52 protein-coding genes (2 of these 52 cut by a window edge) are annotated in these 57,478 nt (G+C 70.5%); 13 read left to right on the top strand and 39 right to left on the bottom strand.

Annotation, left to right across the window (positions count from 1 at the left end; all coding sequences use genetic code 11):
* From QSK34_RS29940 to QSK34_RS30015, 16 genes are all read right to left on the bottom strand, one after another.
* Nucleotides 1-1,507: the 5' portion of a YifB family Mg chelatase-like AAA ATPase gene (locus QSK34_RS29940; protein WP_285588950.1), read on the bottom strand. It extends 29 nt beyond the left edge of the window; 1,507 of the gene's 1,536 nt are visible here — the first part of the coding sequence; its start codon is at nt 1,505-1,507; the stop codon falls past the left edge of the window.
* Between the two features lie 762 nt (nt 1,508-2,269).
* Nucleotides 2,270-2,626, bottom strand: a complete 357-nt coding sequence (locus QSK34_RS29945) for a YraN family protein (protein WP_285588952.1) — start codon at nt 2,624-2,626, stop codon at nt 2,270-2,272.
* A 131-nt stretch (nt 2,627-2,757) separates the two neighbouring features.
* On the bottom strand, nt 2,758-3,081 hold the full coding sequence (locus QSK34_RS29950) for a DUF2469 domain-containing protein (RefSeq protein WP_030455669.1): 324 nt from the start codon (nt 3,079-3,081) through the stop codon (nt 2,758-2,760).
* Complete coding sequence (locus QSK34_RS29955; protein ID WP_161481267.1) at nt 3,078-3,785, bottom strand: ribonuclease HII; 708 nt, start codon at nt 3,783-3,785, stop codon at nt 3,078-3,080. Before QSK34_RS29955 ends, QSK34_RS29950 begins: the two co-directional genes overlap by 4 nt.
* Nucleotides 3,786-3,807: 22 nt before the next feature.
* Nucleotides 3,808-4,425 (bottom strand): signal peptidase I, encoded by a 618-nt coding sequence (lepB, locus tag QSK34_RS29960; RefSeq protein ID WP_161481268.1) that lies wholly within the window; start codon nt 4,423-4,425, stop codon nt 3,808-3,810.
* Between the two features lie 11 nt (nt 4,426-4,436).
* Complete coding sequence (gene lepB, locus QSK34_RS29965) at nt 4,437-5,240, bottom strand: signal peptidase I (RefSeq protein ID WP_285588959.1); 804 nt, start codon at nt 5,238-5,240, stop codon at nt 4,437-4,439.
* A gap of 165 nt (nt 5,241-5,405) precedes the next feature.
* On the bottom strand, nt 5,406-5,768 hold the full coding sequence (gene rplS, locus QSK34_RS29970; RefSeq protein ID WP_030455665.1) for a 50S ribosomal protein L19: 363 nt from the start codon (nt 5,766-5,768) through the stop codon (nt 5,406-5,408).
* A gap of 116 nt (nt 5,769-5,884) precedes the next feature.
* On the bottom strand, nt 5,885-6,655 hold the full coding sequence (gene trmD / locus QSK34_RS29975) for a tRNA (guanosine(37)-N1)-methyltransferase TrmD (protein ID WP_285588961.1): 771 nt from the start codon (nt 6,653-6,655) through the stop codon (nt 5,885-5,887).
* 1 nt (nt 6,656) lies between these two features.
* Nucleotides 6,657-7,169, bottom strand: a complete 513-nt coding sequence (gene rimM, locus QSK34_RS29980) for a ribosome maturation factor RimM (RefSeq protein ID WP_285588963.1) — start codon at nt 7,167-7,169, stop codon at nt 6,657-6,659.
* Nucleotides 7,170-7,249: 80 nt separating this feature from the next.
* Nucleotides 7,250-7,492 (bottom strand): RNA-binding protein, encoded by a 243-nt coding sequence (locus QSK34_RS29985; RefSeq protein WP_030455662.1) that lies wholly within the window; start codon nt 7,490-7,492, stop codon nt 7,250-7,252.
* 1 nt (nt 7,493) lies between these two features.
* Complete coding sequence (gene rpsP, locus QSK34_RS29990) at nt 7,494-7,943, bottom strand: 30S ribosomal protein S16 (RefSeq protein WP_161481272.1); 450 nt, start codon at nt 7,941-7,943, stop codon at nt 7,494-7,496.
* Between the two features lie 156 nt (nt 7,944-8,099).
* Nucleotides 8,100-9,641 (bottom strand): signal recognition particle protein, encoded by a 1,542-nt coding sequence (gene ffh / locus QSK34_RS29995; RefSeq protein WP_285588968.1) that lies wholly within the window; start codon nt 9,639-9,641, stop codon nt 8,100-8,102.
* Between the two features lie 70 nt (nt 9,642-9,711).
* The gene (locus QSK34_RS30000) at nt 9,712-10,266 is read right to left on the bottom strand and encodes a GTP-binding protein (RefSeq protein ID WP_030455659.1); all 555 of its coding nucleotides are present in this window, start codon (nt 10,264-10,266) and stop codon (nt 9,712-9,714) included.
* A 25-nt stretch (nt 10,267-10,291) separates the two neighbouring features.
* The gene (locus QSK34_RS30005) at nt 10,292-10,684 is read right to left on the bottom strand and encodes a DUF742 domain-containing protein (RefSeq protein ID WP_030455658.1); all 393 of its coding nucleotides are present in this window, start codon (nt 10,682-10,684) and stop codon (nt 10,292-10,294) included.
* 2 nt (nt 10,685-10,686) lie between these two features.
* Nucleotides 10,687-11,121 (bottom strand): roadblock/LC7 domain-containing protein, encoded by a 435-nt coding sequence (locus QSK34_RS30010; RefSeq protein WP_030455657.1) that lies wholly within the window; start codon nt 11,119-11,121, stop codon nt 10,687-10,689.
* Nucleotides 11,118-13,928 carry a nitrate- and nitrite sensing domain-containing protein gene (locus QSK34_RS30015; RefSeq protein ID WP_285588971.1) on the bottom strand — a complete coding sequence of 937 codons (2,811 nt, stop codon included), beginning with the start codon at nt 13,926-13,928 and terminating at the stop codon, nt 11,118-11,120. The genes QSK34_RS30010 and QSK34_RS30015 overlap by 4 nt, the downstream gene beginning before the upstream one ends.
* Nucleotides 13,929-14,480: 552 nt before the next feature.
* Here QSK34_RS30015 and QSK34_RS30020 point away from each other — a divergent pair.
* The 5 genes from QSK34_RS30020 to QSK34_RS30040 are packed head-to-tail and all read left to right on the top strand — an operon-like array spanning nt 14,481 to nt 18,841.
* On the top strand, nt 14,481-15,476 hold the full coding sequence (locus QSK34_RS30020; protein WP_285588973.1) for an ABC transporter substrate-binding protein: 996 nt from the start codon (nt 14,481-14,483) through the stop codon (nt 15,474-15,476).
* Between the two features lie 4 nt (nt 15,477-15,480).
* Nucleotides 15,481-16,263, top strand: coding sequence for an ABC transporter permease (locus QSK34_RS30025; protein ID WP_285588976.1), 783 nt, complete (start codon nt 15,481-15,483; stop codon nt 16,261-16,263).
* Nucleotides 16,260-17,051 (top strand): ABC transporter permease, encoded by a 792-nt coding sequence (locus tag QSK34_RS30030; protein ID WP_285588978.1) that lies wholly within the window; start codon nt 16,260-16,262, stop codon nt 17,049-17,051. The genes QSK34_RS30025 and QSK34_RS30030 overlap by 4 nt, the downstream gene beginning before the upstream one ends.
* 9 nt (nt 17,052-17,060) lie before the next feature.
* Nucleotides 17,061-17,837 (top strand): ABC transporter ATP-binding protein, encoded by a 777-nt coding sequence (locus QSK34_RS30035; RefSeq protein WP_285588980.1) that lies wholly within the window; start codon nt 17,061-17,063, stop codon nt 17,835-17,837.
* Nucleotides 17,834-18,841, top strand: coding sequence for a methyltransferase (locus tag QSK34_RS30040; protein WP_285588982.1), 1,008 nt, complete (start codon nt 17,834-17,836; stop codon nt 18,839-18,841). Before QSK34_RS30035 ends, QSK34_RS30040 begins: the two co-directional genes overlap by 4 nt.
* Nucleotides 18,842-18,862: 21 nt before the next feature.
* On the opposite strand, the gene QSK34_RS30045 is transcribed toward QSK34_RS30040, so the two are convergent.
* The 17 genes from QSK34_RS30045 to QSK34_RS30125 form a co-directional block, all read right to left on the bottom strand.
* Nucleotides 18,863-19,423: a GTP-binding protein gene (locus QSK34_RS30045; protein ID WP_034385786.1), complete on the bottom strand. Its 561-nt coding sequence runs from the start codon at nt 19,421-19,423 to the stop codon at nt 18,863-18,865.
* Between the two features lie 7 nt (nt 19,424-19,430).
* Entirely contained in the window at nt 19,431-19,802 is a 372-nt protein-coding gene (locus QSK34_RS30050; protein WP_030455649.1) for a DUF742 domain-containing protein, read from the bottom strand.
* 19 nt (nt 19,803-19,821) lie between these two features.
* Nucleotides 19,822-20,244, bottom strand: coding sequence for a roadblock/LC7 domain-containing protein (locus QSK34_RS30055; protein ID WP_030455648.1), 423 nt, complete (start codon nt 20,242-20,244; stop codon nt 19,822-19,824).
* A complete protein-coding gene (locus QSK34_RS30060) occupies nt 20,241-23,477 on the bottom strand; it encodes a sensor histidine kinase (protein WP_285588986.1) in 3,237 nt (1,078 codons plus the stop codon). The genes QSK34_RS30055 and QSK34_RS30060 overlap by 4 nt, the downstream gene beginning before the upstream one ends.
* A gap of 129 nt (nt 23,478-23,606) precedes the next feature.
* Complete coding sequence (locus QSK34_RS30065; protein WP_161481279.1) at nt 23,607-24,890, bottom strand: glycosyltransferase; 1,284 nt, start codon at nt 24,888-24,890, stop codon at nt 23,607-23,609.
* 94 nt (nt 24,891-24,984) lie between these two features.
* The gene (locus QSK34_RS30070; RefSeq protein WP_285588989.1) at nt 24,985-26,115 is read right to left on the bottom strand and encodes a polyamine ABC transporter substrate-binding protein; all 1,131 of its coding nucleotides are present in this window, start codon (nt 26,113-26,115) and stop codon (nt 24,985-24,987) included.
* A gap of 275 nt (nt 26,116-26,390) precedes the next feature.
* A complete protein-coding gene (locus QSK34_RS30075; protein ID WP_034385780.1) occupies nt 26,391-26,948 on the bottom strand; it encodes a GTP-binding protein in 558 nt (185 codons plus the stop codon).
* A 7-nt stretch (nt 26,949-26,955) separates the two neighbouring features.
* On the bottom strand, nt 26,956-27,318 hold the full coding sequence (locus tag QSK34_RS30080) for a DUF742 domain-containing protein (protein WP_030455643.1): 363 nt from the start codon (nt 27,316-27,318) through the stop codon (nt 26,956-26,958).
* A gap of 6 nt (nt 27,319-27,324) precedes the next feature.
* The gene (locus QSK34_RS30085; RefSeq protein ID WP_030455642.1) at nt 27,325-27,744 is read right to left on the bottom strand and encodes a roadblock/LC7 domain-containing protein; all 420 of its coding nucleotides are present in this window, start codon (nt 27,742-27,744) and stop codon (nt 27,325-27,327) included.
* Nucleotides 27,741-30,950, bottom strand: coding sequence for a sensor histidine kinase (locus QSK34_RS30090; RefSeq protein ID WP_285588992.1), 3,210 nt, complete (start codon nt 30,948-30,950; stop codon nt 27,741-27,743). The genes QSK34_RS30085 and QSK34_RS30090 overlap by 4 nt, the downstream gene beginning before the upstream one ends.
* A gap of 176 nt (nt 30,951-31,126) precedes the next feature.
* Nucleotides 31,127-33,427: a [protein-PII] uridylyltransferase gene (locus QSK34_RS30095; RefSeq protein ID WP_285588995.1), complete on the bottom strand. Its 2,301-nt coding sequence runs from the start codon at nt 33,425-33,427 to the stop codon at nt 31,127-31,129.
* Nucleotides 33,428-33,434: 7 nt separating this feature from the next.
* On the bottom strand, nt 33,435-33,773 hold the full coding sequence (locus QSK34_RS30100) for a P-II family nitrogen regulator (RefSeq protein ID WP_030455639.1): 339 nt from the start codon (nt 33,771-33,773) through the stop codon (nt 33,435-33,437).
* Entirely contained in the window at nt 33,770-35,080 is a 1,311-nt protein-coding gene (locus QSK34_RS30105; protein ID WP_285588997.1) for an ammonium transporter, read from the bottom strand. The genes QSK34_RS30100 and QSK34_RS30105 overlap by 4 nt, the downstream gene beginning before the upstream one ends.
* Before the next feature lie 288 nt (nt 35,081-35,368).
* Nucleotides 35,369-36,298, bottom strand: a complete 930-nt coding sequence (locus tag QSK34_RS30110) for a sigma-70 family RNA polymerase sigma factor (RefSeq protein ID WP_161481284.1) — start codon at nt 36,296-36,298, stop codon at nt 35,369-35,371.
* A 147-nt stretch (nt 36,299-36,445) separates the two neighbouring features.
* Complete coding sequence (gene hutI, locus QSK34_RS30115) at nt 36,446-37,594, bottom strand: imidazolonepropionase (protein ID WP_285589000.1); 1,149 nt, start codon at nt 37,592-37,594, stop codon at nt 36,446-36,448.
* An 18-nt stretch (nt 37,595-37,612) separates the two neighbouring features.
* Nucleotides 37,613-38,944: a formimidoylglutamate deiminase gene (locus tag QSK34_RS30120; protein WP_161481286.1), complete on the bottom strand. Its 1,332-nt coding sequence runs from the start codon at nt 38,942-38,944 to the stop codon at nt 37,613-37,615.
* Nucleotides 38,944-40,113: an allantoate amidohydrolase gene (locus QSK34_RS30125; RefSeq protein WP_285589002.1), complete on the bottom strand. Its 1,170-nt coding sequence runs from the start codon at nt 40,111-40,113 to the stop codon at nt 38,944-38,946. Before QSK34_RS30125 ends, QSK34_RS30120 begins: the two co-directional genes overlap by 1 nt.
* Nucleotides 40,114-40,167: 54 nt before the next feature.
* On the opposite strand from QSK34_RS30125, the gene QSK34_RS30130 reads away from it, so the two are divergent.
* Entirely contained in the window at nt 40,168-41,445 is a 1,278-nt protein-coding gene (locus QSK34_RS30130) for a TIGR04013 family B12-binding domain/radical SAM domain-containing protein (RefSeq protein WP_285589004.1), read from the top strand.
* Between the two features lie 8 nt (nt 41,446-41,453).
* On the opposite strand, the gene QSK34_RS30135 is transcribed toward QSK34_RS30130, so the two are convergent.
* The gene (locus QSK34_RS30135; RefSeq protein ID WP_285589005.1) at nt 41,454-42,122 is read right to left on the bottom strand and encodes an SDR family oxidoreductase; all 669 of its coding nucleotides are present in this window, start codon (nt 42,120-42,122) and stop codon (nt 41,454-41,456) included.
* A gap of 160 nt (nt 42,123-42,282) precedes the next feature.
* On the opposite strand from QSK34_RS30135, the gene QSK34_RS30140 reads away from it, so the two are divergent.
* From QSK34_RS30140 to QSK34_RS30150, 3 genes are all read left to right on the top strand, one after another.
* Entirely contained in the window at nt 42,283-42,813 is a 531-nt protein-coding gene (locus QSK34_RS30140; RefSeq protein ID WP_051760734.1) for a PadR family transcriptional regulator, read from the top strand.
* A 69-nt stretch (nt 42,814-42,882) separates the two neighbouring features.
* Nucleotides 42,883-43,842: an ATP-binding cassette domain-containing protein gene (locus QSK34_RS30145; protein WP_285589011.1), complete on the top strand. Its 960-nt coding sequence runs from the start codon at nt 42,883-42,885 to the stop codon at nt 43,840-43,842.
* Complete coding sequence (locus tag QSK34_RS30150; RefSeq protein ID WP_285589013.1) at nt 43,839-44,588, top strand: ABC transporter permease; 750 nt, start codon at nt 43,839-43,841, stop codon at nt 44,586-44,588. Before QSK34_RS30145 ends, QSK34_RS30150 begins: the two co-directional genes overlap by 4 nt.
* Before the next feature lie 5 nt (nt 44,589-44,593).
* Here QSK34_RS30150 and QSK34_RS30155 read toward each other — a convergent pair whose 3' ends face one another.
* From QSK34_RS30155 to QSK34_RS30165, 3 genes are all read right to left on the bottom strand, one after another.
* Nucleotides 44,594-45,406 carry a MurR/RpiR family transcriptional regulator gene (locus QSK34_RS30155; RefSeq protein ID WP_285589014.1) on the bottom strand — a complete coding sequence of 271 codons (813 nt, stop codon included), beginning with the start codon at nt 45,404-45,406 and terminating at the stop codon, nt 44,594-44,596.
* A 3-nt stretch (nt 45,407-45,409) separates the two neighbouring features.
* Complete coding sequence (gene hutU / locus QSK34_RS30160; RefSeq protein ID WP_285589016.1) at nt 45,410-47,056, bottom strand: urocanate hydratase; 1,647 nt, start codon at nt 47,054-47,056, stop codon at nt 45,410-45,412.
* 216 nt (nt 47,057-47,272) lie between these two features.
* A complete protein-coding gene (locus QSK34_RS30165; RefSeq protein ID WP_285589018.1) occupies nt 47,273-48,991 on the bottom strand; it encodes an ABC transporter ATP-binding protein in 1,719 nt (572 codons plus the stop codon).
* Nucleotides 48,992-49,211: 220 nt separating this feature from the next.
* Here QSK34_RS30165 and QSK34_RS30170 point away from each other — a divergent pair, with 220 nt between their 5' ends.
* The 4 genes from QSK34_RS30170 (at nt 49,212) to QSK34_RS30185 (ending at nt 55,441) form a co-directional block, all read left to right on the top strand.
* Entirely contained in the window at nt 49,212-51,098 is a 1,887-nt protein-coding gene (locus QSK34_RS30170; protein ID WP_285589021.1) for a cellulase family glycosylhydrolase, read from the top strand.
* A 111-nt stretch (nt 51,099-51,209) separates the two neighbouring features.
* Complete coding sequence (locus QSK34_RS30175; protein WP_285589023.1) at nt 51,210-52,601, top strand: DUF4331 domain-containing protein; 1,392 nt, start codon at nt 51,210-51,212, stop codon at nt 52,599-52,601.
* A 69-nt stretch (nt 52,602-52,670) separates the two neighbouring features.
* Nucleotides 52,671-53,885: a tetratricopeptide repeat protein gene (locus tag QSK34_RS30180; RefSeq protein WP_285589025.1), complete on the top strand. Its 1,215-nt coding sequence runs from the start codon at nt 52,671-52,673 to the stop codon at nt 53,883-53,885.
* Nucleotides 53,882-55,441, top strand: coding sequence for a nickel/cobalt transporter (locus QSK34_RS30185; RefSeq protein ID WP_285589026.1), 1,560 nt, complete (start codon nt 53,882-53,884; stop codon nt 55,439-55,441). The genes QSK34_RS30180 and QSK34_RS30185 overlap by 4 nt, the downstream gene beginning before the upstream one ends.
* On the opposite strand, the gene QSK34_RS30190 is transcribed toward QSK34_RS30185, so the two are convergent.
* Together QSK34_RS30190 and QSK34_RS30195 are read right to left on the bottom strand one after the other, a co-directional pair.
* Nucleotides 55,430-56,776 (bottom strand): FAD-binding oxidoreductase, encoded by a 1,347-nt coding sequence (locus QSK34_RS30190; protein WP_285589028.1) that lies wholly within the window; start codon nt 56,774-56,776, stop codon nt 55,430-55,432. The two genes, QSK34_RS30185 and QSK34_RS30190, sit on opposite strands and share 12 nt — an antisense overlap.
* Before the next feature lie 95 nt (nt 56,777-56,871).
* Nucleotides 56,872-57,478, bottom strand: the 3' portion of a protein-coding gene (locus QSK34_RS30195; RefSeq protein ID WP_285589030.1) for a hypothetical protein. It continues 26 nt past the right edge of the window; 607 of the gene's 633 nt are visible here — the last part of the coding sequence; its start codon lies beyond the right edge, outside the window; its stop codon occupies nt 56,872-56,874.

Consider the following 57,478-nt stretch of genomic DNA (forward strand, 5'->3'; position numbering starts at 1 on the left):
GTGCCAGTGAGATCTCGTCGGCCGCCGGCCGGGGACGCCGGCTGATGTCGGCGATCGTCCAGGCCACCCGGAGCACGCGGTCGACCCCGCGGGCGCTGAGGGTGCCCAGGTCGACGGCCCGGTGCAGCGGGGCCAGGACGTTGTGGTCGAGGCGCCAGCCGCCGTGCAGCAGCGACGAGGGGACCTCGGCGTTCAGCCGCCACGGGGTGCCGGACAGGCGCCGGGCCGCCCGTTCCCGGGCCTCCACGACCCGCTCGGCGACGGTGGCGCTGGATTCGGTGAGCGCGCGGTCGGCGAGGAGTTCGGCCCGGGTGGGCGGCGAGAGCCGTACCTTCACGTCGACCCGGTCGAGCAGCGGCCCCGACAGTCGGGACAGATAGCGCCGCCGGACGGCCGGGGTGCAGGTGCAGAACCGCCCGGCTTCGCCGCTGAGCCCGCACGGGCAGGGGTTGGCGGCCAGCACCAGCGTGAAGCGGGCCGGGAACGTCACCGAGCCGCTCGCCCGCGAGACCGTGACCTGGCCCGACTCGACCGGCTGGCGCAGCGAGTCGAGCACCCTGGCCGGGAACTCCGGCGCCTCGTCGAGGAACAGGATGCCGCGATGCGCCAGCGACACCGCTCCGGGCCGGATCTGGCCGGTCCCGCCGCCGATCACCGCCGCCGCCGAGGCGGTGTGGTGGGGCGCGACGAACGGCGGCCGGGCCAGCAGGGGACGGCCGGTGGGGAGGGCGCCGGCGATGGAGTGGATCGCGGTGACCTCGAGGGCCTGTTCACGGTCGAGCGGCGGGATGATCGTGGTCAGCCGCTCGGCCAGCATGGTCTTGCCGGTCCCGGGCGGGCCCAGGAACCACAGGTTGTGACCCCCGGCCGCGCAGATCTCCAGAGCACAACGGCCCTGGGCCTGCCCTGCGACGTCGGCCAGGTCGAGCGTCTTCTCCTCGGCCGGGACGGCGAGCTCCATCGGATCGAAGTAGGGCGCCCGCGCCCGCGCCTCACCCTCCCGCAGGATCGCCACCAGCTCCCCCAGCGACGCCACGGGCAGCACCGCCAGCTCCGGCACGAGGGCCGCCTCAGCGGCGTTGGCCGCCGGAACGACCATCGTGCGCGCCCCGGCGGCGACCGCCGCGAGCGCGGCCGGCAGGACCCCGCGGACCGGCCGCACCCGCCCGTCGAGGCCCAGCTCGCCGAGGAAGAACGGCTCGGCGATCCGCTCGGGCGGCACCATCCCCGCCGCGCCCAGCACGGCCATGGCGATGGCCAGGTCGAAGGACGAGCCCTTCTTGGGCAGCGAGGCCGGGGAGAGCGAGACGGTCACGCGGGCGTCGGGCCAGTCGAACCTGCTGTTCAGCAGGGCCGACCTGACCCGGTCCCTGGCCTCACTGATCGCCGTGTCGAGCAACCCGATGAAGTGGGTCCCGACCAGCCCCCGTCCGACGTCGGCCTCGACCTCGACGGTATGCCCGGCCACCCCGACCAGCGCGGCGGACCGCGTACGTGCAACAGGCATCGAACACCCCTCACGCCTTCCACCGAAGGCGACCCCCACGATCAACCAAAAGAACAGCCCCGTCAGAACACAGGGAAGATCCTCGGCAAGAACCGAAACCCGGCAGCCGCCGCCGTGACGGCTTCCTACGACGCCCGCGTCCCATCCGTCCATCACCACCACGTCGATCCGCGCCGACACGCCTTGCATACCGCCCCGCAACGGCCCATCCCATTGCGGTTCTCTGCGGCTACGGTCCCCGACCCCCAAGGAGGGCGACGACCGCGAGCCGATCACGGCCACCGGCAGCATCGCCCACGACCTGTCACCCCTCACCCCGCGTCATCAGAACGCCCTCTTCTCGTGCCGGATCGAGAAGGTCCCCGCGAACCCGTCCACCGCCACCACGTCGATCCGCACCGACGCGAACCGCTGGACCTGCGCGCCTTCCACAACGCTCGTTACATGGCCCGTCCGATCGCAGGACTCCACGGCAGAGGCCCCCGGTCGCGCCTGAGGGGCGACGACTTCGCGGCCGATCACGGGTATGTGGGGCATCACCCGTGACCACGCCTTCTCGTGGCGAATCGAGAAGGCTTACGGGCCCGTCCATCACCACCACGTCGATCCGCACCGACGCGCCTTGCATGACGCCCCACACGGCCTGCCCCATCGCGGTTCTCTGCGGCTACGGTCCCCGGCCCCCAAGGAGGGCGACGACCGCGAGCCGATCACGGCCACCGGCAGCATCGCCCGCCACCTGGCACCCCTCACCCCGCGTCATCAGAACACCCCCTTCTCGTGCCGGATCGAGAAGGTCCCCGCGAACCCGTCCAACGCCACCACGTCGATCCGCACCGACGTGAACCGCTCGCCCTGCCCCGCCAGCCACCGCGCCCCCAGCCGCCGCAACCGCGCCAGCTTCGCCTCCGTCACCGAGGCGAACGCCGACCCGTAGGCCGAGGAAGACCGTGTTCGCACCTCCACCACCACCAGCACCGCCCCGTCCCGGGCGACGATGTCGATCTCGCCCTCCCGGCACCGCCAGTTCCGGGCGAGGATCTCCATCCCCTCGCCCACCAGATAACCGGCGGCCAGCTGTTCGCCGGCCCGCCCGAGCTCGTCCTTCGCCGCTCCCATGCGGCCAACGGTGGCAGGCCCGACCCGGCCTCGACCGCCCCGCCCGACCGCCTGTGGACAACCACCACCCTGTGGAAAAGCGAAGGGGCCGGGCCCGCAGGAAGCGGACCCGGCCCCGGGAAGCATGAGCCTCAGCTCGAGAAGCCCTCCTTCGGCATCTCCAGGTCAGGCTTGGCGAGCTCTTCGACGTTCACGTCCTTGAACGTCACCACGCGTACGTTCTTCACGAATCTCGCCGGTCGATACATGTCCCACACCCATGCGTCCTGCATCTTCACGTCGAAGAAGACTTCGCCGTTCTCGGCGGTGCGCACCTCCATGTCGACCGAGTTCGTCAGGTAGAACCGACGTTCGGTTTCGACGACGTACGTGAACAGACCGACCACATCGCGGTACTCGCGGTAGAGCTGCAGCTCCATCTCGGTCTCGTACTTCTCGAGATCCTCCGCGCTCATTCCGGCCCTCCTGTTCCCAACCCCGTTTCGGCCCCTGGTTCATTCTCCCGCATCCTCATACCCGGCATCGTCCGAGCCACTGTCACGAACGAGAACCGATGGTGCTGGCTTGGCCCGTGGTGCGCGAGGGCGGCTCTGTGGTCTCTGGTCACATAACCCTTGTGCCCGGCGAAACCGTATTGGGGGAATGATTCGTGCAGGGTTGTCATCATGCGGTCCCGGGTCACCTTCGCGACGATGGACGCGGCCGCTATGCAGGCGGCCACCTGGTCGCCCTTCCAGACGGCGAGTGAGGGCGCCGGGAGGCCGGGGACCGGGAATCCGTCGGTCAGGATGTATCCGGGTGTGAGACCCAACCCGGCGACCGCGCGGCGCATTCCCGCCACGTTGCACTTGTGGAGGCCGCGCTGGTCGATCTCGGCGGGCGGGATGACGACGACGCTGACGGCCTTCGCGGTCGCCATGATCCTGGCGTAGTGCTCCTCGCGGCGGGCCTCGGTCAGCAGTTTGGAGTCGTTGAGGCCGTCGAGCTCACGTCCGAGCACCACCGCGGCGACCACCAGCGGGCCGGCGCAGGCGCCGCGGCCCGCTTCGTCGACGCCGGCGACGGGCTTGAGGCCCCGGCGGGCCAGGGCGCGCTCGTAGCCGTAGAGGCCGGAGTCACGGCGGACCACGCTCGGGCGCGGACGGTAAGCGACTGTCATGACAGAAGCAGCGTACGCCCCATCACCGGACGTTGGAGAAGGTGTCCGGCCGCGATATGAATGTGAGCCGGTCAAGCGGCCAATAACGGGCGAAGGCGAAGCCGATGACGTCGTCTTCGGAGATCGTTCCCTTGAACTCGTCGTCGATGTAGGACCGCGAGTCCATCGAGTTGGACCGGTGGTCTCCCATGAGCCACAGGCGTCCCGCGGGCACCTTCACCTCGAAGGTGCGGCCGGCGTAGTCGCCGGGGTAGAGGTACTTGCCCTCTTCCTCGATCGGGGTGCCGTTGACCGTGATGCGGCGCTGGGCGTCGCAGCACTTCACGGTGTCGCCGCCCTTGCCGATGACCCGCTTGATCGTGTCCTCGCCGTCCCAGCCCTTGAAGACCACGATGTCGCCGCGGTCGATGGAGCCGAACTGGAGGACCACGACCCGGTCGTTGACCAGGAGGGTGTTCTCCATCGACTCCGACGGGATCCAGAACGACCGCATGACGAAGAAGTGGACCAGGAGGGCGACGACGATGCCGCCGATCGTGAAGGTGATCGTCTCCCGGAGGGCTGACTTCTTCTTTTTCTCCGGCTTGCCGGATTCCTCGGGCTTGCCGGAGGCGTTGGTCTCTTCTTCTGCGACGGCCACGGGAGCGAAGACTACCGCTTGACGCGTATGCGGCGCCTAAGGGCCAGGAGCGGGAAGGCCCCCGCGAAGCCCAGCAGCAGCGGGGCCGCGCCCGCCGCGGCGGCCAGGCCCTTCTGGCTGAACGTCTCGGGGATCGGCAGGATCCCGGCCCGGTCGAACGGCCAGACCTTCACGAACGCGCGGCCGATGACCTGGTCGATCGGGATGGCGCCGCCGCCCGGGTCGCCGCCGTGGGCGCGCGAGTCGAGCGAGACGGAGCGGTGGTCGCCCATGACCCACAGGCGGCCGGGGGGAACCTCGATCTCGAAGTTGCCCAGTGACGGAACGTCACCGGGGTAGAGGTAACTCTCTTCGTCGAGGGGCACCCCGTTGACGGTGATGCGCCCACCCTGGCCCTCGTCACAGCACTTGACCTTGTCGCCGGGGACGCCGATGACCCGCTTGATGTAGTCCTTCTCGCCGGGGACCACGCCGAACGCGGTGCCGACCCAGCGGAAGAACCCGGCGACCGGGTTGGCGGGCGGGTCGAACTGGACCTCGCCGGCCCAGGAGTCGACGCCGGAGAAGACGACGATGTCGCCGCGCTCGATGTCGCGCACCCGGTAGACGAGCTTGTTGACCAGGACCCGGTCGTTCTTCAGGAGCGTGTTCTCCATCGACTCCGACGGGATGTAGAACGCCTGGACCACGAACGACTTGATGAGCAGGGCGAGCACCAGCGCGACCACGATCAGCACGGGCAGTTCACGCCAGAACGAGCCGCCCTTTTTGTCTTTGCCGGGCTTGGCGTTCTGATGGGTGTCTTCGGCGACCACGTCCACCCCGTCCTGGTCTGGGAAGTCAAGAGATGCGGCGCGCCCGCGCGTGCCTAGACGAGCCTAAATCATGGTCACAGTACGCGACGTCGCCGACTCGGCTTCCGGGCGCAAAACTGCGAAAGCCCGTGCCGGTCAGGCACGGGCTTGCAGGGAAATGCCGCTTTACTTCGCGGGCAGGGCGTCGCGGCGCTCGCGGATGCGGGCGGCCTTGCCGCGCAGGTCACGCATGTAGTAGAGCTTGGCGCGGCGGACGTCGCCACGGGTCACCAGCGTGATCTTCTCGATGACCGGGCTGTGCACCGGGAAGGTCCGCTCGACGCCGACGCCGTAGCTGATCTTGCGAACGGTGAACGTCTCACGGAGGCCACCGTTCTGGCGGCGCAGCACGAAGCCCTTGAAGACCTGGATTCGGGAGCGGTTGCCTTCGACGACGCGGACGTGCACTTCCAGCGTGTCACCGGGGCGGAACGCCGGGATGTCGCTGCGGAGGGCAGCCTTCTCGAGCTCCTGGATCTGCGTGTGCATGACTGAGGTTCCTCATCAGTTGAGAGAGCACCCGGAGGTCCGTCCGTCCCCTGTGAGGCGGGGCGTCGAGAAGGACGCGGGCACGACTAACCTGCGAACGGCAGGCATTCAGCGCTTCAGTCTGCCACAGGATCGCCATCGGCGCGAAACGACTCGATCGCCTTGAGATCGGCCTTCGACAACTCCCCGCGCTCCAGCAGTTCCGGGCGTTTGCGGAGGGTGCGGCGCAGCGCCTCGTCCCGGCGCCAGCGGGCGATCTTGCCGTGGTGCCCCGAGAGCAACACTTCCGGCACCTCGTGGCCGCGCCACACGGGCGGTTTGGTGAACACCGGGCCTTCGAGCAGGTTCTCCATGGCCCCGGGCGCGAACGAGTCGTCGACAGCCGACACGGCGTTGCCGAGCACCCCGGGCAGCAGCCGGGCGACGGCCTCGACCATGACCAGCACGGCCGCCTCGCCCCCCGCCAGCACGTAGTCGCCGATGGAGACCTCGTCGAGCCGCAGGCGGGAGCCGTACTCGATCATGACCCGGCTGTCGATGCCCTCGTAGCGGGCCGGCGCGAACAACAACCACGGCTCGGCGGCATATTCGAGCGCCACGGCCTGGGTGAACGGCCGCCCGCTCGGGGTGGGCACGATCATCCGGGGCAGGCCCTCGCCGCTCGCGACCACGTCGTCGATGGCCGCGCCCCAGATCTCGGGCTTCATGACCATGCCGGGCCCGCCCCCGTAGGGGGTGTCGTCGACGGTCTTGTGGACGTCGTGCGCCCATTCCCGCAACTGGTGGAGGCGCACGTCGAGGATGCCCTTGGCCCGCGCCTTGCCCATCAGCGAGACGTCGAGGGGCGCGAAGTACTCGGGGAAGATCGAGATGACGTCGATGCGCATGTCAGGCGTCGAGGTCGAACAGGCCCGGAGGCGCGGAGACGACCAGCCGCCCGGCCGCGAGGTCGACGTCGGGCACCAGCGCCTTCACGAACGGGACGTAGGCGTCGTCGCGGCCGGGCCGCTTGACCACCAGCAGGTCCTGCCCGTGGTGCAGCACGTCGCTCACCTCGCCGAGCCGCTCCCCCTCGGGGTTCACCACGGCCAGCCCGATGAGCTGGTGGTCGTGGAACTCGTCGGGGTCGTCGGAGGGCGGGATCTCGGCCGAGTCGATGACGAGCATCGTGTCGCGCAGGGCCTCGGCGGCCTCCCGCCCGTCGACCCCGTCGAGCGACAGCAACAGGATGCCCTTGTGCCAGCGGGCGTGGCGGACCGTGAGCGGCCCCCGGGAGGCCGGGTCGGTGGCCAGCCGCGCGCCGGGCGCGAACCGCTCCCCCGGCTCGTCGGTGCGGACCTCGACGGTCACCTCACCGCGGACGCCGTGGGGGCGGCCGATCCGGCCGACGACGAGCTGCATAAGGAAGTTCTCCAGAAACGACGATCCCGGGAGACCGTGAGGTCCCCCGGGATGACGGGCTGCTTTCAGCGAAGCTGCTTTCAGCGGGCTTCGTTCAGGTCGACCAGGTCGACCCGGACGTACTTGCCGTCGGACAGGGCGTTGACGACGGTGCGCAACGCCTTGGCCGTGCGGCCCCCGCGCCCGATGACCTTGCCGAGGTCATCGGGGTGGACCCGCACCTCCAGGACACGCCCGGTGCGGATCTTCCGCGCGCGAACGCGGACCTCGTCGGGATGTTCGACGATGCCCTTCACCAGGTGCTCGAGGGCCTCCTCGAGCACGTCAGGCCTCGGTTTCCGAGGTGGGCTCGGCGGGCGCCTCGGCGGCGGTCTCGGCCTTGGGCTCGGCCTTCTTCGACTTCCGCGGCGTGGTGGCGGCGCCGGTGTCGGCCGACAGGGCCTCCTTGGCGGCGGCCTCGTAGGCGGCGTGGCGGTCGGCCGCGGGCTCGGCGACGAGCAGCGGAGCCGGAGCGGCCTCGCCCTTGAACTTCTGCCAGTCACCGGTCAGCTTGAAGAGCTTCAGGACCGGGTCGGTCGGCTGCGCGCCGACACCCAGCCAGTACTGCGCCCGCTCGGAGTTGACCTCGATGCGCGAGGGGTGCTCCTTCGGGTGGTACAGCCCGATCTCCTCGATCGCACGGCCGTCACGCTTGGTGCGGCTGTCGGCGACGACGATGCGGTACTGCGGGTTGCGGATCATGCCGAGCCGCTTGAGCTTGATCTTGACTGCCACGGGTGTGGTCTCTCCTGCTTCAAAAATGGATGAGCGGCGTCACATCGAGTGGGGCACGAGGTGGCGGCCACTCCAGGGACAGGCGCGGAGGCGGGGATTAGAGGGCGCCCGCCGGACCACGATGTTCCAACATGACATTGTGCCAGATCTGAGCGGCTACTTCTGCCCGGGCAGCTTGAACTTCGACGGGTCGAAGCCCGGCGGCAGCTCCAGGCCCTTCGGCAGCTTGCCGGGGCCGAGGTTGCCCAGCATGCCGCCCGGCTGCTTGGCCGGCGCGTCGGCGGCGGGCTCCTTCGGCAGACCGGCCTTGCGCGGGTCGCCGCTCACGCGCCGGCCCTTCTTCGGCTTGGCCTGCTTCTGGTTGCGCTTGCCTCCCGGCATGCCGGGGATGCCGATGCCCTGCGACATGCGCTTCATCATCTTCTGCGCCTCGAAGAAGCGGGTCACCAGGTTGTTGACCTCGGTGACGCTCACGCCCGAGCCGCGCGCGATGCGGGCCCGGCGGGAGCCGTTGATGATCTTCGGCTCGGACCGCTCGCCCGGGGTCATCGACCGGATGATGGCGGCGACCCGGTCGAGGTCCCTGTCGTCGACCTGGTTGAGCTGGTCGCGCATCTGCCCCATGCCGGGCATCATGCCGAGCAGGTTCTTGATGGGGCCCATGCGGCGGACCATCATCATCTGCTCGAGGAAGTCGTCGAGCGTGAAGTCGTCGCCCGAGGCCAGCTTGCCGGCCATCTTGGCGGCCTCGGCCTCGTCGAACGTGCGCTGCGCCTGCTCGATCAGGGTGAGGATGTCACCCATGTCGAGGATCCGGCCCGCCATGCGGTCGGGGTGGAAGGCGTCGAAGTCCTCGAGCTTCTCACCCGTGGACGCGAACATGATCGGGCGGCCGGTGATGTGGCGCACCGACAGGGCCGCGCCGCCGCGGGCGTCGCCGTCGAGCTTGGTGAGGACGACCCCGTCGAAGCCGACCCCGTCCATGAACGCCTGCGCCGTGGTGACGGCGTCCTGGCCGATCATGGCGTCGACCACGAACAGCACCTCGTCGGGGCTGACCGCGTCGCGGATGTCGGCGGCCTGGGCCATCAGCTCCTGGTCGATGCCCAGGCGGCCGGCGGTGTCGATGATGACGACGTCGTGCTGCTGACGGCGGGCGTGGTCGATCGACTGGCGGGCCACCTGGACCGGGTCGCCGACGCCGTTGCCCGGTTCGGGCGCGTAGACGGCGACGCCGGCGCGCTCGGCCATCACCGAGAGCTGCTGCACCGCGTTGGGCCGCTGGAGGTCACAGGCCACCAGGAGCGGCACGTGGTTCTGGTCGCGCAGCCACCGGGCCAGCTTGCCGGCCAGGGTGGTCTTACCGGCGCCCTGGAGACCCGCGAGCATGATGACCGTCGGCGGGGTCTTGGCCAGGCGCAGGCGGCGGGTCTCGCCGCCGAGGATCTCGATCAGCTCGTCGTTGACGATCTTCACGACCTGCTGCGCCGGGTTCAGCGCCTGTGAGACCTCGGCTCCCCGGGCCCGCTCTTTGACGTGGGCCACGAAGTCCTTGACCACCGGCAGCGCTACGTCTGCCTCGAGCAGGGCGATGCGGATCTCACGGCAGGTCGCGTCGATGTCGGCGTCGGAAAGCCTGCCCTTGGACCGGAGCGAGGAGAAGACCGAAGTCAGCCGGTCGGAAAGCGTCTCGAACACGTGATTGGCCAGCCTCGAAGGGAATCGTCGTGGATCAGGGGACTACCCCCGGCCCCCCAAGCCTATCCGCTCACCAGCGAGGACCGCCCACACGCGAGGTGAGCGCGTGCTCCACCAGCGTGATCAGGGCGTTCTTCACCGAATCGCGGGACCGGGCGTCCGTGCGGACGATGGGGACGTGGGCGGAGAGGGTGAGCGCCTCCCTGATCTCGTCCTCGGCATGGGGGTAGAGGCCGTTGAAGCCGTTGATGCCCACGATGAACGGGAGCTGAGCCTCCTCGAAGTAGTCCACCGCGGGGAAGCTGTCGGCCAGCCGCCGCGTGTCCACCAAGACGATCGCGCCGATGGCGCCTCTGACCAAGTCGTCCCACATGAACCAGAAACGGTGCTGACCAGGGGTGCCGAACAGATAGAGGATCAGATCCTCGTCCAACGACACCCGGCCGAAGTCCATGGCCACCGTCGTCGTGGTCTTGTGTGGTGTCAGGCCGACGTCGTCGATGTCCTTGGAGGCGTCGGTCATCACCGCCTCGGTCGTCAGCGGGACGATCTCGGAGACCGCCCCGACGAAGGTGGTCTTGCCCACACCGAAACCACCCGCCACCACAATCTTCGTCGAGGTCAGGCCGCGGCTCGCGCCGCCGCCGTGACTATAGACGTCGAAGTCCACTGAGCACCCTTTCCAACAAGCCCAAGTCCGGCATCCCTGCGTCCAACTGCGGCTGGTGCACGTGCACCAGGCCCTCGGCGACCATGTCCGCGATCACGACGCGGATCACCCCGAGCGGGATGTGCAGCAGCGCCGACACCTCCGCCACCGACCGCACCTGACGGCACAGGGAGCTGATCGCCCGGTACTCCGGCGGCCGCTGGGACAGGTCGTGCTGCAGCGACGTGGCCGACGACACCAGCGCCTCCAGCGCGAGCTGCATGCGCGGTGTCGTGCGGCCGCCGGTGACGGTGAAGGGGCGGACCGGCGAGGCCGGCTCCGGGCGCGGTGGCGGCTGGCCGCCCCCGTAGGGCGGCGACCCCCACGAGTCCATGGTCATCTCCTCGGGTTGGAAGCCTGGAGTTCCGCCCTGACCGCGGGCGTGAGTACCTGACCGGCACGCTCGACGAACAGCGTCATCTGGTAGGCGACCAATCCCATGTCGCAGTCGGCCGCCGCCAGCACCGACAGACAGGAGCCGTCGCTGATCGACATGATCAGCAACAGTCCGCGCTGCATCTCCACGACGGTCTGCGTGACCGGGCCTCCCTCGAACACTCGGGAGGCGCCCTGGGTCAGCGAGATCAACCCGGCCGCGACCGCCGCGAGCTGGTCGGCGCGGTCCTTCGGGAATCCGTCCGAGTAGGCCAGCGGAAGGCCGTCGGACGAGACGACGACGGTGTGGGCGACGCCCGGCACCGACATCACGAAGTCGTTGATCAGCCAGTTGATGCCGCGGGCGGCCTGGCTCATCTCTCTCACGCTGGTCATTCCCCTCTTCCTGGGTAACCCTCGTCCTCGCTGATCTCACCCCGGGCCACGGCCCGGCCCTGGCGTACGCCGTACTGCAGGCTGGAGAGCCGGCTTCTGGCGCGGTCGGGGGAGAGCGACGGCGGTGGCGAGGCGGCCGCCTGCCGGCCCGGCTCGGCGGAGCCGGGGACCAGGTTGGCCTTGGGTACGCGCTTGGGCAGGCCGGCGGAGGTGCTGGCCTCGAACTGGGGCTGCTGGATCGCCGCGGCGACCCCCCACGCGGAGTCGGCCTTGGACTCCTTCCAGGCGTCCTCTGCCTTGGTCTCCTCGGCGGGCTTCTTGAACCACGCGGACTCGACCGATGCGAAGATCGGCAGGAACTCCTCGGGACGGTCCTGTCCGGCGGGTTCCCTGACCGCGGGCAGCGGGCCGGTGACGTCGGCGTCCCGTTCGCTCAGCCCCGACAGGCCGCCCAGGGCCGAGTCGAACTTGCGCCGGGGCAGCGGGTTCCCTGGCTGCTGCGGCATCGGGGGCGGCGGGCCGAACATCGAGGGCTGACCTCCCGGAGCGCCGTTCGGCCCGGTCTGCGCCGACCCCTGCTGCCGGGGCGGCGGGCCGAACATCGACGGCTGCGGACCCGTGTGCTGGGGACCGGTGTGCTGCGGACCCGTGTGCTGCGGCCCGGTGTGCTGGGGACCGGTGTGCTGGGGTCCCGTGTGCTGCGGACCCGTGTGGTGGGAGGGCGTCGGGGGCTGGGTGTTGTACGGGCCCGTCGACGGTCCCAGCGGGCCGGGCGACGGCAGCGCGGGCCGTCCACCGGTCGAGCCGAGCTGCGGCGTGCCCCAGCCGCCGGTGGTCTCGTGCTGCGGCGGCATCTGGGGCAGCTGGCCCTTGGGGGTCCAGGTGGGGGCGTACCCGCCGCTGCCGAAGTGCTGGCTCTGCTGGACCGCGCTCGGCGGCACGGCGATCAGCGACTCGGGCAGCAGCACCATCGCGGTCAGGCCGCCGCCGTCGTGGTTGCGGATCTGCACGCGGATGCCGTTGCGCAGCGCGAGCCGGCCGACCACGAACAGGCCCATTCGGCGGGACACCGACACGTCCACGACCGGCGGGTTGGCCAGCCGCCAGTTCGTGGCGCCGATCTCGTCGGGGCTCATGCCGATGCCGGAGTCGGTCACCGACACCATCACTCCCCCACCGTCTATGCGGTTGCCCGAGACGATGACGCGGGTGTCGCGGGCGGAGAACGACAGGGCGTTCTCGACCAGCTCGGCGAGCAGGTGGATGACGTCGTTGACGGCCTGGCCGGCCAGCGCGACCTCACCCGGCACGTTGATGACGACGCGCTCGTAGCCCTCGACCTCCGAGAGCGAGGCGCGCACGACGTCGGTGACCTCCACCGGCTGGCTCCACCGGCGGGCGGGTTCCTGGCCCGCGAGGACCAGGAGGTTCTCCGAGTTGCGGCGCATGCGCGTCGCCAGGTGGTCGAGCTTGAACAGGTTGGCCAGCCGGGCCTCGTCCTGCTCGCCCTGCTCCAGGCCGTCGATCAGGGCGATCTGCCGCTCCACCAGCGTCTGGGTGCGGCGGGAGAGGTTGACGAACATCGCGCTGATGTTGCTGCGCAGCCGCGACTCGTCACCCGCCAGCCGGACCGCCTCGCGGTGGACCTCGTCGAAGGCCCGCGCCACTTCGCCGATCTCGTCGGCGCCGCTGACGCCGATGGGGGCGACGTGCGGGACCGAGTCGTGCGCGGCGTCGGACTCGCGCAGGCGCTGGACCAGGTCGGGCAGCCGGTGCCCGGCGATCTCCAGGGCCTCCGACCGCAGCCGCCGCAGCGGCGTGGTCAGCGAGCGGGCCATTCCGGTGGTGATGAGCAGCACCAGCGCCAGGATGACCACGACGACCAGGATGTTGACGAGGGCGCCGCGCTGGTCGGCGGCGGCCAGCGTGTCGGCCCGCTGCACGACCGAGGCGACCAGCTGCTTCTCGACCTCGTACATCCGGACGATGCCGAAGCTGCTGGACTCGAACCAGATCTCCGAGTCCTCGCCGGGGGTGCCGTCGAGGTTGACGAGCTGACGGTCGAGGCGGATGCGCTCCATCGCCGAACCGCGCAGGAACTCGGCCTGGTCGACGCGGCTGCCGGTCACGGTGTCGGCGTACAGCTGCCGTTCGGCCGGGGTGGCCGCGACGCGGAACGCGGCGATCTCGCTCTCGAACCGCTTGCGGGCGGCGGTCACCGCGTCGAGCTCGATCGGGGTGAAGTTGCGCACCTCGATGCCGAGGGCGAGCAGGCCACGCATGATCGACTGCTCGTTCTTGGCACGGGCCAACGCGGTCAGCGCGGCGGCGGTGCCGTCGATGGACTCGTCGGTGCCGGCCTGGCCGACCTCTTCGTAGAAGCGCAGGAGGTCGCCGATGACGAGGGAGTACTTCTCCAGCGCGGGCAGCGCGGGAAGCTGGGTCTTGATGGTGATCTCGCGGAGGTTGGGGAGCTCGGAAAGGCGGCCGTCGACCCGTGTCAGCTTCTCTTTACCGAGGTCACCAAGAGATCCTTCGATCTCCGGTACGCGCTCTCGCACCTTTTCGGCGAGCACGTCCACTTTGTTCTGTTGTGCGTCGATTAGGTTGAGATCGGACTCTTGGCTTCGTTTGTTCACGATGTACGGGACTGTCAAATCCCGTTCGAGTTCGATCTCCTGGATGAGTTCGCCCAGCGTTCCGGTGAACGCGGCGATGTCACTCACCCGCTGATATTCCGCGGCACTGGTAACCGCGCTGATGACGCGCATGGCGCCGAGAACGACCGCCGCGACGGTCGGAATCATGATCAGTGCGATAAGGCGGTTACGCACCCGCCAGTTGTGCAACGCCATCCGACCGGATGTCGTGTCCCGATGCGCGGCCGGCTCCCTCGGGGGTTCCGGCGGCGCTTCGGGCGCGGTGCGGTGATCACGTTCGATCGTTGCCGTCCTCACAGGCCGCACCCTTCCGATAAAAGAAATTTCAATTTTCTTCGGGATACCTCCCATAAGCCAGGGGCAATTGGAGCATATGACTAGGAGGTCCACCAATAGTCACATTGGTTTTGGACCGGTCCAGAGATGACGATTCATCACATACTTGCCGCACCGCTGGTCAACACCCACCCCAATCGAGAGATCGAGCTCCGCCGTTCGATGGACCGGTCCAAACGCCCACTACTTCTCTTACTACCCCAAAAGTCACAGGGGCTTATTTATTTACAAGTTTGGTGACATAGTGCTCTTATTCCTGTTGATGGTGATTTCAACCCGATACAGTCTTCGCCGTCGCCCGCCGGGCCCCGCGATCTTCGGCCATGGGCGGGTTGCTTCCCCCCATCTAAGGAGACTCAACCTATGAGGCGCCTATTTGCGGGCCGGACGCTCATCGTGGGCGTGCTGGCCGCGTTGACTCTTTCGGCCTGCGGCAGCGGCGAGCCCGACAACAGCGCCACCGGCGGTTCCGGCGGCCTGGAGAAGAGCGCGCTGACGATCGGCGTCGTGGCCGTGCCCGACGCCGCCCCCATCCAGATCGCCCTGGACCGCGGCTTCTTCAAGGAAGAAGGCCTCGACGTCAAGATCTCCGTCGAGGTCGGCGGCGCCGCCGCCACGCCCAAGCTCGTCGCGGGCCAGCTCGACGCCATGCTCGGCAACTACGTCGCGCTGTTCCTCGCGCAGCAGGCGGGCGCCGGCAAGTTCAAGGTGGTGGCCGACAGCTACCAGGCTGCCCCCGACAACTTCGTCATCATGGCCAAGGGTGACAACTCCGCCATCAACACCGCGGCCGACCTCGCCGGCAAGAAGATCGCCGTCAACACCCTCAACGCGATCGGCACCCTCGCGGTGACCGCGACCGCCAAGGTCGCCGGCGTCACCATCAACGAGAAGGAACAGTACGTCGCCATGCCGCTGCCCGAGATGGGCGCGGCGCTGGAGACCGGCACCGTCGACGCGATCTGGGTCGCCGAACCGTTCATCTCGGCCAACGCCAAGGCCGGCGCCAAGAAGGTCGCCGACAGCATGGCCGGCCCGCTGGAGAACTTCCCCATCGCCGGCTGGGTGATGACCGACAAGTTCACCAGCGAGAACCCCAAGACGGTCGCCGCCTTCCAGCGCGCCCTGGCCAAGGCGCAGAACCTGGCCGCCTCCGACCGCAAGGTCGTGGAGGAGGCGCTGCCGAAGTACACCAAGATCGACGCCGCCACCGCGGCCGTCATCGCGCTGGGCACCTACTCCACCTCGCTGAGCGAGGCCCGTCTCCAGCGGGTCGCCGACACGCTGACGGAGTACGGCATGATCCCGGCCGGCTTCGACGTGAAGGCCCTGATGACGTCGGCCGCCCCCGCGCAGTGACGACGTGCCGAAGGTAAACGGGGCGAGTCTGCTCCGCGGTCTCATCGGGACCGCGGGGCTGCTCGTCGTTCTGGAGGCGGCCGGACGGCTGGGCGCGTGGGACACCGAGAGGCTGCCCCTCGTCTCCACCGTCCTGTTGCGGGCCGGCGAACTGCTGGCCGACCCCGAGTTCCTCGTCAGCGCCCGGTCGAGCCTGACCACGTGGGCGCTGGCGCTGCTGGTGACGATCGCGATCGCCGTGCCGGCCGGGCTGCTGCTCGGCATGGTCAAACCCGCCGAGGTGGCGGTGCGGCCGCTGATCGAGTTCCTGCGGCCGATCCCCTCGGTCGCGCTGATCCCCCTGGTCATCCTGCTCTACTCGGAGACCACCCACATGCGGATCACGGTCGCGGTGTACGCCGCCCTGTGGCCCGTGCTCATCAACACCATCTACGGCGTGCGCGACGTCGACCCGCTGGCCAAGGAGACCCTGCGCAGCTTCGGCTTCGGTCCCGGCTCGGTCGCCTACCGGGTGGTGCTGCCGGGCGCCGCGCCCTTCATCGCCACCGGCATCCGGCTGGCCGCCTCGGTCGCGATCGTCCTGGTCGTGACGTCAGAACTGATCGCCGGCGGCATCGAGGGCATCGGCGTCTACATCACCATCGCGGCGAGCGGCAACCGGCTCGACCTGATGATCGGCGCCACCATCCTGGTCGGACTGTTCGGCATCCTGGTCAACGCGCTGCTCGTGGCCGGCGAGAACCGGCTGTTCCGGTGGCACCGCGCCAGAGCGGGGGCCGCCACGTGAGACGAGCGACCTCCGGCGTGCTCCGGTTCTGGATCGTGCCCGTGACGCTGGTGTTGTGGGAACTGCTCACCCGGATGACCGAATCGCCGTTCTTCCCCCCGCCCAGCCGCATCGCGGGCCACTTCTACGACATGTGGCTGAGCGGCCCCGTCTCCCAGCTCCTGCTGACCGACAGCGCGCTCGACACCTTCGGGCCCAGCCTGGGCCGGCTGCTCGCCGGCTGGACCATCGCCGGCGTGCTCGGCATCGCCCTCGGGGTGGCCCTGGGCCGGATCCGCGGCCTGGCCGAGTACACCGACCCGGTGCTGCAGTTCCTGCGGGCCCTGCCGCCGCCGCTGCTGGTGCCCATCTTCTTCGTGCTGTTCAAGATCGGCACTCCCACGCAGCTGGCCGTCATCGTCTTCGGCGTCATCTGGCCGGTGCTGGTCAACACGACCGACGGCGTGCGGGCGGTCGACAAGGGCTTCCTGGAGACCGCACGGGTCTTCCAGTTCAGCCGGTACGACATCCTCCGCCGCGTCATCCTGCCCTCGGCCATGCCGAAGATCTTCGCGGGCCTCCGGCTGAGCCTGTCGCTGGCGCTGATCCTGATGGTGGTGTCGGAACTCGTCGGCAGCAACAGCGGCATCGGCTACAGCCTGCTCTACGCGCAGCAGTCCTACGACTACGCCGGGGTCTGGGCGCACATCGTCCTGCTCGGCGTGCTCGGCCTGCTGTTCAACGCCCTGTTCCTCGTCGCCGAGGGCCGCGTCCTGTCCTGGCACGCCAACGCCAGGCGCAACGTTTAGGAAGATCCGGTGCTTGAGTTAGTCGATCTGAGCCACACCTACGGCTCCTACCGGGCCATCGACCGCGTCAATCTGAAGGTCGCCCAGGGCGAGGTGGTCTGCATCGTCGGGCCGTCGGGCTGCGGCAAGTCGACCCTGCTGCGGTCGATCGCGGGGCTGATCAAACCCACCGGCGGCACCGTCCTGCTCGACGGCAGGCCCGTCGACGGCAGCCCCGAGAACCTGGCCGTGGTCTTCCAGGACTACAGCCGCTCGCTCTACCCGTGGATGTCGGCGCTGGCCAACGTCGGCCTGCCGCTGCGCCGCCGGGGCCTGGACAAGAAGCGGCGCGAGGCCGCCGCCATGGCCGCCCTCGAACAGGTCGGCCTGGCCGGGGCCGCGGCCAAGTTCCCGTGGGAGATGTCCGGCGGCATGCAGCAGCGGGTGTCGATCGCCCGCGCGCTCGCCTACCAGCCGAAGCTGCTGCTGATGGACGAGCCCTTCGGCTCGGTCGACGCGCAGACCCGCGAGGAGCTGGAGGACCTCACCCTCCGCGTCTGCGCCCACCACGGCATGACCATCCTGCTGATCACCCACGACGTCGACGAGAGCGTCTACGTCGGCGACCGCGTCGTGGTGCTCAGCAAGGCCCCCGGAACGGTGGTGGGCGACCTGCCCGTCCAGCTCCCCGGGCCGCGCGACCAGATCCACACCCGTGAACTCGACGCCTTCGTCCGGCTCCGCGCCGAAGTCGGCCGTCTCGTCCGCGGCATGACCCCTCACCGAAACGGAGTGGAGACCAGGTGACCCAGAACGACCCGGCCGCCCCGGTATGGGAAGCGATCTACGGGATCTCCCGCTTCGCCGCCCTCGCCACGATGGCGGAGCTGGGCTGCGCCGACCATCTCGCCGCCGGCCCGCTGACGGCTGACGTGCTGGCCGAGCGCTGCGGCGCCGACCCGCTGTCGCTGCACCGGACGCTGCGTGAGGTGGCGTCGATGGGCTTCCTGCGCACCGTCCCCGACGGATACGAGCTCACCGAGTCGGGCCACCTGCTGCGCGAGGACGTGCCGGGTTCGGTCCGCTCGGCCGTGCGCATGGTCGGCGAGGAGGCCTTCTGGTACGCCATGGGCCGGCTTCCCCAGACGGTGCGCACCGGGAAGAGCGCCTTCAAGGAGAAGTTCGGCCACGTCTACGAGTACGTCGGCCGCAACCCCGAGATCGCGGTGCTGTTCGACCACTACATGACGATCCGCGCCGAGCCCTTCGCGTCGGGTCTGGCCGACAACTACGACCTGAGCGGCGCCCGGAAGGTCATCGACCTGGGCGGCGGGCGCGGGCACATCCTGGGCGCGCTGCTCACGGCCAACCCGCACCTTCAGGGTGTGCTGTTCGACCTGGAGCGGGTGCTCGGCAGCGGGCGGGACGCCCTCACCGAGGCCGGCCTCGGTGACCGCTGCGAGTTCGTCGTCGGCGACTTCTTCGCCGGCATCCCGAGCGGCCCGGACGTGTTCCTGCTGGCCAACGTCATCCACAACTGGAGCGACGAGGACAGCGTGCGGATCCTGCGCAACGTCCGGGCGGCCATGCCCGACGACGGACGGGTGCTGATCCTGGAGATCGTGCTGAGCGACGACGACTCGCCCCACGTGGGCAAGGACGGCGACATCCGGATGTTGTCGCTGTCGGGCGGCGGCATGGAGCGCACGCCCGCCGAATATCAGACGCTGCTGGAGAAGAGCGGCCTGACCACGGCGCGGATCCTGCCGCTTCCCGGGTGGGCCAGCGTCATCGAGGCCGTACCCATCTAAAGACGGGACCGGGGTCCCCGGCTAGCGCTGCCAGCCGGGGACCGCGACCCGCATCGTCAAAGCGTGTTCCACCAGGGTGATGAGCGTGTTCTTCACCGAGTCACGGGACCGCGCGTCGGTGCGCACGATCGGGGTGTGCGGCGACAGCGACAGCGCCTCGCGCACCTCGTTCTCCCCGTGGGGGAAGCTGCCGTCGAACCCGTTGATGCCGATCACGAAGGGGAGCTGCGCCTCCTCGAAGTAGTCGACGGCCGGGAAGCTGTCGGCGAGGCGGCGCGTGTCGACCAGCACGACGGCGCCGATGGCGCCCCGCACCAGGTCGTCCCACATGAACCAGAAGCGGTGCTGACCGGGCGTGCCGAACAGGTAGAGGATCAGATCCTGGTCGAGCGACACCCGGCCGAAGTCCATCGCCACGGTCGTGGTGGTCTTGTGCGGGGTCAGGCCGACGTCGTCGATGCCCTCCGACGCGTCGGTCATCACCGCCTCGGTCGTGAGCGGCACGATCTCCGACACCGCACCGACGAATGTCGTCTTGCCGACGCCGAAGCCACCCGCCACGACGATCTTCGTCGAGGTCAGGCCCCGGCTAGAGCCTGCGAAGTCCACTGAGCACCCTTTCCAACAAACCCAGATCCGGCTTACCCGCGTCGAGCTGCGGCTGGTGCACCTGCACCAGGCCCTCCGCCGCCATGTCGGCGATGACCACCCGCGTCACGCCCAGGGGCATGCGCAGCATTGCCGAGATCTCCGCGACCGACCTGACCTGACGGCAGAGCGACGTGATCGCCTGCCGTTCCGGGGGCATGGTCGAGAGGTCCACGTGCGCCGCTATGACAGAGGAGACGAGTGCCTCCATGGCGAGCTGAACTCGCGGGGCCGTGCGCCCACCGGTCACCGCATAGGGGCGCACCAGCGAACTTTGCTCCGCCGGGGGCTCACCTGTCCAGCCGCCTGCCACGGCGACCTCCTAATCTCGATCAACGGGGGTGGGAAGCCTGGAGCTCGGCGCGGACGGCCGGGGTCAGGACCTGACCCGCCCGCTCGACCAGCAGCGTCATCTGGTAGGCCACCAGACCCATGTCACAGTCGGCCGCGGCGAGCACGGCCAGACAGGAACCATCGCTGATCGACATGATCAACAGCAGCCCACGCTGCATCTCGACCACGGTCTGCGTCACGGCTCCACCCTCGAAGACCCGCGAGGCGCCCTGCGTCAAGGAGATCAGCCCGGCGGCCACGGCCGCGAGCTGGTCGGCGCGGTCCTTCGGGAATCCCTCCGAGAACGCCAGGGGCAACCCGTCAGCGGAGACCACAACCGTGTGCGCCACACCGGGCACGTTGTTCACGAAGTCTGTGATCAGCCAATTGACGCCGCGAGCGGCCTGGCTCATTTCCCTCATGCCTCATCCTTATCGGTCTCTTGACCCTGACCCTGGGCGGGGTTTGCCCCGGGCCAACCCTGCTCCTCGCTGATGTCTCCCCTCGCCACCGCGCGGCCCTGGCGTACGCCGGCCTGGAAGCTGGCCAGGCGGTTGCGCACACGATCGGGCGACAGCGACGGCGCGGGAGCCACCGGCACGGGAGCCGAGGACGCGGCCAGATCGGCCGAGCCCGGCACCAGGTTGGCCTTGGGCACCCGCTTCGGCAGGCCGGACGAGGTGATTCCGCCGAGTGAGGGCTCGGCCGCCGCCTGGGCGGCCTGCCAGCCGGCGTCCACCGCGGGGGACGACCACGCGGTGCGCTCACCGGGGCTCTCGTCGTCGCCGGGAACCTCGGGCTGGTCCGGCGCACGCCGGAACCAGTCGGACTCCACGGCGGCGAAGATCGGCAGGAACTCGTCGATCTCGTCGAGGGGCGAGTTGCGGACCGCGGGAAGCGGTCCGGTGTTGTCGACATCAGGTTCGAAGGGCCCGCGCTGCGCGGGCGTGCCCGGCCAGGAACCGTTCTCGGCCGGTCCGCCGGGCCATGCGGGGATGCCGGCGCCGGGCGTCTGGCCCGGCCACGGCGTGTCGTTGGCACCCGGATGCGGGTAGCCGCCCGACGGGAAGCCGCCCATGGTGTGACCACCGGTGTCGAAGCCACCCCGCTGGTCGTAGGCGGGCGGCTCGAAGGCGCCGCTGTCGAGCGGGCCGCGGGCGAACGCGTTGCGGTCGAACGGACCGGTGTCGGTCGGGCTCGGACCGCCGCCGAACATCCGCGGGCCGGTGTCGAAGGAGCCCCGCTCCGGCATGGGCGCGAAGGGGTCGCGCTCCGGCTGGTCGAAGGGGTTGCGCTGCGTGGCGGGCGGCCCTGCGGGAGGCCCGGCGGGAGGCAGGGTGTTGGCCGGGGGGTTGTCGAAGGGGTTGCGCTGCGGGAGCTGGCCGAACGAGGAGTCGAACGGCGTGCCCCCGGTGGTGCTGCCCCACGGGTCGGGCGGCCCGTCGCTGCCGAAGGGCCGCGGCGCCGTCTCGAACGGGGTCGGGCTGGCCAGCGCGGGCTGCTGCCCGAACGCGGCGGGGGCCGGCGTGCCGAACGAACCGGTCGGCGAACCGGGCAGCCCGGGCTGGGCGTTGGCGGGCAGACCCTGCTGCGGGGCGCCGGGGAAGGCGCCGGCGGGCTGGGCGAGCAGGCTCTCGGGCAGCAGCACCATCGCGGTGAGGCCGCCGACGTCCTGCTGGCGGAGCTGGACGCGGATGCCGTGGCGCAGGGCCAGGCGGCCGACCACGAACAGGCCCATCCGGCGCGACACCGACACGTCGACGACCGGCGGGTTGGCCAGGCGCCAGTTGGCGGCGGCGAGCTCGTCGCCGGTCATGCCGATGCCGACGTCACTTACGGAGATCATCAGACCGCCGCCGTCGATGCGGTTGCTCGACACGGTGACGCGGGTCTCGCGCGGGGAGAAGGAGATGGCGTTCTCGACCAGCTCGGCGATGAGGTGGACGACGTCGTTGACGGACTGACCGACGACGGCCGCGCCCGACTGCACCTGGATGGCGACGCGTTCGTAGTTCTCGACCTCGGAGAGGGAGGCGCGGACGACGTCGACGATCGGGACCGGCTGGCCCCAGCGGCGGGCGGGTTCCTGGCCGGCGAGGACCAGGAGGTTCTCCGAGTTGCGGCGCATGCGCGTCGCCAGGTGGTCGAGCTTGAACAGGTTGCCCAGTCGCGTCTCGTCCTGCTCGCCCTGCTCCAGGCCGTCGATGAGGGACAGCTGGCGTTCCACCAGCGTCTGGGTGCGGCGGGAGAGGTTGACGAACATCGAGTTGACGTTGCTCCGCAGGCGGGCTTCGTCACCGGCCAGCCGGATCGCCTCGCGGTGGACCTCGTCGAAGGCGCGCGCCACTTCACCGATCTCGTCGGAGGTGGTGACGCCGATCGGGGTGACCACGGGCAGGTCGGCGGCCTCACCGGACTCGCGCAGCTTCTGGACCGTGTCGGGAAGCCGCGAACCGGCGATCTCCAGCGCCTCGCGGCGCAGGCGGCGCAGCGGCCGGGTGAGCGAACCGGCGACCAGGGTGGTGATGACGAGGACCACGAGCAGCAGGACCACGATCAGCACACCGGACACGATGGCGCTGCGCTGCTCGGCGTCCTGGAGGGTGACCGACTGGTTGACGACCGAGTCGCCGACCCGCTTCTCGACCTCGCGCATCAGGTCGATGGTCGCGGTGGTCGAGTCGAACCAGCGCTGCAGGTCGTCGTTGCGGGTGCGGTCGAGGTCCTGGATGGCTCCGTTGAACTGGCGGAGCTGGGCGAGGGCGGCGGCGCGCATCGAGTGGGCGCGCTCGGTCATCTCGCCCTTGACCGTCTGGCGGTAGAACGAGCTGTCGGCCGGCGAGGCCTCGCTCTGGAAGATCGCGAGCTGGGTGTCCTGCGAGCGGCCGGCGCTCAGGAAGTCGGACAGGTCGTCGTAGTCGAACCTGACGTTGCGCTGCTGCGGCCGGCTCGCGAGCGTGATGGCCAGCAGGCCGCGGCTCTTGGAGATGTCTTCTTTGGCGCGGGTGAAGGCGGCCAGGGCGGTGGTGTCGGCGAACAGGCGTTCGTCGGAGCCGGCGGAGCGGATCAGGTCTTCGTGGAGCGAGGTGAGCTCCGAGATCATCGTCGTGTACATGACGATGGCCGCTCGGGCGGGCACGCTGTCGTTCTCGAGGACGCCCTCACGGAGACCGGGCAGACCCCGGAGCCATCCGGCGATCTTCGCGGCCCGGCTGAGCACACGGGCCGAGTGGCTGGAGTCGAGCGACTGGAGCGTGGCAACCGCCTTGCCGGAAAGCACGTCGACGTCGCCCGAGACCTTCTGGACCTCGTCGAACCGGCTGTTCCTGCGGCCGTCCTGGATGAACAGGGCCGTGTAGTCACGTTCCTTGGCCAGCTCGTGGTTCAGCTCGTCGAGCTGGACCACGAGCCGCGCGACCTCGGTCAGTCTCCGGTACTCGGCGGAGGTGTTGATCGCGGAGGTGAGCTGCACCGCCGCGAAGATGACACCGACCACCGTCGGGAGCAGGATCAGGGCGACGAGACGGGACCGCACCCGCCAGTTTCCCAGCCGCATGAACGCGGCCCCTGGAGCTTTGGCGGCGGGGGCGGGCGCCGCCTTCTCCTGCACGCCTGCCTCGATGCCGAGGCCACCTCTCGGGTCGTGCGTTGTCACTGGCTTTTACAACCTCTCGCCTGTCACACCTGTTGCCCTCTATGGCACCAGAAATTGGAACACACTGTTACCAGATCAGCGAATTACGCCTGGCTCGCCGAATCGGACATTCAGTGCGATTGGTGCTTATTACTTGGCCGCGACCTTCTCGATGACGTCCGCGGCCACGCGGAGGCCGTCTCGGCGGCGGAGCTCCTCCCCCTTCGCGGCCAGGTCGGCACGGAGGGCGGAGTCGCCGAGCAGGCGGTCGACGGCGCCGATGAGCTCCTCGTCGGAGAACTTGTAGGTGTCCAGCCGGACGCCGTAGCCCTTCTCGTCGACACGCTGGGCGTTGTCGTACTGGTCCCAGAACAGGGGCAGCACGATCATCGGCTTGCCGAAGTGCAGCGCCTCGGTGGTGGTGTTGTTGCCGCCATGGGTGATGACGAGGTCCACCAGCGGGATGATCTTCGTCTGGGGGACGAACTCGGCGCCCCACATGTTGGAGGCCAACTCGATCTCCTCGTGGAGGGGGCCCTTGGAGACGATGTACTGATGCGGCGTACGCGACAGCACGTCGATCACCCGGCGCATCAGCTCGACGTCGGCCGAGCCGAGCGAACCGAGCGAGAAGTAGATCAGCGCGTTGTCACCGCGCTCGAACGGCAACGTGAAGTCTTCGTCCGTCTCGCGTACCGACGAATCCAACCGGGTCCACGAAGGCCCGAGCGGGCGCTCGACAGTGTAGTCGAGGAATTCGGGGTAAACGTAGAGATTGGCGTCACCCTCGTGGATGAAGTCGAGGTCCGGGAGCGGCGGGGCGCCCTGCTCCACGACCCACTCGTTGAACGCCGTCCAGATCTCGCGGTGGGTGCGGTCGTACTCCTCGTTGAACTCCTTCCACCCCTCACCGGTGGCCGGGAGACCCGAGAAGACCGGGGCGACGCCCTCGCCGCGCATCTCCAGCGGGTTGCACGACATGATGCGCACGAACGGCACGCCCGCGGTGAGCAGCGCGGGGAAGGTGATGACGTTGTCCTCGACGATGACGTCCGGCTTCACCCGCTCGATGATCGCCTTGAGCTGGGGCTCGCAGTACTTGGCGCCGTCGATGAGGGCGTCCCAGATCGGCTTGGTGACCGTCTCGAGCTGCTCCTGCGTCGACTTGCGGTACTCGGGCGCGGTGTCGCGGATGAAGTCCTTCCAGAACTGGCCCGCGTCCTGCTCCTCGGCGTCGTCGGCCGGCGGGGCGAGGTCGACCAGGTCCTCCTCGAACCCGAGGGCGGTCAGCTTGCCCTTCCACGACGCCTCGGCCGCGAACACCACACGGTGGCCGCGCTTGAGCAGGACGTCTCCGATGCCGATGCAGTTGTTGGTGGGCCCGTACGCGCTCTCCGGCATGAACAGGACGGTCAGCGGCTTCTCAGCAGACATTGGGGTTCTCTTCTCGCGGTAAACGATCGTTCCAACGCTCGCGGCGAAAAGCGGCGAAGCCCCCGGGGACTCCGCCGCGGTGCCCGTCACAGCGTCACTGCGCGGCGGTGACCTCGGTCGACAGGGTCGTGTACTTCACCGAGTCGGCGCCCAGGTCGATGATCGACTCGCCCTGCAGCAGATCGGCCGGCGTGTACTTCAGCGGCTCGTTCGAGGCGAGGACCTCGGCCGGGATCTTCTCCATCGCGGCCTTGTTGGGAACCTTGTAGAGGATGTTCTGGGCGGCCCAGCCGTGCTGCTCCGGGTCGAGGATGAAGTTGATGAAGGCGTGCGCGGCTTCCTTGTTCTTGGACGCCTTCAGGATCACCATCGTGTCCACCCAGAGGTCGCTGCCCTCCTTGGGCACCACGAAGCCGACGTTGGGCTCACCGGTGGGGCACCAGCCGTCCCAGGCCTCGGCCATGACGGCCTCGCCCTTGGTGACCTTGGCGCCGAAGTCGGTGTCGTCGAAGGCCAGCAGCTTGGGCTTGACGGCCTCCAGCATCTCCTTGGCCTTGGCGATCACGTCGTCGTCGGTGGTGTTGATCGAGGCGTTCATGGCCTTGAGGGCGGGCAGCGCGAGCCAGCGCTCGGTGGTCATGAGGGTGATCTTCTTCTCGTACTCGGGCTTCGGCTTGAGAAGATCGTTCCAGCTCGTGGGAGCGGGCTTCACCAGGTCGGTCCGGTAGCAGATGCCGGTCGTGCCCCAGGTGTAGGGAACCGAGAAGTTGTTGCCCTTGTCGTAGGACAGGTTCGAGGCCTCGGGGTAGAGGTTCGCGAGGTTCGGGATGAGCTCCTTGTGCAGGGGCTCCAGCAGGCCTGCCTCGTTGAGGTACTGGGCGTACTGGCCCGACACGAACGCCACGTCGAAACCGACACCCTTGGAGGCCGTGATCTTGGCGATGGCCGTCTCGTTGGTGTCGTGGATGGCCTTCTTGATGGTGAAGCCGAGCTTCTCCTTGACACGCTTGTCCAGATCCTCGGGGCTGTAGCCGTCCCAGATCGTGAAGGTGAGGCTCTGCTTGGTGAGGTTGGCGTTCGGGTCGAGCTGCGCGGCGGTGGCGCTCGGCGCGGCGCCCTCCGCCGTGTTGGCGGAGTTCGAGCCGCCACACGCGGCCAGGGCGAGGACAAGGCCGGCGGCGGTGACAACAGCCGGCAGATGACGGGTGTGCCGGATTCGGGACACGACCGCTACTCCTTCTGAAATTTGCCTGGTGGCCTGCTGGGGGGCAGACCAAAGGGGGAGTGTTGCAGTACGTATCAACACAGATCAAGACTTTTCAGGACATTGTTAGCTGGACGTTCACACTTCGATTTGAAGGATGCTTCAGCATCCTGTCAACCAGTGAAATGGGACTCCAACTCACAAACATCCCAAACCGCCACAACCCGGACAAAAACATGGGCCACCTGCCGGGGACAGATGGCCCTCAATGCCCGTGAGGTGCGGATTGTTCCCGATCAGTATTGCCGACCGTATGCGGAACGCACGGTCAGCACGTACTCAACAAGGGTGATCAGGGTGGACTTCACGGCTTCGCGGGACCGCGCGTCCGTCCGCACGATGGGCACGTGCGGCTGCAGCGACAGGGCCTCGCGAATCTGCTCCTCGGCGTGCATGAACACGCCGTCCCACCCGTTCAGCGCCACGACGAACGGAAGCTGCGCCTCCTCGAAGTAGTCGATCGCCGGGAAGCTGTCGGCAAGCCTGCGGCTGTCGACCAGAACGACCGCGCCGATCGCGCCGCGGACCAGATCGTCCCACATGAACCAGAACCTGTGCTGCCCGGGGGTTCCGAACAGGTAAAGGATGAGGTCCTGATCGAGCGAGAGACGACCGAAGTCCATGGCGACCGTGGTGGTCGTCTTCTCGGGCGTGAGCCCGAGGTCGTCGATCCCCGCGCTGGCGTCGGTCATGACGGCCTCGGTCGTCAGCGGAAGGATCTCCGAGACGGCGCCGACGAACGTCGTCTTGCCCACGCCGAAACCACCCGCCACGACGATCTTCGTCGAGGTCAGGCCGCGACTAGAGCCTGCGAAGTCCACTGAGCACCCTTTCGAGCAAGTTAAGGTCGGGCTGACCAGAGCTGATGAGCTGTGGCATGTGCAGTCGCACCAGCCCTTCGTCGGCCATGTCGGCGATCAGCACCCGTGCCACCCCGAGGGGGACCCGGAGCAGCGCGGAGATCTCCGCGACCGATCGCACGGATCGGCAGAGCGTCATGATCGCCTCCTGCTCGGGGCCGAGCAGGGAGTAGTCATCGCCCATCATGGTCGCCGTGGAGACCAGCGTCTCCATCGCCAGATGGTAACGCGGCTCGGCGCGTCCTCCGGTGACGGCGTAAGGACGGAAAAGGGGTTCGTCCTCGGTCCCCTCACCCGCGCGCATCGGGCATCACCGCCGCGCCGAGTGCAGCTCGGCACGCAGAGCCGGGGTCAGCGCCTGTCCGGCGCGCTCCACCAGAAGGGTCATCTGGTACGCGACAAGGCCCAGATCACAATCGTGTGACGCCAGTACCGCGAGGGCCGAACCGTCACTGATCGACATCACCATGAGCAGTCCGCGCTGCATCTCCACGACGGTCTGCCGGACCGTGCCGCCCTCGAACACCCGGGAGGCGCCGGTGGTCAGGGAGGCCAGGCCGGCCGCCACCGCGGCCAGCTGGTCGGCCCGGTCGGGCGGGAACCCGTTGGAGTGGGCCAGGCGCAGGCCGTCGGCCGAGACCACGACCGCGTGCGCCACCCCTGGGGTGCCGGCCACGAAGTCGGTGATCAGCCAGTCGAACCTGCTGGCGTCGACACTGAGCTCAGTCACGAGCCCTCCTCCTCATTACCCGTGCCTTCCTGCGTCCTTTCGGCCCGCCCTCGGCGTACGCCCTGCTGGAAACTGGACAGCCGGTCGCGTACGGCCTCGGGCGACACCTGGGGCCGGGGTGACTCCGGCGGCGGCGTGCCCGTTCCTCCCTGGGGCTGCGTCCCGACGGAACCCGGCACCAGGTTGGCACGAGGCGTCCGCTTCGGGAGCCCCGACTGTGTGACGCCCCCCGAAGCCGGTTCGTTGGCCGCACGGGCCGCCTGGAAGCCCTGATCGGCATGCCGGCCCCAGGGACTCGCCCCAGGCGTCACAGGGGCATCTGGAGCCCCAGGAGCGACGGGCGCGGCGGGCGGCTCGGGCCGGGTGAACCAGGCCGACGACTCGACCGACGCGAAGATCGGCAGGAACTCGTCGCCCCGCTCCAGCGGCGTGTCGGCCACCGGCCGCCCGACGGCCGGCGCCGCCGGCGCCCCGAGGACGGGGAACGCACCCGAGTGCTCGGGCGACGGGGGCGCGAGCGGCGTCGGCTGGGTGTCCCCGGTGGGCGGCCGCAACCGCCCGGTCTGCCCGGCCGAACCACCGAGCCCGGCGGGACCTCCAGGGCCGGTCGGACCCGGCTGGCCGATACGGGCGACCGGGCCGGTCGAGTTGGCCGGGTTGACGGGGCCGGTCGAGTTGGGCGAACCAATTGGTCCCGTCGAGTTGGACGAACCGATCCGGCCCGTCGAGTTGGGCGAACCGATCGGGCCAGTCGAGTTGGGCAAGCCCGTCTGGCCGGTCGAATTGGGCAAGCCAGTCGAGCCGGTCGAGCTGGGCGAACCGATCGGGCCGGTCGAATTGGCCGGGCCGGCGGGCTTCGCCGGGTTTGTCGGGTGGCGGCGTTCGAAGCCGGGGAAGGTCCCGCCCGGAGGCTGGCCCTGGCGGGGCACCCGGCCCCCCGGTGGCGCGAAGGAGTCGTCGGCCGGAGTGCGGGGCGACGGTGGCTTGCGCTGGGGCAGCCCGCCTGGTCCGGTCGCGACGGGACCGGTCGCGTGGGGACCCGTGCCGAAGGAGCCGGTGGCCACGGGGCCCGTGGTGACCGGGCCCGCGTTCGCCGGGCCGGGGGCGAACGGGCCCGTGTTCGCGGAGCCGGGGGTGAACGGGCCGGTCGAGAGGGCGGGCAGCGGGCCGGTGGGGAGTTCCGGGCGGGGCCGGGTCATCTGGGGCTGCTGCGGGGGCTGGGCGGGGGCGTCGGCGTTGCTGATGAGCTCGGCCGGGAACAGCACCATCGCGATGATGCCGGTGCTGTCGCCGCGCCGGAGCTGGACCCGGATGCCGTGGCGTCCGGCCAGGCGGCCGACCACGAACAGGCCCATGCGGCGGGAGACCGAGACGTCCACGACCGGCGGCTCGGCCAGCCGGGTGTTGATCTCCAGCAGTTCGTCGGGGCTGAGCCCCATGCCGTTGTCGGTGATGGCCAGCAGCACCGCGCCGCCCTCGATCGGGCTGCTCGACACGATGACCTTGGTGCTGGGCGGCGAGAACGAGATGGCGTTCTCGACCAGCTCGGCCACCAGGTGGACGACGTCGTTGGCGGCGTGCCCGGCGATGGCCGGGGAGCGGTGGACCCGCACGGTCACCCGCTCGTAGTCCTCGACCTCCGACAGGGAGGCGCGCACGACGTCCACCAGCCGGGCCGGGGAGCTGCGCTTGCGCGCGGTCTCGTGCCCGGCCAGGACCAGCAGGTTCTCGGAGTTGCGGCGCATGCGGGTGGCGAGGTGGTCGAGCTTGAACAGGTCGGCCAGGCGGGCGCCGTCCTGCTCGCCGCGCTCCAGGCCGTCGATCAGCGAGATCTGGCGTTCGACCAGGGTCTGGGTGCGCCGCGACAGGTTGACGAACATCGCGTTGACGTTGTTGCGCAGCCGGGACTCCTCGCCCGCCAGCTTGACCGCCTGGAGGTGGACCTCGTCGAAGGCCTGGGCGACCTCGCCGATCTCGTCCTGGTTGTCGCCGGCGATGGGCTGCACCGCCGGGGAGGTGTCGCCGGTCTCCGACTCGCGCATGCGGCGCACGATCTCCGGCAGCCGGTTGCCCGCGATGTCCAGCGCCTCGGCGCGCAGCCGCCGCAGCGGGCGCACCATCGAGCGGGCGATCAGCACGGTCGTGACCAGGACCAGCAGGATCAGCGCGAGGATCAGCGCGCCGGCCACGAGGGCGCTGCGGCGCTCGGTCGAGCGCAGGTCGTCGGCGCGGTTCCGCAGCGCGGTCGCCACCTGGGCCTCGACCTTGGAGATCGCGTCGAGCACGGTGCCGTTGTCGCGGAACCAGTCCTGCGCGGTCAGCACCCGGCCGGGGATCGGCTTCAGCGGCTGGTTGCGCGAGCCGAGGGCGGCCGCCCAGGCCTTGGCCATCTCGACGTCGGTGCTCGCCTTGCTGATCCGGGCGGCGTGGAAGGCCTGGAACTGGGCCGTGTTCGCCTCGGCGTTGAAGGCGCTCTCGTACGTCTCCTGCCGCGACCACGAGCCGAGGAAGCGCTGGAGGTCGTCGGGGGTGAACGACTGGCGGGGCTCCAGGAGCTCGCCGACCATGATGGCCCGCTGCTGCGAGGCCTCGTCCTTGACGTGGGCCAGCGCGCTGAGCGCGCGGGAGGCGGAGACCACGCCGGGGTCGTCGCTGAGTTCGCCGAGGTCGTCGTGCAGGCGCAGGACGGTGGCGAGGGTGCCGCCGTACTCGAAGAAGACCGAGGTCCTCGGGTCGTCGTCGCGCTCGGCGGCGTGGCTGTCGGCCACCGTCTCCAGGCGGTTGAGCACCTGGCGGGCGTCCTCGACGACACGCGGCCCGAACGACTCGTCGACGGCGCGGAGGTCGGCGGCGGACTTCTTGATCAGACTGTCGACGACCAGCTTCTGTTCGGACAGCGTGTCCTGGTGCTGGCGGATCGTCTCGTCGGCGTTGCGCAGCGCGCTCTGCACGCCGATCAGGCCGTCGAGCCAGGCTTTGTGGTCGCGTTCGGCCGCCAGTTGCTGCGCGAGCTCCCGCAGGCGACCGGCGTACTCCGCCGCGGTCGCCGTCCGCTCGTAGGCGGACAGGCTGTCTACCGAACCGGCGACCCGCATGCTGGCCAGGATGACCGCGATGAGCGTCGGCGCGAGGATCAGGGCGGTGAGCCTTGTGGGCACCCGCCAGTTGCGCAGCGCGAAACGGCTTGCCCGCTTGTGAGTGGACACCGGCCCCCGCCATTCGTACTTGACAAAAAGCCCTTCACGCTCCTGACAGCGCGAAGTGACATAGCCATACAAGCGGGCACAATTCGACCACAAGGTCATGATCAGCCACGGGGTTACCCATCGCCGAGGACAGAATCGTTACCAAGTGGTAAGTGGACTGAAGCACTCAAACATGATCAACGCAGTGCAGAAAGGACATGCTCCCTCACCTGAGCACGTTGCACCTCATCGGTGATGGGGCGCCCGGCCCGGTCGACCACGTAGAAGACGTCGACCGCCTCGGCTCCCAGAGTCTCCACTCTGGCCGCCTTGACGTCCAGGCCGCAGTCGCCGAAGGCACGGCCGATCTTCCACAGCAGGCCGGGCCGGTCGTGTGCGCGGACCTCGACGACGGTCGCGGTGTTCGAGGCGTCGTCGACCAGGGTCACCCGGGGCGGCGCGACCGGCACGCGGGGCGGGCGCAGCGAGCGGGTGCGGCGGGCCAGCCGCTGTTCGATGTCCAGACGCCCGGCGAGCACCAGGCGCAGATCGGCCTCCAGGGTGGCGGGATCGGGCGGGGAGCCGTATTCGGGCACCACCGCGAACTCGATGACAGCCGTCGACCCGGCCGAGGCCGCCGACGCCGACCGCACGACCATGCGGTGGGCGGCCAGCACCCCGGCGGCCCGCCAGAGCAGGCCCGGCCGATCGGGGGCGACCACGGTGACCGCTCCCCCGTTGACGCGGATCGCGCCGCCGCCGTGCCGGGCCAGCGACGCCTGCTCGGCCGACAGGGCGGGCGCGGGCGCGGGCGGGGTGCCCGCGAGCGCCGACCTGACCCGCCTGACCAGGTCGGAGACCAGGTTGGCCTTCCAGGAGTTCCAGGCGGCCGGGCCGGTGGCCAGGCCGTCGGCCACGGCCAGGGCGGCGAGCAGTTCGAGCACCTCGTGGGAGCCGACCGCCTCGGCCACCCGGGAGATCGTCACCGGGTCGTCGAGGTCGCGCCGGGTCGCCGTCTCGGGCAGCAGCAGGTGGTGGCGCACCATCGTGGCCAGCACCTCGACGTCGGCGGACGGCAGCCCCATGCGGGCGGCGATGTCGCGGACGACCACCTCGCCGGTGGTCGAGTGGTCGCCGGGCCAGCCCTTGCCGATGTCGTGCAGCAGCGCGCCGATGAGCAGCAGGTCGGGCCGGGCCACCTCGCGGGTGAACGCGGCGGCCCCCGCGACGGTCTCGATCAGGTGCCGGTCGACCGTGTAGGTGTGGATCGGGTTGCGCTGCGGCCGGTGGCGGACCCGCTCCCAGTCGGGGATCAGGCGTACCAGCACCCCCGCCTGGTCGAGCTCCTCCCAGACGGGCACGGCCGCGCGCCCGGCCCCGAGCAGCCCCACCAGCGCGTCGCGCGCCTCGTCGGGCCAGGGCACCGGCAGCGCCGGCGACTGGGCGGCCAGCGCCGACACCGTGGCGGGCGCCAGCGGCAGCCCGGCCTCGGCCGCCGCGGCGGCGGCCCGCAGCACCAGCACGGGATCGTTGCGCGGGTTCACCCCGCGCGCCAGCACGACCTCTCCCCCGTGCTCGACCACGCCGTCGGCCAGCGGACGCCGCCCGCGCGGCGCCGGCCCGGACAACAACCGGTCGACGGTACGCCACGTCGCGTCGAAGGAGTGGGCGATCGTGCGCCCGGCCTCGGCCAGGCGGCGCATCAGCGCCTCGGCGTCGAGCAGCCCGAGGGTGCCCGCCACGGCGTCCTGTTCCTGGAGCACCAGGCGGTCGGTGCCGCGCGCGGTCACCAGGTGGAGCCCGTGGCGGATGTCGAGCAGCAGTTCGTGGGCCTCGCGGACCCTCGGCCCCGGCGCGGAGGCCACCCACGCGGCGGCCACGGCCTGCATCGCCTGGACGTCGCGGATCCCGCCGCGGGCGTCCTTGAGGTCGGGTTCGAGCAGGAAGGCCAGCTCGCCCGAGGAGTCGGCGCGTTTGTCGGCCGACTCCCGCAGCTCGGCCAGCCGGCGCCGGGAGTCGGACCGCCATTCGGCCAGCACCGCCTCGCGCGCGGCGCGGGTCAGCTCGGGGTCGCCCGCGACGTGGCGGGCCTGGATCAGGCCGAGCACGGCCTTGAGGTCCTCGCGCGAGACCTTGACGGCCTCGTCGACGGTCCGGACCGAGTGGTCGAGGCCGACCCCGGAGTCCCAGATGGGATACCAGATCCGGTCGGCGATCTGGGCGACGTCGTCGCGCCCGTTGTGGAGCAGGACGATATCGAGGTCGCTGCCGGGCGCCAGCTCCCCGCGCCCCAGGCTCCCGACCGCGACGAGCGCGACCCCGCTGAGGGGGCCGCGCTCTGTACCCCGTGAATCAGGGCCACGTGTCTCGGGGTCGAGCAGCCCGCCCTTTCCGTTCCGCTGACTTACGGCGGTCCGGAGCAGGTCCGTGAGCCACCGGTCGATGTCCGCCGCCCGTTCCTTACGGGCGGCGGCGAACGAGCGAGCTTCCCCTCTCATCATCCGGTTACAGCGCCTCCGGGCCGCGTTCCCCGGTACGGACTCTCACGACCGTGTCCACGGGGACCGACCAGACCTTGCCGTCACCGATCTTGCCGGTCTGGGCGGCCTTGACGATGACGTCGATGACGTCCTCGGCGTCGTCCTCCTCGGTCAGCACCTCGACGCGCACCTTGGGAACCAGGTCGACCTGGTACTCGGCGCCGCGGTAGACCTCGGTGTGGCCCTTCTGACGGCCGTAGCCGCTGGCCTCACTGATGGTGATGCCCTTCACGCCGAACTGCTCCAGCGCCGCCTTGACGTCGTCGAGCTTGAACGGCTTGATGATGGCCGTGATCAGCTTCATGCGTCCACCTTCTTCGCCTCGGCCGGAACGGCCGGCCCGTTGAGCGAGGACACGCCCGAGGAGTGGATGGTGCCGAGGTCGTAACCGGTCTCGGCGTGAGTGGTGATGTCGATGCCGGTGACCTCGTCTTCCTGGGTGATCCGGAAGCCCATGGTCTTGTCGATGATCTTACCGATGACGTACGTGACGATGAAGGAGTAACCACCGACCGCCACCGGGCCGAGCACCTGGAGGCCGAGCTGCGACCAGCCGCCGCCGTAGAACAGACCGACCTTCTGGCCGTCGAGGAAGGGGTAGGCGGCGACGAAGCCCAGCGCCACGGCGCCGATGACACCGCCGACCAGGTGCACGCCGACCACGTCGAGGGAGTCGTCGAAACCGAGCTTGTACTTGAGGCCGACGGCGTAGGCGCAGATCGCACCGGCCAGCAGACCGATGAGGGCGGCGGCCCAGACGTCGACGAAACCACACGCGGGGGTGATCGCGACCAGACCGGCCACGGCGCCGGAGGCGACACCGAGGGTGGTCGCGTGACCGTCGCGGAGCTTCTCCACGACGAGCCAGGCGCCGGCCGCGATGGCCGTGGCGACCTGGGTGTTCATGAAGGCGAGACCGGCGGTCGCGTCGGCGGCGAGCTCGGAGCCCGCGTTGAAGCCGAACCAGCCGAACCACAGGAGACCGGTGCCGAGGAGGACCAGCGTCAGGTTGTGCGGACGCATCGGCTCCTTGCGCCAGCCCGACCGCTTGCCGAGGACCAGCGCCAGGGCCAGAGCGGCCGCACCGGCGTTGATGTGGACGACGGTGCCGCCCGCGAAGTCCTCGATGCCGAGCTCGGTCAGCCAGCCGCCGCCCCACACCCAGTGGGCCACGGGGAAGTACACGATGGTGGCCCAGACCACGGTGAAGACCACCCACGCGCCGAACTTGGCACGGTCGGCGATCGCACCGCTGATCAGGGCGACCGTGATGATCGCAAAGGTGAGCTGGAAGGCGGAGAACACCATCATCGGGAAGGTGTCGTTGTAGGCAGCCTCGTTGACGCCCATCAGCCCGACGTTGTCGAGCCCGCCGACAAGCTTGTGGAGAAAGCCCGTGCCGTCACCGACGGCGTCGAACGCGAGGGAGTAGCCGTAGGCCACCCACGCGATCGTCACCGTGATGATGGCCACGAACGACATCATCATCATGTTCAGGACGCTCTTGGCCCTGGTCATGCCCCCGTAGAAGAACGCGAGTCCCGGAGTCATGAGCAGCACGAGCGCCGTGCTCACGAGCATCCAGGCAGTGGAGCCGCTATCGATCTTCATTCGATGCGACCCTCCTTCCAATTGGCGTGTGGCCGGTTATCACTTGCGCAGTGGGCTTCACCAAGGGCGTCATCGACCGGCTCGCGCACTGACACGTAGTCGTAGGGGAAGAGGTGAGCTTCCTCTCCCGTGCACGCCAGGGTGTTCTTCCGCCGTTTCAGGTCGCGACCCTGCATGTTTCACATCTGTGAAACTCGCCACATGCGTGTTTCGGGCATGTTTCGGATGCTACGTACACCAAAAAAGCGCCTGCCGGTAAACCGGCAGGCGCTCCATGAGCTGGTAAAACTACGCGGCGGCGTGGGCCATCTTGCGCAGACGGGCCAGCGCGTCGCGTTCCAGGCGGCGGGCCCGGTCGCGGCCGATGCCGTATCTTTCGCCCACTTCCGTCAGCGTGTGTTCACGTCCGTCGACCAGGCCGTAACGCCAGCGCAGCATCTCGCTCGCCTGACCCTCCAGGCCGGTCAGCCAGTGCTCCAGGCGCTCGCGGTCGAGGGTGGCCAGGGCCTGCTCCTCGGGGTCGGCCCACGACTCGTCGGCGATCATGTCGCCCAGCTCGGTCTCGTCCTCGTCGCCCACGCCCAGTTGCAGCGACACCGGGTCGGAGGCCCAGCGGCGCAGCTCGCGGACCCGCTCGATCGGCAGGTCGAGCACGTTGGCGAGGTCGTCGTCGGTCGGCTCGGCGTCGAACTCGGCGAGCATGTCGCGGCGCACCCGCATCAGGCGGGTCATCTGCTCGCCGGCGTGGGTGGGCAGGCGCACCGGGCGGGCCTGCTCGTGGATGGCCCGGCCGACCGACTGGCGGATCCACCACGTCGCATAGGTCGAAAACTTGTAACCCCGGCGGTAATCGAATTTCTCGACCGCCCTCACCAGGCCCAGGTTCCCCTCTTGCACCAAATCGATGAGCGGCATTCCGCGCCCGGAGTATTTCCGGGCCACCGCCACCACCAGGCGCAGGTTCGCCTGGATGAACTCGTCTTTGGCGCGGCGCCCCGATACCGCGATCCGTTCGAGTTCCTCGTCGAGCGCGTCGGAGACCTTCGGCTCCGGGTCGCCCGAGTCGAGCAGCTGCTCGGCGAACAGCCCCGCCTCGATTCTCTTGGCGAGCTCGACCTCCTGCTCTGCGCTCAGGAGCGGAACGCGCCCGATCTCCGCCAGGTAGGTTCCCAGCAGGTCACGATCCGCGACTTCCTGCGTCCTGTTCCCCGTCGCCATTCAAGGCACCTCGTTCCGCAGCGCGAACACCCTCGTCCTGAACGTGCCAACGGCTGGATCAGGGCAAAGATTCCCTCAAGAGATACGCCAGCAGAATGGTTTTCGATTCCTCCTATAGGAGGATGCGCATCTCTTTATCGCGAAATCTCACACTACCCGCCGACCGGCCTGCCACACCTGTGTGACCAACGGGACACCGGGACGGTAGGCCAGGTGCACGTACGAGGCCGCTTCGAGGATGATCAGGTCGGCCCGCGCGCCCGGCCGGATCACCCCGACGTCGGCCCGGCGCAGCGCCGCCGCCCCGCCCGCCGTCGCGGCCCTGACCGCCTCGGCCGGGGTCATGCCCATCTCCCGTACGGCCAGCGCCACGCAGAACGGCATCGACGAGGTGAACGAGGAACCGGGGTTGCAGTCGGTCGCCAGCGCCACCGTGACCCCGGCGTCGAGCAGCCGGCGGGCCTCCGGATAGGGCGAGCGGGTGGAGAACTCCGCGCCCGGGAGAAGGGTGGCCACCACCCCGGCGTCGGCCAGCATGCCGACGTCCTCGGGGGTGAGGTGGGTGCAGTGGTCGGCCGAGGCCGCGCCGAGCTCGCAGGCCAGCCGGACCCCGGGGCCCTCGCCGAGCTGGTTGGCGTGCACCCGCACGCCCAGCCCGGCCGCCTTCCCGGCGGTGAGGATCTCGCGGCTCTGGGCCTCGTCGAAGGCGCCCCGCTCGCAGAAGACGTCGATCCACTTGGCGTGGGGCGCGCACTCGGCGAGCATCGGCCCGGCGACCAGGCGGGTGTACTCGTCGGCGTCGGTCCCGGGCGGCACGACGTGGGCGCCCAGGAAGGTCGACTCCTCGGTGAACGCCCGCGCCACCTCCAGGGAGCGCCTCTCGTCGCCGGTGGTCAGGCCGTAGCCGCTCTTGATCTCGACCGTGGTGGTGCCCTGGACGGTCATCTCGTGCACCAGCCCGGCGGTCCGGGCGGCCAGCTCCGGGGTGGTCGCCGCCCTCGTCGCGGCGACCGTGGTCCGGATGCCCCCGGCGGTGTAGCGCTCCCCGGCCATCCGGGCGGCGAACTCGGCCGTGCGGTCGCCCGCGAAGACCAGGTGGGCGTGGCTGTCGACGAACCCGGGGAGCACGGCCCGCCCGCGGACGTCGACGCGGTGGTCGGCGGCCGGGGCGCGGGCGGCCTCGCCCACCCAGGCGATCTCGGCGCCGTCGACCACCACCGCCGCCTTGTCGATCTCCTCACGGTCCTGGTCGGCCGTGAAGAGCAGCCCGATGTCATAGAAGAGCGTCGCGCTCATTCAGCACTCGCAATCACGTCAGCCGCGGACCGCGCCGATGGCGTCGCGCAGCAGGTGGCCCACCTCGCCGATCACGTGACGGCCGGAGCCGACGATCCGTCGGCCGCCCGACACGACGGACACGACGTCGGCGCCCGTCGCCGCGAACACCACCGATTCCACTGCCGAACGGGCGGTCGCGCCAGCCGTACGGACGGAGTCGAGCCGGACCGTGACCAGATCGGCCCAGGCCCCGGGGCAGAGCTGGCCGCCGTCGGGGAAGCCGAGGGAGGTGTGGCCGGCCAGGGTGGCGGCGGTGAGCAGCTCGTCGGCCCGCCAGTGGCCGCGTTCGCCGCTGACGATGCGCTCGCCGAGTTCGACGGCGCGGGCCTCCTCGAAGAGGTCGACCACGGCGTGGCTGTCGGAGCCGAGCGTGATGGGGCTCCCGGCCAGGTGGAGGCGGCGGGTGGCGCAGACGCCGTCGGCCAGGTCGCGTTCGGTGGTCGGGCAGACGCAGACATGGGTGCCGGAGCCGCCGAGGAGGGCGACGTCCTCGTCGGAGACGTGGGTGGCGTGCACGGCCGTCGACCTCGGGCCCAGGGCGCCGGCCTCGTGCAGGACCCGGACCGGGGAGGCGGCGTAGGCGGCCACGCACTGATCGTTCTCCGCGGGCTGCTCGGAGACGTGGGCGTGCAGCGGACCCGCGTGGTGGTGGGTGAACTCGACCACAGTGGGCATCTGCTCGGGGCGCATGGCCCGCACCGAGTGGATGGCGGCGCCGATCTCGACGTCGTCGGCCCCGGCGTACGCCCCGGCGAGCCGGTCGGCGCGTTCGGCCCACTCTTGGACGGTGCCGTCGCCGAACCGGGTCTGCGCCCCCTCCAGGGGAGCGCCGAAGCCGCCGCTCAGATAACAGGTGTCGAGCAGGGCCAGCCGCACCCCGGCGTCGCGGGCGGCCCGGACGAGCGCGTGGCCCATCTCGTTGGGGTCGTCGTAGCGCACGCCGCCGGGACCGTGGTGGAGGTAGTGGAACTCGCCCACCGCCGTGATCCCGGCCAGGGCCATCTCGGCGTAGGCGGCGCGGGCCAGGTGGTAGTAGGTGTCGGGGTCGAGGCGGCCAGCGACGGCGTACATCTGCTCGCGCCAGGTCCAGAAGCTGCCCCGGCCCACCTGGGTGTGGCCGCGCAGGGCGCGGTGGAAGGCGTGGGAGTGGGCGTTGGCCATGCCGGGGATGGTCAGGCCTTCGAGGATCTCGCCCTCCGGGGGCACGCCCTGCTTGACCTCGGAGATCCGGCGGCCCTCGACGTCGATCCGCACCCCTTCGGCGACCGCGCCGCCGACCAGGGCCAGCTCGCACCAGTACGTCTCCATCACGCCCCGCCTCCGGTCAGGTCGGCCAGCACGGCGGCCAGCGCGATCACGCCGGAGACGCAGTCGCGCGGTTCGGCGAACTCGCCGGGCGCGTGGGAGACCCCGGTGGGGTTGCGGACGAACAACATCGCGGTCGGCACCCCGGCGGAGGCCAGGATGCCGGCGTCGTGCCCCGCGGCGGTCGGCAGGATCGGCGCGGGATGGCCGTCGAGGCCGGCCACGCAGGCGACGCGGGTGCGCAGCACCTCGTCGAAGGTGACCTCGGGCGTCCACGACTCCTCGGTGACGTCGGCGCCGGCCGCGAGTTCGGTCACCAGGGCGCGGACCTTCTCGGTCTCCGGGCCCCGGGCGTCGAGCCAGGCGGTGACCAGCGACGGGATCGCGTTGGCGTTGTTGGGCTCGACCCGGACCTTGCCGAAGGTGGCGCGCACGCCGTGGGCCTCGGCCTGGGTGCGGGCGGCCAGCACGGCGTGGGCGTAGGCGAGCATCGGGTCGTCGCGGTCCTCGAAGGCGGTGGTGCCGGCGTGATCGGCCGTACCGCGGAAGTCGAAGCGCCAGCGCCCGTGGGGCCAGATGGCGCTGGCCACCCCGACCGGGGCCTCCAGGGCGCGGCCCTGCTCGACGTGGAGCTCCACGAAGACCCCGACGCGGGCGAGGGTCTCGTCGTCGCGGCCGAGGCGGCCCGGCTCGCGACCCCGGGCGGTGAGCACCTCGTCGAGGCTGTGGCCCTGGTCGTCGCGCAGGCTCCGGGCGCGGTCGGGGTCGAGGACGCCGGTCAGCAGCCGCGAGCCGATGCAGGGCACCCCGAACCGGGCGCCCTCCTCGTCGGTGAAGCAGGCGACCGCGATCGGACGGTCGGGCTGGAAGCCGTCACCCCTGAGCAGATCGATCGCCTCGAACGCCGACGCCACGCCGAGCGGCCCGTCGAACGCGCCGCCTTCGCGGACCGAGTCGAGATGGCTCCCCGTCACCAGTCCCGGGCCCTGGACCGACGGGTCGCCCCACCACGCCCACAGGTTGCCGTTGCGGTCTTCGTGGCTGGTCAGGCCCCGTTTCGCGGCTTGGTGGGTGAACCATTCGCGCAACTCCATGTCGGCGGACGACCAGGCGTCACGCCGGTAGCCCCCGGTGCGCGGGTTTCTGCCGATCTGCTCGATGTCCGCCAGCATCCCTCCACCCTACTGAATGGCTCCATTCAGTCCAGGGAGGGCTACCCTGACCCGGTGAGTTTCGATGTCAGCGTGGTCGTTCGTTACCGCAAAGCGGTCACCTACGGCATGCACGCCCTGCTGGCGGCCCTCGAAGCTGCGCCTCCGGCGGTGAACTTCGAGATCCGGTACGCCACCAGCGCCGAGGAGACGGCGATCCAGATCGGCCAGGCCGACGCCGACCGGGTGCTGGTGCTCTGGTCCTTCTACTCGCCCGATTTCCCGTTAATGACGGCCGAACTGGCCGAAGTCAGGGCGCTCAGCCACCGAGACGACGTCGTCCACGTCGCGGGCGGCGTACACGCCACCGCGGAACCCCAGCAGGTCATCGACGCGGGCTGGGACGTCGCCGCGATCGGCGAGGGGGAGACCACGATCATCTCCCTGGTCGCCGAACCCGATCCGCGCAAGGTGCCGGGCCTGGCGATCCGCGACCACGACGGGATCGCGCTCCGCACCCCGGGCGCGCCGCAGCTGCCGCTCGACGCCTTCCCCTCGTTCCCGGCCGGCCGGGCCGGTCCCATCGAGATCACCCGCGGCTGCCGCTACACCTGCAAGTTCTGCCAGACCCCGTTCATGTTCGGGGCCCAGTTCCGGCACCGCTCGGTCGAGAGCGTGCGCGACCACGTGCGGCGGATGGCCGCCAGGGGCCTGCGCGACGTCCGGTTCATCACCCCGACCTCGCTCAGCTACGGCAGCCAGACCGCCGATCCCGACCTCGGCAAGGTCGAGGAGCTGCTGGTGGCGTGCAAGGAGGAGGCGCCCGCCGACGGCCGGGTGTTCTTCGGCAGCTTCCCCTCGGAGATCCGCCCCGAGCACGTGACGCCCGAGGCGATGCGCATGCTCCGCCGCTACGTCGCCAACGACAACATCATCATCGGCGCCCAGTCGGGCTCCGACCGCATCCTTGCCGCCTCGGGCCGGGGCCACGGCGCCGCGCCGGTGCTCGACGCCGCCAGGATCGCGATCGACTTCGGGTTCCGGCCCAACGTCGACTTCATCTTCGGCATGCCGGGCGAGACCGAAGACGACCAGAAGGCGTCGCTGAAACTCGCCTCCGACCTGGCCGACCTCGGCGCCCGCATCCACACCCACACCTTCATGCCGCTGCCCGGCACCCCGTGGCGCGACGCCGAACCGGCGCTGATCCCGCTGACCACCTCGACCGAGCTCGACCGCCTGGCCCAGCGCGGCGACGCCTACGGCCACTGGCGCAAGCAGGCCGAACACGCCCAGGTGCTGGCCGAGACGGCCAAGCAGTATCCGCGCCGGACACCGCGCCGCCGTGTCTGACGCAGGGTCTAGCGCGGCCTGACGACGACCTCGGTCAGGTGGGCGTCGGCCGGCGCGGTCACCGCCGCGACCACGGCCTTGGCGACCGACTCGGCCTTCAGGTAGCGGTGCGGCTCGTAGTCGCCGCCCTCCTGCCGCCGGACCCCGCGCTGCATGTCGGTGTCGATGCGCCCCGGGTAGACGGTCGTGACCCGCAGCTCCGGCTCCTCCAGGCGCAGCACGTCGGCGTAGGCGCGCAGCGCCCACTTGCTGGCGGCGTAGGAGCCCCAGTCGGGGTTGGCGTTGCGCCCGGCGCCCGAGTTGACCAGCACGACCTGCCCCTTCGCCGCCCGCAGCGAGGGCAGCAGCAGCCGGGTCAGCTCGGCCACGGCGAAGACGTTGACCTCGAAGGTCTCCCGCCAGACGCGGATCGGCGTCTCCCCCACCGGCCCCAGCGTGACGACCCCGGCGCTGTGCACGAGCAGGTCGATGCGCCCGAGCCCTTCGACGTCGCGCTGGGTGATCTCGGTCAGCTCGACGGGGAACGGCCGCGCGTCGAGCTCCTTGCAGATCTCGTCGAGCTTCCCGCCACCCCGTCCGCCGAGGATCAGGTCGTAGGCGGGCGCGAGGGCCCGCGCGACGGCGGCCCCGAGGCCGCGAGAACCGCCCGTGATCAGGGCGACAGGTCGATCACTCATGCCGATCACCTTAGTTGCGGGACCGCCGCGCATCGTGTCCCGCCGTCCGTGGCTGAAGGGCCTTCTTTCCGTTACGGCTCCGCCTGGCCGGCCATCCGACCACCGTCCGGCCGCGAAAAGGCGTTGCGGGCTATATTCAAATTTGTATATAAGTTTGAGCATGTCCTCCACACGGGTCCTGATCCTCGGCACGCTGCTCGACGGGCCGCTGCACGGTTATGAGGTGCGGCGGCGTCTCGAACTGTGGGGGGCCGCCTACTGGGCCAACGTGGCCTACGGGTCGATCTACCACGGGCTGGCCAAGATGGCCGACGAGGGGCTGCTCGCCGTCGTCGAGCACGGCAGGGGCGGCAAGACCGTCTACGAGATCACCGGCGACGGGCGCGAGGAGTTCCGGCGGCAGCTGCTCACCTACTGGTGGGAGATCAAGCCGATCGTCGACCCCTTCCAGGTCGCGCTCACGTTCATGGACCGGCTGCCCGAGGCCGATCTGGTCAACGCCATGGAGGCCCGGCTGACCCAGCTGCGGGCGGCGGTCTCCTCCACCGAGCGGGCGCTGGAGGCCAAATTGTCGTTCGACGCGCCCCGCCACGTCGACGAGTGCATCCGGCTGGCCAACGCCCAGCTCCGCTCGCAGCTCGACTGGATCGAGGACGCGGTCGGGCGGGTCAAGAGAGGCGAGCTGCCGTAAATCGGTTGACCTTGACCCGGCGTCATCCTCGACCCTGGGTCTTCCCCCCGAGCGAGAACGGGTTTCCGAATGATCATTGAAGCGCACGGGTTGCGCAAGACCTTCCACGCCAAACGTGGCCGAGGCAAGACCGAGGAGGTCGAGGCCGTCCGGGGCATCGACCTGGAGGTCCAGAAGGGCGAGATCTTCGCGGCGCTCGGCCCCAACGGCGCCGGCAAGACCACGACCGTCCGCATGCTCGCCACCTTCATCGCCCCCACCGCCGGCACCGCCCGGGTGGCCGGGTTCGACGTGGTGAAGGAGGCCGCCAGGGTCCGCGAGAACATCGGCTACGTCAGCCAGGCCGGCGGCGTCGACGAGAACAACCCGGGCATCGACCAGCTCCTGCTGGCCGGCCGCATCGCCGGGTTGTCCAAGAAGCAGGCCCTGGCCCGCGCCGACGAGCTGCTGGCCGCCTTCAGCCTGACCGAGATCGCGCGCCGCCCGGCCCGCACCCTGTCGGGCGGCCAGAAGCGCCGGTTCTCGATCGCGCTCGGCCTGGTCACCGCGCCCCCGCTGGTGTTCCTCGACGAGCCGACGACCGGGCTCGACCCGCAGAACCGGGCCAACCTCTGGGACGAGGTGCGCGCCCTCCGCGACCGCGGCACCAGCGTCCTGCTGACCACCCACTACCTCGACGAGGCCGACGCGCTCTGCGACCGGCTCGTCATCATCGACAACGGGACCGTCGTCGCCGAGGGCACCCCCGCCTCGCTGAAGAAGGAGGTCGCGGGCGACGTCGTCACGCTGAAGCTCAAGGGCGTCGACGACGCGGCCGAGGTGCTGCGCGCGCAGTCCTACATCAAGGAGGTCCGGACCGAGGAGGGCCTGCTGCGGGCCTACCTCGACGACGGCGAGCACGGGCTGCCCCACCTGCTGCGCGTGCTCGAAGAGCGCGGCCTCACCCTGGAGTCGATCTCGCTCGACCGGGCGACCCTCGACGACGTCTTCCTCCGCCACACGGGCCGATCCCTGAGAGATGCCGCATGATCCGCCAGACCTCCCTCTTCCTGGGCTACGAGCTCCGCTTCCTGCTGCGCAACCCGGTGTGGCCGCTGTTCGGCATCATGCAGCCGGTGCTCTACCTCGTGTTCTTCGCGCCGCTGCTCGGCAGGACCACCTCCAGCGGGTCGATGCCCGAGGTGCTGGCCATGTTCACGCCCGGTTCGATGATGATGATCGCGCTGTTCGGCTCGTTGTTCGCCGGATTCGGCATGATCAACGAGACCCGGAACGGGGTGCTCGAACGCCTGGCCGTCTCCCCCGCCTGGCCGCCCGCGATCATCCTGGGCCGGGTCGCCAAGGACATGCTGGTGCTGGTCGTCCAGGCCGTCCTGGTCATGGGCGTGGCCATCCTGATGGGGCTGCGCATCGGCCTGCCCGAGTTCCTCATCATGCTGCTGCTGATGGCGGTGACCGGCCTGTTCGCGGCCAGCCTCTCCTACGGCCTGGCCCTCGCCATCAAGGACGAGAACGGCGTCTCGCAGCTCGTGCAGTTCTTCGCGATGCCGCTGACCCTGATCGCGGGCCTGTTCCTGCCCGTCTCGCTCGGTCCCGACTGGCTGCAGACCCTCGCCCGGTTCAACCCGCTCTACTACGGCGTGGAGGCCGGCCGGTCGCTGTTCCGCGGCGACCTCGGCGACTCCACCATCCCGATCGCGTTCGCGCTGCTCATCGGCCTGGCGCTGATCACGCTCGTGTGGTCGATGCGGTCGCTGCGCCGTCTGGCCGCCTGATCGGGCTACAGGAAGATCCCGCCCCGCTCGGTCATGCGTTCGTGGTCGTCGAGGCGGGCCCGGGTCCGCAGCGGCGCCGCGTCGGCCATGGCCTCCACCAGGAGCATCGCCAGGGCCAGCGGCGCCACGTGTGAGTCGAACACCAGCCGTTCCCCCACCGGCGCGTCGAGGACGACGTCGGCGGGGAACGGCACCTCCGGCCGGTCGGTGATCACGGCGATCGACAGGCCCAGCTCGCGGGCCTCGGTCAGGGCCGCCGCCGCCTCGGCCGGGTAGCGCGGGAGCACCACCGCGAGCAGCCAGCCCGCCCCGGCCCGGCGGGCGGCGTGGAGGCCGTCGGCCAGCTCCGAGCCGCCGTGGGTGAACAGGCGCACGTCGGGGTGGATGCGCCGGGCGAAGTAGGCGAACGTCGTGGCCAGGCCGCTGGAGACGCGCAGGCCGAGGATCGGCAGCGGTTCACTGGCGGCCAGGGCCGCGCCGACCTCCCCGACGGTCTGCGTCACCGGGCCGATGCGGTCGCGCAGCGAGCGCAGGTTGCCGATCTCGGTGTCGAGCGCGTCGGGGCCCGCCTCCACCCTGGGCGGCGGGCCGCCCAGGACGAGCGGGCGCAGCGCGTGGCGCAGCTCCGGATATCCGGCGAAGCCGAGCGCCGCGGCGAAGCGGGTCACCGACGGCTGGCTCACCCCGGCCCGGTCGGCCAGCTCCACGCTCGACAGAAAGATCGCTTCGTGAAGGTGTTCGCCCAGGTAATGGGCGATACGGCGCTGCGCCGGGGAGAGACGGCGACCGTCGAGGAGGCGTTCGAGACCGTCGACCACGCGTCAATTCTCCCGCATCGGCACCCGGACCCCCGTATCGGCCGCCACTTCGGCCGCCTCGGCGTAGCCGGCGTCGACGTGGCGGATGACGCCCATGCCCGGGTCGTTGGTGAGCACCCGGTTCAGCTTCTCGGCCGCCAGCGGGGTGCCGTCGGCGACGGTGACCTGCCCGGCGTGGATGGAGCGGCCGATGCCGACGCCGCCGCCGTGGTGGATCGACACCCACGACGCGCCCGAGGCGACGTTCACCATGGCGTTGAGCAGGGGCCAGTCGGCGATGGCGTCCGAGCCGTCGAGCATGCCCTCGGTCTCGCGATAGGGGGAGGCGACGCTGCCGCAGTCGAGGTGGTCACGGCCGATGACGACCGGGGCCTGGAGCACGCCGTCGGCGACCATCTGGTTGAAGCGTTCGCCGGCCTTGTCGCGCTCGCCGTAGCCCAGCCAGCAGATGCGCGCCGGCAGGCCCTGGAAGTGCACCTTCTCCCCGGCCAGCCGGATCCACCGGGCGAGCGGCTCGTTGTCGGGGAACAGGTCGAGGATCGCCTTGTCGGTGGCGGCGATGTCGCGCGGGTCGCCGCTGAGGGCGGCCCACCGGAACGGGCCCCTGCCCTCGCAGAACAGGGGGCGGATGTACGCCGGCACGAATCCCGGGAAGGCGAACGCGCGCGAGTAGCCCGCCAGCTGTGCCTCGCCGCGGATCGAGTTGCCGTAGTCGAAGACCTCCGCGCCGGCGTCGAGGAAACCGACCATGGCCTCGACGTGGCGGGCCATCGACTCCCGGGCCCTGACCGTGAAGCCCGCCGGGTCCTTCTCGCGTTCGGCGGCCATGTCGGCGAAGGCGACGCCTCTCGGCAGGTACATGAGCGGGTCGTGGGCGGAGGTCTGGTCGGTGACGACGTCGATCTCGGCGCCCATGGCCAGCAGTTCGGGCAGCGCGTCGGCGGCGTTCGCCTCGACCCCGATGCTCAGCGGCCGGCGCTGGTCGCGGGCCTCGTAGGCCAGCCGCAGCGCCTCGGCCAGCGACCCGGCCCGCACGTCGAGGTAGCGGTGTTCGATGCGCCGCTCGATCGACCGGGGGTCGCAGTCGACGCAGATCGCCACGCCGCCGTTCATCGTCACGGCCAGCGGCTGGGCGCCGCCCATGCCGCCGAGCCCGGCGGTGAGGGTGATGGTCCCGGCCAGCGTGCCGCCGAAGCGCTTGGCGGCGACGGCGGCGAAGGTCTCGTAGGTGCCCTGGAGGATGCCCTGGGTGCCGATGTAGATCCACGAACCGGCGGTCATCTGGCCGTACATGGTGAGCCCGGCGGCCTCCAGGCGGCGGAACTCCTCCCAGTCGGCCCAGTCGGGCACCAGGTTGGAGTTGGCGATGAGGACCCGCGGCGCCCACTCGTGGGTGCGCATGACACCGACCGGGCGGCCCGACTGCACGAGCAGGGTCTCGTCGGCGTCGAGGGTGGTGAGGGTCCGGGTGATCGCCTGGAACGAGGGCCAGTCGCGGGCCGCCTTGCCCGAGCCGCCGTAGACGACGAGCTGTTCGGGGTGTTCGGCCACCTCGGGGTCGAGGTTGTTCTGGATCATCCGGAGCGCGGCCTCCTGGGGCCAGCCCTTGGCGGTCAAGGTCGTGCCGCGGGGGCTCCGCACAGTCGGCATGGGGCACTCTCCTGAATGAGACTATTCACGTCGTCTCCCGCAGGATACGGCGGCGAGAGTCGGAGGGGCACCCCGGCGTCCCGGGGCACCCCTCCCGGACGCGACCGCACGTACGCGTTTGACCCGGGTCCGGCTCTGTGGCGAAGGAGAGGCTCCGCTCATTGCGGGGTGCCCCCGATCCGCTCCGGTCATCTCCCCCGCGGGGAAAAGCTCCGGCTAGGAGTTGACCAGGAACTGGGTGGCCGCCAGTTCGCGGTAGAGGTCGTCTTGGGCGATCAGCTCGTCGTGGGTGCCGCTGGCCCTGACGCGACCGGCCTCCATGACGATGATCCGGTCGGCGCCGGTGACCGTCGACAGGCGGTGGGCGATGACCAGGACGGTCGTCTCGCGGGCCACCTCGGCGATGACCTCGCGCAGGCGCAGCTCGTTGACGGCGTCGAGCTGCGAGGTGGCCTCGTCGAGGAGGAGCAGCCTCGGGCGGCGGAGCAGCGCGCGGGCGATGGCGACGCGCTGCCGTTCACCGCCCGACAACAGGACCCCGCGGTGGCCGACCTGGGTCTCCAGCCCTTCCGGCAGCCGCTCGACCAGGTCGTCGAGCCGCGTGCGGGCCAGCGCGCGCCGGATCTCCTCCTCGGTCACGTCGGGGGCGGCGAAGGTGAGGTTCTCCCGGAGGGTGCCGTCGAGCACCGGGGCGTCCTGCTCGACGTAGCCGACGGCGGCCCGCAGGTCGGGCAGGTGCCAGTCGGCGATGTCGGTCCCGCCGACGGCGATGCGCCCGGAGGTCGGCTCGTAGAACCGCTCGACCAGGCCGAACACGGTCGACTTGCCCGCGCCCGACGGGCCGACCAGGGCCGACAGGCGGCCGGCGGGGGCCTCGAAGCTGACGCCGTGGTGCACGATCGGCCGGTCGTCGCCGTAGCGGAAGACGACGTCCTCGAAGACCACCCCGACCGGCACGCCGGTGGTCTGGCCCTGGGTCGCGGCCGGTTCGACCGGCAGGTCGTCGATCTCCCTGATCCGCGTCAGCGCGGCCAGGCCGTTCTGCAGCTGGGTGGCCGCCTGCACCATCTGGCCGAGCGGCGCCACCAGGAAGAACAGGTAGAGCAGGAACGCGATCAGGGTGGCGATGGTCATCGCGCCGCTCGCCACCCGGGCGCCGCCGACCGCGAGCACCACCAGGAAGGCGAGCTGGACCGACAACCAGGCGGTGGTGCCGGCGATCGACTGGTAGGCCGAGGAGCGCACGCCCCGGTCGCGGGCCTTCCTGGCGGCGGCCTCGACGACGCCGATCTCGCGGGCCTCGGCGCCGGAGGCCTTGACCGTACGGAACGCCTGGAGAGCCCGGTCGAGCGCCGAGCCCATGTCGCCCAGCGCCTCCTGGGCGCGGAGGGAGGCCGCGCGGATGCGCGGGAGCAGCAGCGACCCGAGCCCGCCGACCCCCGCCACCACTCCGAGGGTGACCACCAGCAGCACCCAGTCCATGACGCCCATCAGCACGGCCGCCCCGGTGAACAGCACGGCGGAGCCGACCGCGCCGACCAGGCCCTCGGTGGTGACGGTACGCAGCAGCGTCGTGTCGGAGGTGACGCGCGCCAGCAGGTCACCGGGCTTGAGCCGGTCGACCTCGGGCACCCGCAGCCGGAGCACCCGGTCGACGAGCCGCACCCGCGCGGACAACACGATGCCCTCGCCCATCCGCTCCAGCACGAACTGCCCGAGCGCCGAGATCGACGCGCCGAGGAGCACCACGACCGAGAGCAGCAGCACGGGCCCGAGCACGCTCTCCCCGGCCCCGAACCGGTCGATCACCGCCCGGACGAACAGCGGCATCACCAGCCCCCCGGCCGAACCGGCGAGCGTGAGCAGACCGGCGAACACGAGCGTGCGCCGGTGTGGTTTGACGAGATCTCCGAGCATCTGCCAGGACGACGTCACGGTTTGCCCCCTTGGGACGTCAATGAAAGTTGACGACGTCAATCTAGGTTGACAGCAAAGAAGGTGTCAACCTGCTTTGACGGGAATTGAAGCTTTCATCCATGGTGTCCGGCCACCTCGGGCTTCGGCTCCTCCCGGAGGGGGATTCCTGTACACCGCGCACGCCTGCCCCGACTCTGGGGTGCACGCTCCTTAACCGGTTCATGGAAAGGTCCACGAAATGAGACGACAATGCGCGCTGGCATGCGCGGCCGTCCTCACCCTCATCGCGTCGCTTCTGGTCGCCGCGTCCCCCGCCCAGGCCGCCGTGGGCCTGCGGGTCAGCGGCCGCAACATCGTGGAGGCCAACGGCAGCGTCTTCGTCATCCGGGGCACCAGCCACGCGCACACCTGGTACACGACCCAGACGAGCTCGATCGCCAACATCAAGGCCAAGGGCGCCAACGCGGTCCGCGTCGTGCTCAGCGGCGGGCGCTGGCCCGCCAACGGCCCCTCCGACGTCGCCAACGTCATCTCCCTGTGCAAGGCCAGCAAGCTGATCTGCATCCTGGAGAACCACGACACGACCGGCTTCGGCGAGCAGAGCGGCTCGGTCAGCCTCGACGCGGCGGTCGACTACTGGATCTCCCTCCAGAGTGTGCTGACCGGCGAGGAGAACAACGTCATCATCAACATCGGCAACGAGCCGATCGGCAACAACGCGGTGACGCCGGGCTGGACCCAGGCCACCTCGGCCGCCATCCAGCGCATGCGCACCGCCGGCTTCCAGCACCTGCTCATGGTGGACGCCCCCAACTGGGGCCAGGACTGGTCGTTCACGATGCGCGACAACGCCGCGACCGTCGCCGCCGCCGACCCCCAGCGCAACACGGTCTTCTCGGTGCACATGTACGGCGTCTTCGACACCGCCGCCGAGATCACCTCCTACCTGAACGCCTTCCAGACCGCCGGGTTGCCGCTGGTCATCGGCGAGTTCGGGTTCAACCACTCGGACGGCAACCCCGACGAGGACACGATCATGGCCGAGGCCGAGGCCCGCGGGATCGGCTACCTGGGCTGGTCGTGGTCGGGCAACGGCGGCGGCGTCGAGTACCTCGACCAGGTCACCAACTTCAACCCCAACCAGCTGACCTCGTGGGGCACCCGCCTGTTCAACGGCGCGAACGGCATCGCGTCCACGGCCGAGGAGTGCACGATGTGCGGCGGCGGCACCCCGCCGGTCGACACCACCCCGCCGACCACGCCGGGCACCCCGGCGGCGTCGTCGATCACCTCGACCGGCGCCTCGCTCTCGTGGACGGCCTCCACCGACTCGGGCGGCTCGGGCCTGGCCGGGTACAACGTCTACCGCTCCAACGGCACCCAGCTCGGCACCTCCACGACCAACTCGCTGACCCTGACGGGGCTGACGCCCTCGACCGCTTACACGGTTTATGTCCGGGCCCGCGACGGGGCCGGGAACCTGTCGGCCAACTCGTCGTCGGTGACGTTCACGACCAGCGCCGCGCCGTCCGACACCACCGCGCCGACCACCCCGGGCACCCCGACCGTGTCCGGAGTGACGTCGTCGGGCGCGTCGCTGAGCTGGACCGCCTCGACCGACGCCGGCGGGTCAGGGCTGGCCGGGTACAACGTCTACCGCTCCAACGGCACCCAGCTCGCCACCACCACGACCAACTCCGTGACGCTGACCGGGCTGACCGCGTCGACCGCTTACACGGTTTACGTCCGGGCCCGCGACGGGGCCGGGAACCTGTCGGCCAACTCGTCGTCGGTCACGTTCACCACCACCGGCGGCACGTCCGGGGGCTGCACCGCGACCGGGACCGTGCAGAGCCAGTGGGGCAACGGCTACGTCGTCCAGCCGGTGACCGTGACCAACGGGACCACGGCGCGGACCTCGTGGACGGTCACCTTCACGCTGCCCGCCGGGCACACCCTGTCGGGCTCGTGGAACGCCAACGTCAGCGTCTCGGGGCAGACGGTCACCGCGACCAGCATGGGCTACAACGGCACCCTCGGCTCCGGCGCGAGCACGTCGTTCGGGTTCCAGGTGTCGCGGCCCAACGGGAACACCGCGACGGTGACGTCGTACACCTGCGCGTAGGTCTTTCGGAAACGGCACCAATCCGATCGTGGCGATGGGGCGAATAGGCGGGCGAGGACTCCGGCCGGACCCTCCCGAACCGTCCCATCGTCCCGAGAGGACCTCATCGTCATGGAGCTCCGGATCACCCCGCGATCGCTGGTCGCCGTGGGGGTGGCGGGCGCCCTCGCCGCCGCGTCGTTCGTCATCCTCCGGCCGGAGGCCCCGAGCGCCTCCTCGCACCGCGAGGCCCCGCTGATCGCGGGCGACCCGCGCAACGACAACACCGACGTGTACGCCTTCACCAGCCCCGACAAGCAGGACACGGTCACGCTGCTGGCCAACTGGATCCCGTTCGAGGAGCCGAACGGCGGGCCGAACTTCTACTTCTTCGACGTGAACTCGCGCTACAACATCAAGATCGACAACAACGGCGACGCCCGGCCCGACGTCGTCTACCAGTGGACGTTCAAGAACGTCGACAAGCGCGGGAACTCCACGTTCCTCTTCAACAACGGCCCGGTCACGTCGCTGAACGACCCCAACCTGCTGTTCCGGCAGACGTACACGCTCCAGAAGATCACCCACCGCGGCGCGACGGTCATCGGCACCGGGACGGTGGCCCCCAGCAACGCGGGCCGCGCCTCGATGCCCGACTACGCCGCGCTCCGGGCCCAGGCCGTCGACCGCGTCAAGGGCGGCGGCAGGCAGTTCGCCGGCCAGTCGGACGAGGCGTTCTTCCTCGACCTGCGCGTCTTCGACCTGCTCTACGGCGGCGACCTGTCGGAGGTCGGCCAGGACACCACCCGCGGCTACAACGTGCACACGCTCGCGCTGCAGGTGCCCAAGAAGGAGATCGCCCTGCGCGGCGACGTGTCGCGCAACCCGGTCGTCGGGATCTGGGCCACCACCGACAAGTGGTCGCCGAAGGGCTACGTGCAGGTGTCGCGCCTCGGCCAGCCGCTGGTCAACGAGGTCGTCGTGCCGGCGGGCCTCAAGGACGCCTTCAACTCGATCAGCCCCGAGAAGGACGCCTCGATCCCGGAGGTCGTCAAGCGGGTCACCGACCCCGAGCTGCCCAAGCTGCTGGAGGCGATCTACGGCCTGAAGGCGCCCGCGACCCCGCGGAACGACCTGGTCGAGATCTTCCTGACCGGCATCGCCAAGGGCAACGGCCCGATCAAGGCCGACCTCAACTCGCAGACGCTCAACAAGGACGCAGGGAAGCTGCGTCCGGCCGAGATGCTGCGGCTGAACATGGCCGTGCCGGTGACGGCGAACCCGAACCGTCTCGGCGTGCTCGGCGGCGACCTCCAGGGCTTCCCGAACGGTCGGCGGCTGGGCGACGACGTGGTCGACATCGCGCTCCAGGCCATGGCCGGCGCGGCGCAGACCGGCAGGCTGGTGCCCGCGCTGGCGGCCGGCGACAGGGTCGACGCCAACGACCAGCCCGCGCTGTCGACGTTCCCGTACATCCCCGGCCCGAGCAACGTGGCCGTGAACCGGGCCTTCTCCGGCTCCTGATCCCGCCCGGCCGCCGCCGCGCCCCTCTCCGCGGCGGCGCCCCCTTCCTCTTCCTCTGGAGTCCTCGCCATGCGTTTCCTCAAGCGCGGCGGCGTGGCGCTGGCCGGGATCGTCGCCATCACGGCCGCCGCCATGCTCCTCCCGCGTCCCTCCGCCGACGTGACCGCGGTCGCGTCGGACCCGTTGCAGGAACGGCTGCGCCGGCTGCCCGGCGACTACGTCGGCTGGGCCACGCTGGGCTCGGTCTACGTCGACAGGGCCCGGCTGACCGGCGACCCGAGCTGGTACGGCAAGGCCGAACAGGCCGTGGCGAGGTCGTTGCGGGTCCGTCCGGGCAACCCGGCGGGCCTGACCGGCCGGGCCGCCCTGGAGGCCGGCCGCCACGAGTTCACCCGAGCCGCCGCGACCGCGAAGCAGGCCATCGCGGTCAACCCCTACGGCGCTCCGGCCTACGGCGTGCTGGCCGACTCCTACCACCAGCTCGGCCGCTACGCCGAGGCCACCGAGGCGATCGACGACATGATGGGCCTGGCGCCCGGGGTGTCGTCGTTCACCCGCGCCTCCTACGACGCCGAACTGCGCGGCGACCAGACGACCGCGCGCAAGATGCTCGAACACGCCCGGCGCGACGCCTACCAGCCCGCCGACGTCGCCTTCTGCGAGCACTACCTGGGCGAACTCGCGCTCCGCCAGGGCCGCTACGACGAGGCCCGCGCCCACTACGCGAAGGCGCTGACCGCCGACCCGTCCTTCGACCCCGCCCACGCGGGCCTGGCCCGGGTCACCGCCCTGTCGGGCGACCTGGAGCAGGCCGCCTCCCTGTACGCCGCCGTCACCGCCCGCCTGCCCCTCACCCAGACGTTGGTCGAGCAGGGCGAGGTCCTGAAGGCGCTCGGCCGCGCCCCGGGTTGGACGACGCTGACCGCCCAGCGCGAACTGATGCGCCTCAACGGGGTGCGCGACGACCTCACCTGGGCGGAGTTCGAAGCCGACCACGGCTCCCCGGCCGCCGCCGTGACGTACGCGAAGGCCGAATACGCCCGCAACCCCAACGTCGTCGCCGCCGACGCCCTGGCGTGGGCCCTGCACCGCGCGGGCCGCTCCGCCGAGGCGCTCCCCTATTCGGAGGAGGCCACGGCGACCGGCTGGCGCAACGCCCTGGTCATGCACCACCGCGCCGAGATCGAGAAGGCACTGGGCCTGAAGACCCGCTCGGCGTCGCTGGTCCGCGCCTACAACCCCCGGTTCACCCCCGCCCTCCCCGCCCTCCAGAGGTCATCATGAAGATCGTGCCCGCCGTCCTCGCCGGCCTGGCGGCCTTCGTGGCCCTGGCCCCGGCGGCCCTGGCCCATCCGCTGGGCAACTTCACCGTGAACCACTACAACGGCCTGCGCCTGTACGCCACCCACGTGGAGAACACCGCCGTCGTCGACGTGGCCGAACTCCCGACCCTGCAAGGAGACCTCCCGACCTGCGAGAGGGTCGCCGCCGCCCAGACCCTGGAGGTGGACGGCCGCCGGACGGCGTGGCGCGTGGTGGAGAGCGACCTGACCCACCCCGACGGCCAGGGCGGCCTGCAGACCACCCGCCTCGTGTGCGAACTGCGCGCCGATGCGCCCCCGGCCGGGACCATCACCTTCACCGACGCCCACGACGCCGACCGGATCGGCTGGCGCGAGATCACCGTCTCCTCGCGGGAGGTGCGGATCACGCCGCCCGAGGTCCCCGCCACAAGTGTGAGCGACGAACTCCGCGCCTACCCCGACGACCTGCTGTCCTCTCCTCTAGACCAGCGAACGGTGAGCGTGACGGTGAACCCGTCCGGCGTCCTCCCCGTCCCGGCGGGCGTCACCGCCCCCGGGCCGATCGGCGACTGGCTCGACACCCTGGACCGGACCTTCACCGACCTGGTCGGGACCGACGACCTGACCGTGGGGGTGGGCCTGCTGGGGGTGGCGCTGGCCCTGATCCTGGGGGCGGGGCACGCGCTGATCCCGGGCCACGGGAAGACCATCATGGCCGCCTACCTGGCCGGTCGCCGGGGACGGCCCCGGGACGCGCTGGCGGTGGGCTTCACGGTGACGGCCACCCACACGGCGGGGGTGCTGGTCGTGGGGCTGACGTTGACGGCGGTGTCGTCGTTGTCGGGGGACCGGGTGCTGACGTGGCTGGGCGTGGCCAGCGGAGCCCTGGTCACGGCGATCGGCCTCCACCTTCTCCAGACCGCCATAAGAGGCGAGTCCCAAAGCCACGGGCACGGCCACGGCCACGGCCACGGCCACGGCCACGAACCTGAGCATGGACACGGGCATGGACACGGTCTTGGGCACGGGCATGGACACGGCCACGGTCTTGGGCGCGGGCACGCCCATGAGGACGGGGATGACCACCCCCACAACCGGGAGGTGGGCCCCGGTCGGGACCGGTTTTCCGCCCATGCCCACATCGATGCCCCCACACCCAATGCCGAAATTTCGGGACATGCGGTCGCGGTCCTCGACAAGGTGGAATCCTCACCGGCCAAGGCCTCCCGAACAGGCCTGATCGGCATGGGCATCGCCGGAGGCCTGGTCCCCAGCCCGTCGGCGCTGGTGGTCCTCCTGGGCGCGGTCGCCCTCGGCCGGACCTGGTTCGGCGTGGCACTGGTCCTCGCCTACGGCGCCGGCATGGCCGCCACCCTCACGGCCACCGGACTCCTCCTGGTCAGGCTCGCCGACCGCGCGGAGACCCTGCTCGACCTGGGCCGCCTCTCCGCGACGGCCACCCGGCTGGCGCCGATCGCCACCGCTCTGGTCGTCGTCGTGCTGGGCCTTGGCCTGGCGCTCCGTTCACTCGGCTGAGGGCACGGGGTGGTTGGCGTGGATCAAATCGTCGGGGTCGTAGGCGGTCTTGACCGCTCGCAGCCGCGCCGCCGTCTCCGGTGCGTCGAACCGGCCCCGTGACCGTTCCGCGAAGTTGCGGTACCCCGTCGCCGCCTCCCAGGGCGACATCGCCGTCCGGAGTTCGTCCAGAACCGCATGTACAGCCACCACGCTCGCCGCGTCGGGCGTGATCCCCGCCGCGAACAGCGCGAACTCGGCGTCGAGGCCGTCGACGGCGCCGCCTCGGACGGCTCCCGGCCGCAGCGCTCCCCCGAGGTGGCGCAGTTCGACCGACAGCAGGGGCAGGTCGCGGCCGGCGCCGGTCATGCCGAGGAACGCGGCCAGGGCCCCGGACGGCAGGCCCGACAACAACATCCCGTCGCCGGCGGCGGGCACCGGGTAGGGCGGGTCCATGTGCAGGAGGTGGAGGTCGGCGACGGCGGTCGTGCCGAAGGTGTCGAGTTCGGGGGCGAGGGCCCGCAGCGGGGCGAGCAGGGCGTCGGCCTGCGGCGCGGGCAGGTCGCAGACCGCCTCGATCGCCACCAGGGAGCGGCCCCGCAGCGGTTCGGGCAGGTCGGGCAGGGGTGGCAGGCGGAGCATGCGGCCGAGCGAGGTCACCTGGTCGGGCACGTCGTCGACCCAGCGGCGCCAGGCCGAGAGGACCGTCGGGGCCTGCTCGATCGGCCAGGCGAGCAGGCCCGCCTGGGTCTCGGTCATCGGGAAGAGGCGGAACTCCAGGGCCGTCACGATGCCGGCGACACCGCCGCCGCCGCGCAGGGCCCAGAACAGGTCGGGGTGGGTGTCGGCGTCGGCTCTGACGAGGGTGCCGTCGGCCAGGACCACGTCGGCGGCCACCACCTGGTTGGAGGCCAGGCCGTGGGAGCGGGCGAACCACGACACGCCGCCGCCGAGGGTGTAGCCGACGACGCCGACGTCCGCGGCGCTTCCGGCCAGGGCCATCAGGCCGTATTTGGCGGCGGCGTCGGTGACCTGGAGCCAGCGCGCCCCGGCGCCGACGCGGGCGATCCTGGTCAGCGGGTCGATGGCGATCTCGCCGAGGAGGTCGGTGCGCAGCAGGACGGTGCGGTTCAGCTCGCCCAGCGGGGCCGCGTTGTGGCCGGTGCCCTGGGGGGCCACGCGCAGGCCCGCCCGGCGGGCGGCCAGGACGGTCGCGGAGACGTCCTGGGCCGAGGCGGCGAAGACGACGGCCGCGGGCTGCTGGTCGACGGCGAGTTGCCAGGCCATCCGGGCGGTGTGCCAGTCGGGGTCGTGCGGGAGCACCAGGCGTCCGTGCAGTTCGCCGGTGAAGTCCATGAAGAGCCAACTCCTTAGGAAGGTGATCGGCTCAGACCATAGAAATCCGGCTATGTCCCCATCTGCGGCTAATTACGGACAGTGCACCTTGCCACTCACCAGTCGGTGTCGCCCTCCTCGGGGCGGCGCAGGCGGATGTCCTCGGCCCAGGCCAGCGCCCAGGCGCGGATCTCGCGGGGCAGCGGCATCATCTCGGCCGCGTCCAGGCGGTCGGCCAGTTCCTCGGCCGCGAAGTCGTCGAGGTGGGCGCGGCCCATGGTCTCGAGCTCCCGGTACGAGTAGAGCGCCCGCACCGAGGCCACGTTCACCACGTCTTCGGCGGTGCCGCGTTCGTGCAGGTCGCGCATGGCCAGCCCGGCGGCGTCGAGCAGCGAGACCACCGGGGTGCCGTCGATCTCCTCGACGGGCTCGGCCAGGTGCTCGCGGAGCAGGTCGACGGCGCAGGTCTGCTCGGTGACGGGGTCGTGCGCGGTCAGCCGGGTCGCGCGCGCCGAGATCTCCTCGACCGCGACGTCGAAACCGGCCCGGTGCAGCGACTCGGTCGCGTGCCAGGCCGGTTCGACGAGCTTGACGGTGGTGGCCAGCCGCAGTTCGCCCGTGCCGGCGTCGGGGTGCGCCGCGCGCATGCCGTGCAGGCGGAGCGCCGGCCCTCCGATGAGGGCCAGGTCGAGGCGCGCGGGGCGGATGGCGGCCAGGATGCGG

Source organism: Herbidospora sp. NBRC 101105 (genome assembly GCF_030269205.1).
In the GTDB taxonomy this organism is placed as follows: domain Bacteria; phylum Actinomycetota; class Actinomycetes; order Streptosporangiales; family Streptosporangiaceae; genus Herbidospora; species Herbidospora solisilvae.

What these genes read in the sequence shown, in the direction of transcription:
- QSK34_RS30100 (WP_030455639.1), bottom strand. Translation starts at nt 33,773, where the DNA reads ATGAAGCTGATCACGGCCATCATCAAGCCGTTCAAGCTCGACGACGTC.
- QSK34_RS30145 (WP_285589011.1), top strand. Translation starts at nt 42,883, where the DNA reads ATGATCATTGAAGCGCACGGGTTGCGCAAGACCTTCCACGCCAAACGT.
- QSK34_RS30185 (WP_285589026.1), top strand. Translation starts at nt 53,882, where the DNA reads ATGAAGATCGTGCCCGCCGTCCTCGCCGGCCTGGCGGCCTTCGTGGCC.
- QSK34_RS29950 (WP_030455669.1), bottom strand. Translation starts at nt 3,081, where the DNA reads ATGAGCGCGGAGGATCTCGAGAAGTACGAGACCGAGATGGAGCTGCAG.
- QSK34_RS30180 (WP_285589025.1), top strand. Translation starts at nt 52,671, where the DNA reads ATGCGTTTCCTCAAGCGCGGCGGCGTGGCGCTGGCCGGGATCGTCGCC.
- rplS (WP_030455665.1), bottom strand. Translation starts at nt 5,768, where the DNA reads ATGCACACGCAGATCCAGGAGCTCGAGAAGGCTGCCCTCCGCAGCGAC.
- QSK34_RS30140 (WP_051760734.1), top strand. Translation starts at nt 42,283, where the DNA reads ATGTCCTCCACACGGGTCCTGATCCTCGGCACGCTGCTCGACGGGCCG.
- hutI (WP_285589000.1), bottom strand. Translation starts at nt 37,594, where the DNA reads ATGAGCGCGACGCTCTTCTATGACATCGGGCTGCTCTTCACGGCCGAC.
- QSK34_RS30170 (WP_285589021.1), top strand. Translation starts at nt 49,212, where the DNA reads ATGAGACGACAATGCGCGCTGGCATGCGCGGCCGTCCTCACCCTCATC.
- QSK34_RS30135 (WP_285589005.1), bottom strand. Translation starts at nt 42,122, where the DNA reads ATGAGTGATCGACCTGTCGCCCTGATCACGGGCGGTTCTCGCGGCCTC.
- QSK34_RS30110 (WP_161481284.1), bottom strand. Translation starts at nt 36,298, where the DNA reads ATGGCGACGGGGAACAGGACGCAGGAAGTCGCGGATCGTGACCTGCTG.
- QSK34_RS30175 (WP_285589023.1), top strand. Translation starts at nt 51,210, where the DNA reads ATGGAGCTCCGGATCACCCCGCGATCGCTGGTCGCCGTGGGGGTGGCG.
- QSK34_RS30010 (WP_030455657.1), bottom strand. Translation starts at nt 11,121, where the DNA reads ATGACCAGCGTGAGAGAGATGAGCCAGGCCGCCCGCGGCATCAACTGG.
- QSK34_RS30055 (WP_030455648.1), bottom strand. Translation starts at nt 20,244, where the DNA reads ATGAGGGAAATGAGCCAGGCCGCTCGCGGCGTCAATTGGCTGATCACA.
- QSK34_RS30080 (WP_030455643.1), bottom strand. Translation starts at nt 27,318, where the DNA reads ATGCGCGCGGGTGAGGGGACCGAGGACGAACCCCTTTTCCGTCCTTAC.
- QSK34_RS30015 (WP_285588971.1), bottom strand. Translation starts at nt 13,928, where the DNA reads ATGATTCCGACCGTCGCGGCGGTCGTTCTCGGCGCCATGCGCGTCATC.
- QSK34_RS29945 (WP_285588952.1), bottom strand. Translation starts at nt 2,626, where the DNA reads ATGGGAGCGGCGAAGGACGAGCTCGGGCGGGCCGGCGAACAGCTGGCC.
- QSK34_RS30005 (WP_030455658.1), bottom strand. Translation starts at nt 10,684, where the DNA reads ATGGACTCGTGGGGGTCGCCGCCCTACGGGGGCGGCCAGCCGCCACCG.
- QSK34_RS30150 (WP_285589013.1), top strand. Translation starts at nt 43,839, where the DNA reads ATGATCCGCCAGACCTCCCTCTTCCTGGGCTACGAGCTCCGCTTCCTG.
- rimM (WP_285588963.1), bottom strand. Translation starts at nt 7,169, where the DNA reads ATGCAGCTCGTCGTCGGCCGGATCGGCCGCCCCCACGGCGTCCGCGGT.
- trmD (WP_285588961.1), bottom strand. Translation starts at nt 6,655, where the DNA reads ATGCGCATCGACGTCATCTCGATCTTCCCCGAGTACTTCGCGCCCCTC.
- QSK34_RS30105 (WP_285588997.1), bottom strand. Translation starts at nt 35,080, where the DNA reads ATGAAGATCGATAGCGGCTCCACTGCCTGGATGCTCGTGAGCACGGCG.
- QSK34_RS30095 (WP_285588995.1), bottom strand. Translation starts at nt 33,427, where the DNA reads ATGAGAGGGGAAGCTCGCTCGTTCGCCGCCGCCCGTAAGGAACGGGCG.
- QSK34_RS30120 (WP_161481286.1), bottom strand. Translation starts at nt 38,944, where the DNA reads ATGGAGACGTACTGGTGCGAGCTGGCCCTGGTCGGCGGCGCGGTCGCC.
- QSK34_RS30190 (WP_285589028.1), bottom strand. Translation starts at nt 56,776, where the DNA reads ATGGACTTCACCGGCGAACTGCACGGACGCCTGGTGCTCCCGCACGAC.
- QSK34_RS29955 (WP_161481267.1), bottom strand. Translation starts at nt 3,785, where the DNA reads ATGACAGTCGCTTACCGTCCGCGCCCGAGCGTGGTCCGCCGTGACTCC.
- QSK34_RS30125 (WP_285589002.1), bottom strand. Translation starts at nt 40,113, where the DNA reads ATGCTGGCGGACATCGAGCAGATCGGCAGAAACCCGCGCACCGGGGGC.
- QSK34_RS30020 (WP_285588973.1), top strand. Translation starts at nt 14,481, where the DNA reads ATGAGGCGCCTATTTGCGGGCCGGACGCTCATCGTGGGCGTGCTGGCC.
- QSK34_RS30065 (WP_161481279.1), bottom strand. Translation starts at nt 24,890, where the DNA reads ATGTCTGCTGAGAAGCCGCTGACCGTCCTGTTCATGCCGGAGAGCGCG.
- hutU (WP_285589016.1), bottom strand. Translation starts at nt 47,056, where the DNA reads ATGCCGACTGTGCGGAGCCCCCGCGGCACGACCTTGACCGCCAAGGGC.